The 57,671-nt window shown below is 71.0% G+C and carries 41 protein-coding genes and 9 pseudogenes (2 of these 50 running past the window's edge); 15 read left to right on the top strand and 35 right to left on the bottom strand.

All coding sequences use genetic code 11. The features are described from left to right. On the top strand, positions 1-554 hold the 3' portion of the coding sequence (locus ACFY01_RS25715; protein ID WP_390738081.1) for an NAD-dependent deacetylase. It extends 181 nt beyond the left edge of the window; 554 of the gene's 735 nt are visible here — the last part of the coding sequence; its start codon lies beyond the left edge, outside the window; the stop codon is at positions 552-554. Here ACFY01_RS25715 and ACFY01_RS25710 read toward each other — a convergent pair. The 6 genes from ACFY01_RS25710 to ACFY01_RS25685 all read right to left on the bottom strand — a co-directional run bounded on the left by ACFY01_RS25710 (position 551) and on the right by ACFY01_RS25685 (position 7,479). After that, positions 551-1,042, bottom strand: a complete 492-nt coding sequence (locus tag ACFY01_RS25710; protein WP_390738080.1) for a methylated-DNA--[protein]-cysteine S-methyltransferase — start codon at positions 1,040-1,042, stop codon at positions 551-553. The genes ACFY01_RS25715 and ACFY01_RS25710 overlap by 4 nt on opposite strands. Positions 1,043-1,111: 69 nt before the next feature. After that, positions 1,112-2,581: an AlkA N-terminal domain-containing protein gene (locus ACFY01_RS25705; RefSeq protein ID WP_390738251.1), complete on the bottom strand. Its 1,470-nt coding sequence runs from the start codon at positions 2,579-2,581 to the stop codon at positions 1,112-1,114. A 125-nt stretch (positions 2,582-2,706) separates the two neighbouring features. Further along, positions 2,707-3,216 carry an O-acetyl-ADP-ribose deacetylase gene (locus tag ACFY01_RS25700; RefSeq protein ID WP_390738079.1) on the bottom strand — a complete coding sequence of 170 codons (510 nt, stop codon included), beginning with the start codon at positions 3,214-3,216 and terminating at the stop codon, positions 2,707-2,709. Beyond that, positions 3,213-4,622, bottom strand: a complete 1,410-nt coding sequence (locus ACFY01_RS25695) for a phytoene desaturase family protein (RefSeq protein ID WP_390738078.1) — start codon at positions 4,620-4,622, stop codon at positions 3,213-3,215. Before ACFY01_RS25695 ends, ACFY01_RS25700 begins: the two co-directional genes overlap by 4 nt. Before the next feature lie 108 nt (positions 4,623-4,730). After that, positions 4,731-5,588, bottom strand: coding sequence for an inositol monophosphatase family protein (locus ACFY01_RS25690; RefSeq protein WP_390738077.1), 858 nt, complete (start codon positions 5,586-5,588; stop codon positions 4,731-4,733). 79 nt (positions 5,589-5,667) lie between these two features. Then, entirely contained in the window at positions 5,668-7,479 is a 1,812-nt protein-coding gene (locus ACFY01_RS25685) for a gamma-glutamyltransferase family protein (protein ID WP_390738076.1), read from the bottom strand. Positions 7,480-7,711: 232 nt separating this feature from the next. Between ACFY01_RS25685 and ACFY01_RS25680 the strand changes: the two genes are divergently transcribed. After that, positions 7,712-8,671, top strand: coding sequence for a glycoside hydrolase family 11 protein (locus ACFY01_RS25680; protein ID WP_390738075.1), 960 nt, complete (start codon positions 7,712-7,714; stop codon positions 8,669-8,671). Here ACFY01_RS25680 and ACFY01_RS25675 read toward each other — a convergent pair. Both ACFY01_RS25675 and ACFY01_RS25670 read right to left on the bottom strand, forming a co-directional pair. After that, positions 8,668-8,772, bottom strand: a pseudogene (locus ACFY01_RS25675) (DNA-binding response regulator); the annotation flags it as partial. The gene ACFY01_RS25680 and the pseudogene ACFY01_RS25675 overlap by 4 nt on opposite strands. A 41-nt stretch (positions 8,773-8,813) precedes the next feature. Further along, a pseudogene (locus ACFY01_RS25670) lies at positions 8,814-9,229 on the bottom strand (sensor histidine kinase); the annotation flags it as partial. A 2-nt stretch (positions 9,230-9,231) separates the two neighbouring features. On the opposite strand from ACFY01_RS25670, the pseudogene ACFY01_RS25665 reads away from it, so the two are divergent. Together ACFY01_RS25665 and ACFY01_RS25660 are read left to right on the top strand one after the other, a co-directional pair. After that, a pseudogene (locus ACFY01_RS25665) lies at positions 9,232-9,747 on the top strand (class I SAM-dependent methyltransferase); the annotation flags it as partial. 127 nt (positions 9,748-9,874) lie between these two features. Continuing rightward, positions 9,875-10,546 (top strand): hypothetical protein, encoded by a 672-nt coding sequence (locus ACFY01_RS25660; RefSeq protein WP_390738074.1) that lies wholly within the window; start codon positions 9,875-9,877, stop codon positions 10,544-10,546. Between the two features lie 18 nt (positions 10,547-10,564). Here ACFY01_RS25660 and ACFY01_RS25655 read toward each other — a convergent pair whose 3' ends face one another. The 9 genes from ACFY01_RS25655 to ACFY01_RS25615 form a co-directional block, all read right to left on the bottom strand. Next, entirely contained in the window at positions 10,565-12,103 is a 1,539-nt protein-coding gene (locus ACFY01_RS25655) for an NCS1 family nucleobase:cation symporter-1 (RefSeq protein ID WP_390738073.1), read from the bottom strand. Positions 12,104-12,221: 118 nt separating this feature from the next. Beyond that, positions 12,222-13,241 carry a TIGR03842 family LLM class F420-dependent oxidoreductase gene (locus ACFY01_RS25650; RefSeq protein WP_390738072.1) on the bottom strand — a complete coding sequence of 340 codons (1,020 nt, stop codon included), beginning with the start codon at positions 13,239-13,241 and terminating at the stop codon, positions 12,222-12,224. 11 nt (positions 13,242-13,252) lie between these two features. Continuing rightward, positions 13,253-14,656: a dihydropyrimidinase gene (gene hydA / locus ACFY01_RS25645; RefSeq protein WP_390738071.1), complete on the bottom strand. Its 1,404-nt coding sequence runs from the start codon at positions 14,654-14,656 to the stop codon at positions 13,253-13,255. 31 nt (positions 14,657-14,687) lie between these two features. Continuing rightward, positions 14,688-15,530, bottom strand: coding sequence for a nitrilase-related carbon-nitrogen hydrolase (locus ACFY01_RS25640; protein WP_390738070.1), 843 nt, complete (start codon positions 15,528-15,530; stop codon positions 14,688-14,690). A 155-nt stretch (positions 15,531-15,685) separates the two neighbouring features. Next, a complete protein-coding gene (locus tag ACFY01_RS25635; protein ID WP_390738069.1) occupies positions 15,686-17,263 on the bottom strand; it encodes a PucR family transcriptional regulator in 1,578 nt (525 codons plus the stop codon). A gap of 47 nt (positions 17,264-17,310) precedes the next feature. Then, on the bottom strand, positions 17,311-18,597 hold the full coding sequence (locus tag ACFY01_RS25630; RefSeq protein ID WP_390738068.1) for an aspartate aminotransferase family protein: 1,287 nt from the start codon (positions 18,595-18,597) through the stop codon (positions 17,311-17,313). After that, entirely contained in the window at positions 18,594-19,436 is an 843-nt protein-coding gene (locus ACFY01_RS25625) for a nitrilase-related carbon-nitrogen hydrolase (protein WP_390738067.1), read from the bottom strand. The genes ACFY01_RS25630 and ACFY01_RS25625 overlap by 4 nt, the downstream gene beginning before the upstream one ends. Before the next feature lie 184 nt (positions 19,437-19,620). After that, positions 19,621-21,447 (bottom strand): hypothetical protein, encoded by a 1,827-nt coding sequence (locus ACFY01_RS25620; protein WP_390738066.1) that lies wholly within the window; start codon positions 21,445-21,447, stop codon positions 19,621-19,623. A 104-nt stretch (positions 21,448-21,551) separates the two neighbouring features. After that, the gene (locus ACFY01_RS25615) at positions 21,552-21,818 is read right to left on the bottom strand and encodes a helix-turn-helix domain-containing protein (protein ID WP_390738065.1); all 267 of its coding nucleotides are present in this window, start codon (positions 21,816-21,818) and stop codon (positions 21,552-21,554) included. Between the two features lie 32 nt (positions 21,819-21,850). On the opposite strand from ACFY01_RS25615, the gene map reads away from it, so the two are divergent. Together map and ACFY01_RS25605 are read left to right on the top strand one after the other, a co-directional pair. After that, positions 21,851-22,618, top strand: a complete 768-nt coding sequence (map, locus tag ACFY01_RS25610; protein ID WP_390738064.1) for a type I methionyl aminopeptidase — start codon at positions 21,851-21,853, stop codon at positions 22,616-22,618. Positions 22,619-22,836: 218 nt separating this feature from the next. Beyond that, positions 22,837-25,392 (top strand): ATP-dependent Clp protease ATP-binding subunit, encoded by a 2,556-nt coding sequence (locus tag ACFY01_RS25605; protein ID WP_390738063.1) that lies wholly within the window; start codon positions 22,837-22,839, stop codon positions 25,390-25,392. A gap of 15 nt (positions 25,393-25,407) precedes the next feature. Here the strand turns inward: ACFY01_RS25605 and ggt are convergent, their stop codons facing one another. Next, complete coding sequence (ggt, locus tag ACFY01_RS25600) at positions 25,408-27,207, bottom strand: gamma-glutamyltransferase (protein ID WP_390738062.1); 1,800 nt, start codon at positions 27,205-27,207, stop codon at positions 25,408-25,410. Between the two features lie 105 nt (positions 27,208-27,312). Between ggt and ACFY01_RS25595 the strand changes: the two genes are divergently transcribed. After that, entirely contained in the window at positions 27,313-28,077 is a 765-nt protein-coding gene (locus tag ACFY01_RS25595) for a hypothetical protein (protein WP_390738061.1), read from the top strand. 116 nt (positions 28,078-28,193) lie between these two features. Further along, the gene (locus ACFY01_RS25590) at positions 28,194-29,762 is read left to right on the top strand and encodes a CocE/NonD family hydrolase (protein WP_390738060.1); all 1,569 of its coding nucleotides are present in this window, start codon (positions 28,194-28,196) and stop codon (positions 29,760-29,762) included. Positions 29,763-29,898: 136 nt separating this feature from the next. Here the strand turns inward: ACFY01_RS25590 and ACFY01_RS25585 are convergent, their stop codons facing one another. The 4 genes from ACFY01_RS25585 to pcaC all read right to left on the bottom strand — a co-directional run bounded on the left by ACFY01_RS25585 (position 29,899) and on the right by pcaC (position 33,214). After that, entirely contained in the window at positions 29,899-30,315 is a 417-nt protein-coding gene (locus tag ACFY01_RS25585; RefSeq protein ID WP_390738059.1) for a DUF6278 family protein, read from the bottom strand. Between the two features lie 89 nt (positions 30,316-30,404). Further along, positions 30,405-31,184 carry an exodeoxyribonuclease III gene (locus ACFY01_RS25580; RefSeq protein ID WP_390738058.1) on the bottom strand — a complete coding sequence of 260 codons (780 nt, stop codon included), beginning with the start codon at positions 31,182-31,184 and terminating at the stop codon, positions 30,405-30,407. Between the two features lie 57 nt (positions 31,185-31,241). Then, on the bottom strand, positions 31,242-31,877 hold the full coding sequence (locus ACFY01_RS25575) for an MBL fold metallo-hydrolase (protein WP_390738057.1): 636 nt from the start codon (positions 31,875-31,877) through the stop codon (positions 31,242-31,244). A 38-nt stretch (positions 31,878-31,915) separates the two neighbouring features. Further along, positions 31,916-33,214, bottom strand: coding sequence for a 4-carboxymuconolactone decarboxylase (gene pcaC / locus ACFY01_RS25570; protein ID WP_390738056.1), 1,299 nt, complete (start codon positions 33,212-33,214; stop codon positions 31,916-31,918). A gap of 108 nt (positions 33,215-33,322) precedes the next feature. Between pcaC and ACFY01_RS25565 the strand changes: the two are divergent. After that, a pseudogene (locus tag ACFY01_RS25565) lies at positions 33,323-33,580 on the top strand (hypothetical protein); the annotation flags it as partial. Positions 33,581-33,655: 75 nt separating this feature from the next. Continuing rightward, positions 33,656-34,352, top strand: a pseudogene (locus tag ACFY01_RS25560) (hypothetical protein). A gap of 146 nt (positions 34,353-34,498) precedes the next feature. Here ACFY01_RS25560 and ACFY01_RS25555 read toward each other — a convergent pair. Continuing rightward, positions 34,499-35,140, bottom strand: a pseudogene (locus ACFY01_RS25555) (DUF317 domain-containing protein); the annotation flags it as partial. 216 nt (positions 35,141-35,356) lie between these two features. Here ACFY01_RS25555 and ACFY01_RS25550 point away from each other — a divergent pair. From ACFY01_RS25550 to ACFY01_RS25540, 3 genes are all read left to right on the top strand, one after another. Continuing rightward, positions 35,357-36,085 (top strand): hypothetical protein, encoded by a 729-nt coding sequence (locus tag ACFY01_RS25550; RefSeq protein WP_390738055.1) that lies wholly within the window; start codon positions 35,357-35,359, stop codon positions 36,083-36,085. Between the two features lie 227 nt (positions 36,086-36,312). Further along, positions 36,313-39,141, top strand: a complete 2,829-nt coding sequence (locus ACFY01_RS25545) for a CHAT domain-containing protein (protein ID WP_390738054.1) — start codon at positions 36,313-36,315, stop codon at positions 39,139-39,141. Positions 39,142-39,333: 192 nt separating this feature from the next. Beyond that, entirely contained in the window at positions 39,334-40,098 is a 765-nt protein-coding gene (locus tag ACFY01_RS25540; RefSeq protein WP_390738053.1) for a hypothetical protein, read from the top strand. On the opposite strand, the gene ACFY01_RS25535 is transcribed toward ACFY01_RS25540, so the two are convergent. The 6 genes and pseudogenes from ACFY01_RS25535 to ACFY01_RS25510 form a co-directional block, all read right to left on the bottom strand. Then, positions 40,056-41,813, bottom strand: coding sequence for a GAF domain-containing protein (locus ACFY01_RS25535; RefSeq protein ID WP_390738052.1), 1,758 nt, complete (start codon positions 41,811-41,813; stop codon positions 40,056-40,058). The genes ACFY01_RS25540 and ACFY01_RS25535 overlap by 43 nt on opposite strands. A gap of 117 nt (positions 41,814-41,930) precedes the next feature. Further along, a pseudogene (locus tag ACFY01_RS25530) lies at positions 41,931-42,093 on the bottom strand (type I glyceraldehyde-3-phosphate dehydrogenase); the annotation flags it as partial. A gap of 4 nt (positions 42,094-42,097) precedes the next feature. Next, positions 42,098-42,253 (bottom strand): annotated as a pseudogene (locus ACFY01_RS25525) (IS5/IS1182 family transposase); the annotation flags it as partial. A 72-nt stretch (positions 42,254-42,325) separates the two neighbouring features. Beyond that, positions 42,326-43,078, bottom strand: coding sequence for a pyruvate formate-lyase-activating protein (pflA, locus tag ACFY01_RS25520; protein WP_390738051.1), 753 nt, complete (start codon positions 43,076-43,078; stop codon positions 42,326-42,328). Between the two features lie 5 nt (positions 43,079-43,083). After that, a complete protein-coding gene (pflB, locus tag ACFY01_RS25515; RefSeq protein ID WP_390738050.1) occupies positions 43,084-45,342 on the bottom strand; it encodes a formate C-acetyltransferase in 2,259 nt (752 codons plus the stop codon). Between the two features lie 142 nt (positions 45,343-45,484). Continuing rightward, on the bottom strand, positions 45,485-45,694 hold the full coding sequence (locus tag ACFY01_RS25510) for a universal stress protein (protein WP_390738049.1): 210 nt from the start codon (positions 45,692-45,694) through the stop codon (positions 45,485-45,487). 395 nt (positions 45,695-46,089) lie between these two features. Between ACFY01_RS25510 and ppdK the strand changes: the two genes are divergently transcribed. Beyond that, positions 46,090-48,786 (top strand): pyruvate, phosphate dikinase, encoded by a 2,697-nt coding sequence (gene ppdK, locus ACFY01_RS25505; protein WP_390738048.1) that lies wholly within the window; start codon positions 46,090-46,092, stop codon positions 48,784-48,786. Positions 48,787-49,540: 754 nt separating this feature from the next. Here the strand turns inward: ppdK and ACFY01_RS25500 are convergent. The 5 genes and pseudogenes from ACFY01_RS25500 to ACFY01_RS25480 all read right to left on the bottom strand — a co-directional run. Further along, a pseudogene (locus ACFY01_RS25500) lies at positions 49,541-50,926 on the bottom strand (oleate hydratase); the annotation flags it as partial. Between the two features lie 654 nt (positions 50,927-51,580). Continuing rightward, entirely contained in the window at positions 51,581-52,153 is a 573-nt protein-coding gene (locus ACFY01_RS25495) for a hypothetical protein (RefSeq protein WP_390738047.1), read from the bottom strand. Between the two features lie 3 nt (positions 52,154-52,156). After that, entirely contained in the window at positions 52,157-53,848 is a 1,692-nt protein-coding gene (gene ctaD, locus ACFY01_RS25490) for a cytochrome c oxidase subunit I (RefSeq protein WP_390738046.1), read from the bottom strand. A 202-nt stretch (positions 53,849-54,050) separates the two neighbouring features. Beyond that, a complete protein-coding gene (locus ACFY01_RS25485; RefSeq protein ID WP_390738045.1) occupies positions 54,051-55,064 on the bottom strand; it encodes a 2-hydroxyacid dehydrogenase in 1,014 nt (337 codons plus the stop codon). A gap of 452 nt (positions 55,065-55,516) precedes the next feature. Next, complete coding sequence (locus tag ACFY01_RS25480; protein ID WP_390738044.1) at positions 55,517-56,419, bottom strand: universal stress protein; 903 nt, start codon at positions 56,417-56,419, stop codon at positions 55,517-55,519. 179 nt (positions 56,420-56,598) lie between these two features. Between ACFY01_RS25480 and ACFY01_RS25475 the strand changes: the two genes are divergently transcribed. Continuing rightward, the gene (locus tag ACFY01_RS25475; RefSeq protein WP_390738043.1) at positions 56,599-57,123 is read left to right on the top strand and encodes a hypothetical protein; all 525 of its coding nucleotides are present in this window, start codon (positions 56,599-56,601) and stop codon (positions 57,121-57,123) included. Between the two features lie 204 nt (positions 57,124-57,327). On the opposite strand, the gene ACFY01_RS25470 is transcribed toward ACFY01_RS25475, so the two are convergent. Beyond that, positions 57,328-57,671, bottom strand: the 3' portion of a protein-coding gene (locus tag ACFY01_RS25470) for a flavodoxin domain-containing protein (RefSeq protein ID WP_390738042.1). The gene runs 151 nt beyond the window's last position; the window shows 344 of its 495 coding nt (coding positions 152-495); the start codon falls outside the window, past its right edge — the gene reads right to left on this strand; the stop codon is at positions 57,328-57,330.

Below are 57,671 nucleotides of genomic sequence, written 5' to 3'. Positions count from 1 at the left end.
AGAACCGGACGCTCGAGGCGGAGCCGAACGTCGCGCACGTGGCGGTGGCGGAGCTGGAGCGGGCCGGGGTTCCGGTCAGGGTCATCACACAGAACGTCGACGGACTGCACCAACTCGCCGGTATGCCCGCCCGCAAGGTGCTGGAACTGCACGGCAGCGCGCGGAGCGTGGTGTGCACCCGTTGCCATGTCCGCGGGCCCATGGAGGACGCCCTCGCCCGGGTCGAGGCCGGCGAGGAAGATCCACCGTGCCTGGAGTGCGGCGGGATCCTCAAATCAGCGACCGTCATGTTCGGCGAACACCTCGACCCGGTCGTCCTCGGCCAGGCCGCCGCCATCGCCAAGGCCTGCCAGATCTTCATCGCCGTCGGCACCAGCCTCCAGGTCCAGCCCGCCGCCGGCCTCGCGGGCGTAGCGGCGGACCACGGTGCGCGTCTGATCATCGTCAACGCCGAACCGACCCCGTACGACGACCGTGCGGACGAGGTCGTCCGCGAACCGATCGGCACCGCCCTGCCCGCGCTGTTGAGCGGGCTGAGCGGTGAGAAGGGCTAGAACAGCGCCGTTCCCCGTTCGAAGTCCAGCAGGCGCTGCTTGCGGTCGAGGCCGCCGCCGTAGCCGGTGAGGGAGCCGCCCGCGCCGATCACCCGGTGGCAGGGGACGATGATGCCGATCGGGTTCCTGCCGTTGGCCAGGCCCACGGCCCGGGAAGCGCCGGAGTTGCCGAGGGCCTCGGCGAGTTCGCCGTAGGAGCGGGTCTCGCCGTAGGGGATGCGGCGCAGCTGGTCCCAGACACTGCGCTGGAACGGGGTGCCGTTCAGGCGCAGTTCGAGGCTGAAGTCCTTCAGCTCCCCGGTGAAGTAGGCATTGAGCTGGTCCTGTGCCTCGGCGAAGGGCGTGTCGTCGCGGTCGCCGAAGGTCTCCTCGGGTGGGCGGTGGCGCTGGTCGGTCATGTAGAGGCCGCACAGGACGCCGTCGTGGTCGGCGACGAGGGTGAGCGGGCCGTAGGGGCTGTCGATGACGGTGTGCTGCTTGGTGTTCATGGCTGGTCCTCGCACGGTCGCGTCCGGGCTTGCACGGGTCCGTAAGGGCCTGTACGGGCCTGTACAGGCTTATACGGGGAGGAAGTTGATCGGGTGGCTGTCGGTCGCCCACAGGTACTGCACGGCGTACGCCCGCCAGGGCCGCCAGGCCGCCGCGCGTGCGGTGAGGGCGGCCGGGGTGGAGGGCAGGCCCAACTCCTGGGCGGCACGCCGGATTCCGAGGTCGGTGGGGAGGAAGGCGTCGGGGTCGCCGAGCGCGCGCATCGCGATGACGTCGACCGTCCACGGGCCGAAGCCGGGCAGGGCGAGCAGCCGGGCGCGGGCTTCGGCCCAGTCGCTCTCCAGGCCCAGGTGGAGGGAACCGTCGGCGAGTTGGCTGATCAGGTTGGTGAAGGTGGTGCGCCGGGTGCGGGGCATCGCCAGTGCCTCCGGGTCGAGGGCCGCGAGGGCCTCCGGGGGCGGGAACACGTGGGTGAGGCCGCCTTCGGGGTCGTCGACGGGCTTGCCGTGCGCGGTGACCAGGCGGGCGGCGTGGGTGCGGGCGGCGGCCGTGGAGACCTGCTGGCCCAGCACGGCCCGCATGGCGAACTCCGCCTCGTCGACGGTCCGTGGGACGCGCCGGCCGGGGGCCTTGTCGACCAGGGGCGCGAGCAGCGGGTCGGTGCGCAGCTGGTCGTCGACGGCGACCGGGTCGGCGTCCAGGTCGAGCAGCCGGCGGCAGCGGCTGATGGCGACGGTCAGGTCGCGCGGGTCGCTGAGGGTGAGGCGGCAGGCGATGTGGTCCGGCGCGGGGGTCAGCGCGACGATGCCGTGGCCGTACGGCAGCCGGAGCGTGCGCCGGTAGGCGCCGTCCCGCCACTCCTCCACGCCGGGTACGGCGGTGGCCGCGAGGTGCCCGAAGAGGTTGTCGGGGTTGAGCGGGGCGCGGAAGGGCAGCCGCAGCGAGAGTGTCCCCGGTGTACCGGGGGCGTTCTTCTTCGGTACCCGGGCGCGCAGTTCGCCGGGCGCGAGGGCGAAGACCTCGCGGACGGTGTCGTTGAAGGTGCGGATCGAGGAGAATCCGGCCGCGAAGGCGATCTCCGCCATGGGCAGCGCGGTGGTCTCGATGAGCAGGCGGGCGGTCTGGGCGCGCTGGGCGCGGGCGAGCGCGAGCGGGCCGGCGCCCAGCTCGGCGAGGAGCTGGCGCTCGACCTGCCGGGTGCTGTAGCCGAGGCGGGCGGCGAGGCCGGGCACGCCGTCGCGGTCCACAACCCCGTCGGCGATCAGCCGCATGGCGCGGGCCACCAGGTCGGCGCGCTGGTTCCACTCCGGGGAGCCGGGGCTGGTGTCGGGGCGGCAGCGTTTGCAGGCCCGGAAGCCGGCCTGCTGGCAGGCGGCGGCGCTCGGGTAGAAGGTCATGTTCGCGGGCTTGGGCGGCACGACCGGGCAGCTGGGCCGGCAGTAGATACGGGTGGTCAGGACGGCGGTGAAGAACCAGCCGTCGAAGCGGGCGTCCTTCGACTGCACGGCGCGCACACAGCGCTCCCGGTCGGCGTGCATCCCTGTCTGCATGCGTCCAGGATCCCGCAGCCGCACCGGCCGGGCTGGCGGGAATCCGACATCAACCTTGCGTGTGCTGCGTCTGCCCGGATCGGATGGCCCGCGGGCTGCCGGGGCCGCTCGGCTCAGCGGATCACGCTGTCGAACGCCTCGTACGCCCGTTCGTCGAAGAGGACGAACCGGACCTCCTCGACGGTCGTGTCGGTGGCGCGGACCGTCTCGACCGCGATGCGGGCGCCGTCGTCCATCGGCCAGCCGTAGACGCCGGTGGAGACGGCCGGGAAGGCGACCGTGCGGGCGCCGACCTCCTCGGCCACTCTGAGTGATTCGCGGTAGCAGGAGGCGAGCAGTCCGGAGCGGTCCTCGGCGGCGGACCAGACCGGGCCGACGGTGTGGATCACCCAGCGGGCGTCCAGGTCACCGGCGGTGGTGGCGACCGCCTGGCCGGTGGGCAGGCCCTTGCCGTAGTGCGAGGCGCGGAGTTTTCGGCAGTCCTCGAGGATCGCGGGGCCGCCGCGGCGGTGGATCGCGCCGTCGACGCCTCCGCCGCCCAGGAGGGAGGAGTTGGCCGCGTTGACGATGGCGTCGGCGGTCTGCCGGGTGATGTCGCCGCGCACGAGGGTGATGGTGGTCATGCCTGCCGCAGCCTCCTCCACACGGCCTTGGCCGCGTTGTGCCCCGACATGCCGTGCACGCCGGGCCCCGGCGGGGTGGCCGACGAGCAGATGAAGACGGCCGGGTGCGGGGTGTGGTACGGGAACAGGGACAGTTTGGGGCGCAGCAGGAGCTGTAGCCCGGAGACCGCGCCGGAGGCGATGTCGCCGCCCACGTAGTTGGCGTTGCGGGCGGCCAGTTCGGGCGGGCCCGCGGTGGCGCGGGCCAGGACGCGGTCGCGGAAGCCGGGGGCGAAGCGCTCCAGCTGGCGCTCTATGGCGTCCGTGAGGTCGCCGGTCCAACCGTGCGGCACGTGGCCGTACGCCCAGAAGACCTGTTTGCCCTCGGGGGCCCGGGTGGGGTCGGCGACGCCGGGCTGCACGGTGATGAGGAACGGCGGGTCGGGCGCCCGGCCCTCCCGGAACACCGCGCGCAGGGCGGTGCCGATCTCCGCGCTGTTCGCGCCGATCTGCACGGTGCCGGCGCGGCGTGCCTCGGGCGCGGTCCACGGCACCGGGCCGTCCAGCGCGTAGTCGATCTTGAAGACGCCGGGGCCGTAGCGGTAGCCGTCGTAGTAGCGGCCGAAGCCGGCGATGCGGGCCAGTGCGGTGGGCGAGGTGTCGAAGACGTACGCCCGGGCGGGTGGCAGGTCGTCCAGGCGCTTGACCTCGTAGTCGGTGTGCACGGTGCCGCCGAGGTCCTCGAGGTAGGCGGCGAGGGCGTCGGAGACGGACTGGGAGCCGCCGCGGGCCACGGGCCAGCCGCGGGCGTGCGCGGACAGCGCGAAGACCAGTCCGATGGCGCCGGTGGCGAAACCGTTGAGGGGGGCCATGACGTGGGCGACGAGACCGGCGAAGAGGGTCTTGGCGCGCTCGTCGCAAAAGCGGCGCATCAGCCAGGTGGAGGGCGGCAGCCCGGCCAGGCCGAACCGGGCGAGGGTGACGGGGTCCCGGGGCAGCGCGGTGAGCGGCAGGGACATGAAGTCACGGGCCAGGGTGTCCCACCGGCCGAGGAACGGTTCGAGCAGCCTGCGGTACGCGCCCGCGTCGCGCGGCCCGAAGGAGGCGGCCGTCTCGGCGACGGACCGGGCCAGCACGGCGGCCGTGCCGTCCGGGAAGGGGTGTGCCATGGGCAGCTCGGGATGGAGCCACTTCAGGCCGTACCGCTCCAGGGGCATCGCGCGGAAGGCCGGCGAGTTGATGCCGAGGGGGTGGGCCGCGGAGCAGGGGTCGTGGCGGAAGCCGGGCAGGGTGAGCTCTTCGGTGCGGGCTCCCCCGCCCACGGTGTCGCGGGCCTCGAAGAGGGCGACGGAGAAGCCGCGGCGGGCCAGTTCCACGGCGGCCGTCAGGCCGTTCGGTCCCGCACCCACCACGACCGCATCGAGCATCGACGGCACCTTCGGACCCCTTCGTCAGCCGATGGCCACTCGGGCTCAGCATATGCCGGGGCGCCGACGGTGCCCGGCGCGGGTGGGTTCGGCCGGGTGGCGGGACGGTCAGGCCGAGGTGCGCAGCAGTTCCACCACGCGGCGGGCCGTGGCCGCGTCCCGGGCGGCGGTGAAGGGCAGGGTGTTGCCACCCGTGATGCGGAACGGCTCGCCCGTGAGCGTGCGGTGGTCGCCGCCCGCCTCCTCGACCAGCAGCAGGCCTGCCGTGTGGTCCCAGGCCGCCTCCCAGGAGAAGGCGGTCGCGTCCAACTCTCCGCGTGCGAGGGCCAGGTACTCCAGGCCGGCCGAGCCGCACGGGCGCGGGGCCACGCCCGCGGTCCACAGGCCGAGCAGGGCGCGCTTCTGCTCGTCGGTGGTGTAGTCCGGGTGGGAGGTGGCGACCCGCAGGTCCCGGCCGGGGGCGGGGGTGCCGGCGTGCAGCGGTTCGCCGTCCAGGAAGGCGCCCTTGCTCCGTGCGGCGGTGGCCAGTTGGCCGAGGGCGGGTGCGTAGGTCCAGGAGGCGAGGGTGACGCCGCGGTGGGCGAGCGCGACCAGGGTGCAGAAGCCGTCGTCGCCGCGCACGAACTGCCGGGTGCCGTCGACGGGGTCGATGATCCAGACCGGTGCGTCGCCCTGGATCGCCTCGTACGTCGCCGGGTTGGCGTGCACCGCCTCCTCGCCCACGACGAGAGAGCCGGGCAGCAGCGCGCCGAGCCGGTCCGTGAGGTACAGCTCCGCCAGGCGGTCGGCGTCGGTGACCAGGTCGTGCGGTCCGCTCTTCTGGTCGACCTCGTGCGCGGCGAGCCGGCGGAAGCGGGGCAGGATCTCGGTCGCGGCCGCCTTGCGGATCGCCTCCTCCACGTCGGCCGCGTGGTGGGTGAGGAACGTGTCGAGAAACTCGTCGATGGTTTCCGTGTGTCCGATCATGCGTCCATGAGAGCACGTGGCACTGACAATGCCCGCCGGGCCGGTGGACAGCGGGTGGAATCGGGTTGAAGAAGCGGGGTCACCGTCCCACCGCATATCCCTGCATTCCACGCGGATTGGCCGCCGCCGACAGGATCCCGCTCCGCGGATCCCGGGCCACCGCGCACAGGCGGCCCTCCGACCAGGCGGGACCGACCGTGACGTCGTGGCCGCGGCGCCGGAGTTCCGCGACGGTCCCGGGGTCGAGGCGGGACTCGACGGTCAGGCTGCCGGGGCGCCTGCCGCGCGGGTAGAAGGAACTGGGGAAGCTGTCGTTGTGCCAGTTCGGGGCGTCGATGGCGCCCTGGAGGTCGAGGCCGCCGCGGACGGGGGCGCGCACGGCGACGGCCAGGAAGAAGTGCAGCTGCCACTGGTCCTGCTGGTCGCCGCCGGGGGTGCCGAAGGCCATGACGGGCACGCCGTCGCGCAGCGCGAGGGAGGGGGTGAGGGTGGTGCGGGGGCGGCGGCCGGGGGTGAGGGTGTTCGGCAGGCCCTCCTCCAGCCAGGTCATCTGCAAGCGGGTGCCGAGCGGGAAGCCGAGTTCGGGGACGACCGGGTTGGACTGGAGCCAGCCGCCGCTGGGTGTGGCGGCGATCATGTTGCCCCAGCGGTCGACGACGTCGAGGTGGCAGGTGTCGCCGCGGGTGCCGCCGTGGGCGGTGATCTCGGGCTCGCCCGGGGTCTTCATCACGGTGGGCTCGCCGACGCCCATCGGGTTGAAGCCGGGTTCCGTGTCGGCCGTCACGCGCGCGTGGACGGGCAGCCGGGGCGCCCGCCCGTCCGGGCTTCCGGGCCGCAGCTCGTAGGAGGCCTCCGGGCCGACGAGCCGTCGCCGCTCGGCGTTGTAGGCCTGCGACAGCAGCGTGCCGAGCGGCACCTCGGCGGCGTCCCCGTACCAGGCCTCCCGGTCGGCCATGGCGAGTTTGCAGCCCTCGACGAGCAGGTGGACGTAGTCGGCTGAGCCGTACGGGGGCAGCTCGGGCGGGAGCAGGGCGAGTTGCTGGAGAAAGGCGGGGCCCTGGCTCCAGGGGCCGGCCTTGCACACGGTCCAGCCGTTCCAGTCGTACGTCACCGGTGTCTCGTAGCTCGCGGACCATCCGGCGAGGTCGGCGGCGGTGAGCGTGCCGGCGTGCCGTTCGCCGCTGGTGTCCAGGGTGGGGCGGGCGGCCTGCCGGACGAGCGCCTCGGCGATGAAGCCGGTGCGCCACACCTCGCGCGCGGCCTCGATGCGCGCCTCGCGGTCCCCGGCCCCGGCGGTCTCGGCGAGCAGCCGTTTCCAGGTGGCGGCGAGGGCGGGGTTGCGCAGCAGCTCGCCGGACCGGGGTGCCCGGCCGCCGGGAAGGTACAGCTGGGCCGAGGAGGTCCACTCCGTCTCGAACAGCGCCCGTACGGTCTCCACGGTGGCGCCGACGTTCTCCACGGGCGCGTGCCCGTTCCCGGCGTAGCCGACGGCGTACTTCAGGACGTCGTCGAGGGTCTTGGTGCCGTGGTCGCGCAGGAGCAGCATCCAGGCGTCGAACGCGCCGGGGACGGCCGCCGCGAGCGGTCCCGTACCGGGTACGACCTCCAGCCCGAGGCCCCTGTAATGGGCGGCCGTCGCCCCCGCGGGCGCCACGCCCTGCCCGCACAGCACGCGCACCCCGCCGCCCGCCGGCGCGAGCAGGATGGGCACCTCGCCGGCGGGTCCGTTCAGGTGCGGCTCGACGACGTGCAGCACGAAGGCACCCGCCACGGCCGCGTCGTAGGCGTTGCCGCCGTCCTCCAGCACGGCCATCGCCGTCTGCGAGGCCAGCCAGTGCGTGGACGACACCATGCCGAAGGTGCCCTGGAGGGTGGGCCGGGTGGTGAACATACGGCGCAGGCTATCGAGTTGCCCTGCGAGCCCGCCCGGAGCGGTCTTCGAATGTTTCGGAGCCTTCGTTTCAGATTTCGATCTAGGACCCCTCGTACTGCAAGTGCGCAGGAGAGGCCGCTGATCAGGCGCCCGTTCCCCAGGCGAATATTTCGAAATATCGACCGAAACCATTGACGCTTGACAGGGGCAGACCAACACTGGCGCCGTTGTCAGAGAGGAGGAAGCACGTATGCGCACACTCAGGAGCACCTGGGCCCTCGCGCTGGCCGTCGTGGCTGCGCTGGTCCTCGCCGGCACCGCCCGTGCCGACACGGTGATCACGTCGAACCAGACCGGCACGAACAACGGCTACTTCTACTCGTTCTGGACCGATGGCGGCGGATCGACCTCCATGAACCTGGGCTCCGGCGGCGGCTACAGCACCTCGTGGAGCAACAGCGGGAACTTCGTCGCCGGCAAGGGCTGGGCCACCGGCGCGCGCCGGACCGTGAACTACTCGGGCAGCTTCAACCCGTCCGGGAACGCGTACCTGTCCCTCTACGGATGGACGACCAACCCGCTGGTGGAGTACTACGTCGTCGACAACTGGGGCACCTACCGGCCCACCGGCACGTACAAGGGCACCGTCACCACCGACGGCGGCACGTACGACATCTACGAGACGACGCGGTACAACGCCCCCTCCATCGAGGGCACGCGGACCTTCAACCAGTACTGGAGCGTCCGGCAGTCGAAGCGGACCGGCGGCACCATCACCACGGCCAACCACTTCGACGCCTGGGCCCGCTACGGCATGAACCTGGGCACCTTCAACTACCAGATCCTCGCCACCGAGGGCTACCAGAGCAGCGGGAACTCCAGCCTCACGCTGAGCGACGCCGGTTCGGGCGGCGGCTCGGGGGGCGGTGGCGGTGGCGGCAGCAGTGGCTGCACGGCGACCCTCTCCGCGGGCACGTCCTGGAGCGACCGCTACAACCTCAACGTCGCCGTCAGCGGCTCCAGCAACTGGACCGTCACGATGAACGTCCCGTCACCCGAGAAGATCATCGCCGCCTGGAACATCGACGCCACCTACCCCAGCAGCCAGACACTGACCGCCAAACCCAACGGCAGCGGCAACAACTGGGGCGTCACCATCCAGACCAACGGCACCCGGACCTGGCCGACCGTCTCCTGCAGCGGCGGCTAGCGTCTCTCCTGCCGGTCACGGGCGCCGGGCTTCGTCATGGCCCGGCTGACGTGGGTCTTGGCGGTGAAGGGGCTGACGACCGTGTGGGCGGCGTTCTCCTCGTCGGTGAACACGTACTCGTCTCGGGTCGCCTCGATGCCCGTCATGACCGGCATCCGCACGTCGACGAGAGCGATGTCGGGGACCGGAGGGGCAGTCGGGCGTGCGCCGAGAAACCGCCCTCCGCGCGCGGGGCGGCGCTGAGGGTGCCGCCGAGGGCGGTGACGCGTTCACGCATGCCGGTGAGGCCGGTGCCGGGCTCCGGTGGGCGGGCCGGGTCGGCGATGCGGTCGTCGTCCACGCGGACCGTCAACTCCGCGTCGCCGTAGTCGAGTCCGACGCGTATCTGGCCTCTCCGGCGTGCCGGGCCGCGTGGGTGAGGGCCTCCTGGACGATGCGGTAGACGGCCCGGTAGACGGCCGCGGCGAGCGGGCGTCCGGTGCCGGTCACGGTCAGGTCGACGGCGAGGCCGGCCGCGCGGGCGCGCTCCACGAGCAGCACGTGCGTGCGGGTGGGTTCGCCAGGCGCGGGCCTGGAACGGCGCCTTCGGCGCCCACTGGGCCACCCACCACGACGCGCTGTTCGCGGCGGCCGCCGTCGCGTCCTGCGACCGTGTCCCCGACGTCGGCTGCGGCGCCGGGGCCACGACCCGGCTCGCCCCGCGCGGGCACGCGGACGGCGCGTGCGGTTACGACGTGGTCATCAGCAGGGGCGGCGTGATGTTCTTCGCGGATCCCGCGGCCGCCTTCCGCAATCTGGTGCGAGCGCTGATGCCGGGCGGCCGGCCGGCGTTCGTGTGCCCGCGGCCGACGGGCGTCGGCATCGCACCGGTGACCGTGGAGACGGTGTGGGGCGAGGACGCGGCGGACGCGGTCGGCTTCGTCCTGTCCCGCACACCGGGCCGCACCGTGCCCGCAGGCACCCGCGCGGCCCTGGAGGAGTCCCTGCGCCCGTACGAGACCCCGCACGGCGTGCGGCTGCGCGGCGGGCTCTGGCTGGTGGCGGCGAACCGCGCGCCGGACACCCGGCGGCGGTGAGTCTCAGTGATCGCGCAGGCACGGAGCGAGTTTTCGCTTCCGTCTCACAGGGAGTCATGTGAGACTGGCGCCCCGCCCGCGGTGCGGACCCCCCATCCGCACAACCCTCCCCCACGAGAAGTGCGCCGTGCCCCCTCTTTCCCTGCCGCTCGCCCTGACCGCGCGTCTGTCGCCGGTGGCCGTACTGGCCACGGCCGGCTGGGCGCTGGCGTCCGGTCCGTTCGCCCCGGCGCCGACCGCCGGGCACCAGCCGGCCGCCCAGAAGACGGCGACCCAGTCGCCCTCGGCGCCGTCGTCGACGGCCGCGTCGACGACGTACGCCGGGGCGCCCGCGCCCTGCGGCAGCGTGACGGCGGCGACGGTCAAGTCGCTGGTGCCGGGCGCCAAGACGGCCGGCAAGGAGATCCCGTCCACCGACACCAAGCTGCGCCGCACCTGCTCCTGGAACGCGCTCAAGGGGTACGACTACCGCTGGCTCGACGTGTCCTTCGAGATAACCGCCTCGGACCAGGCGGCACAGAAGGAGTACAAGGACCGCATCACGGAGAAAAGCGGCGGAGGGGATGTTCCAGGCATCGGTGACGCCGGGTACTCCGTCGTGAACCTCACCACCGAGGACAAGCAGCAGACGCGCGAGGGCACGGTGCTGGTGCGCGTCTCCAACGCGCTGGTGGTGGTCACGTACAACGGCAGCGACTTCGAGACGAAGAAGGCGCCCGGTACGGACGAGATCAACAAGGGGGCCATCAAGGCCGCCAAGGACGCGGTACGGGCCCTGGAGGGCGGCAGGACCAGCTGACCGCCCTCCGGCCGCCCGTCAGAGCACGGGGTCCGCGGTGGCGTCCTTCCGCCCGCTCAGCAGCATCAGCGCCAGGTAGAGCACGAACGAGGTGCCCAGGCCCACCGCCCAGCCGTAGTCGGCCAGCGAGGACAGCGCCGGGATGGGCCGGCCGTCGATCAGCGGCTTGAAGCTGGCGCCGCCCACGGCCAGCACACCGCCCGCCACGAAGGCGACGACCGCCCGCCAGTTCCAGCCGCCCTCGTACCAGTACCGGCCGCCCGTGCGGTAGAGATCGGTGAGGTCCAGGCGGGTGCGGCGCAGGACCCAGTAGTCGGCGATGAGGATGCCGGCGACCGTGCCGAGCAGACCGCCGACCAGGCCGAGCCAGGTGAAGATGTAGCCCTGCGGGTCGGAGTACAGCTTCCACGGGAAGATCAGCACGCCGAGCACACAGGTGACGAGGGCTCCGGTGCGGAAACTGATCGTGCGCGGCGCGATGTTGGAGAAGTCGAAGGCCGGCGAGACCAGGTTGGCCGCGATGTTCACGGACAGGGTCGCCACCAGCACCGTCACCAGCGCGTACAGCAGCCCCACCACGCTGTCGGTCTGCGCGGCCAGCTGCACCGGGTCCCAGATCGGCTTGCCGTACACGGCCTGCGAGCCCGAGGTCACCAGCACGGAGAGGAACGCGAACAGGGTCATCGTGGTCGGCAGGCCGAGCGCCTGGCCCCAGGTCTGCGCCTTCTGGCTCTTTCCGTACCGGGTGAAGTCCGGGATGTTCAGGGACAGCGTGGACCAGAAACCGATCATGCCCATGAGCGAGGGCCAGAACAGCTTCCAGAAGTCGCCGCCCCAGCCCAGCTTGGACGGCTGGTCGAACAGCGGGCCGAGGCCGCCGGCCTTGTCGCTCATCCACCACAGCATCACGAAGGCGCCGACCAGCACGAAGGGCGCGGCCCAGTTCTCGAAGCGGCGGATCGTCTCCATGCCCCGGTAGATGATCGCGACCTGGATCGCCCAGAAGATCGCGAACGACAGCCACATGGTCCACGCGTAGCCGCCGATGTGCGAGGCGTTCGACCAGCTGTCGCCGATCAGTTTCCCGGCGAGGAAGTAGATGGCCTCGCCGCCGATCCAGGTCTGGATGCCGAACCAGCCGCAGGCCACCAACGCCCGTACGACGGCGGGCAGGTTGGCGCCGCGCACGCCGAAGGAGGCGCGGGCGAAGACCGGGAAGGGGATGCCGTACTTGGGTCCGGCGTGCCCGGTGAGCAGCATCGGCACCAGCACGATCAGGTTGGCCAGGGCGATGGTGAACACCGCCTGCTTCCAGTCCATGCCCACGGCGATGAGCCCGGAGGCGAGGGTCCAGGAGGCCGTGTTGTGGGCCATGCCGACCCACAGCGCGGAGAAGTTGTAGGTGGTCCAGGTGCGTCCGGCCACCGGGACCGGGAGCAGGTCCTCGTTGGCGTAGGGGCCACTGGGCTGCGGCGCACCGGGGGCGATCTCCACCCGGCCGTCGGCGAGGGTGACTTGGGCGGTCGGTGGTATGGCGGTGGGAGCGGTGTCGGTCATGGGCAGGCCAATCGAACGAGGTGGGACGGGAGAGGCCGTGCGGGCACTCGCCCCTCCCCGGGGACGGCGGGGAGGGGTGACCAGGAGTGGGGGGTTGGGCGGAAGACGTAGGAGCGGATCAGGAGTTGACGGCGGGGATCACTTGCGACCCGTAGGCGTCGATGACGGATTCCTGCGCGTCGTGCATGTCGTACACGGCGAACTGGTCCACGCCCAGCTCGCGGAGGACGTTCAGTTTCTCGATGTGCCTGTCGGCCGGGCCGATCAGGCAGAACCGGTCGACGATCTCGTCCGGCACGAACTGGGTGTCGGGGTTGCCGCTGCGCCCGTGGTGGGCGTAGTCGTAGCCCTGCCGGGCCTTGATGTAGTCGGTGAGTTCGTCGGGTACGGCCGCGGAGTGCTCGCCGTACTTGGCGACCAGGTCGGCGACGTGGTTGCCGACCATCCCGCCGAACCACCGGCACTGCTCGCGGGCGTGGGCGAGTGCCTCGGGCGAGTCGTCCTCGGTGACGTAGGCGGGGGCGGCGACGCAGATCTTCACCTCGGACGGGTCGCGGCCGGCGGCGCGGGCCGCGTCCTTCACGGCCTTGACCATGTACTCGGTCAAATACAGGTCGGCCAGCTGGAGGATGAATCCGTCGGCCTCCTCACCGGTCATCTTCAGCGCCTTGGGCCCGTACGCGGCCATCCACACGGGCAGTTCGGCGCCCGGCTTGATCCACGGGAACCTGACCACCGTGCCGCCGAGGTCGGCCTCCTCGCCGCGGCCGAGCGCCCGGATGACCTTCATGGCCTCGCTGATGCGGGCGAGGGTGTTGGGCTTGCGGCCCGCGACGCGCATCGCGGAGTCGCCGCGGCCGATGCCGCAGACGGTGCGGTTGCCGAACATGTCGTTGAGGGTGGCGAAGGTGGAGGCGGTGACCTCCCAGGTGCGGGTGCCCGGGTTGGTGACCATGGGGCCGATCTTCAGCCGGTCCGTGCTCGACAGGATCTGGCTGTAGATCACGAAGGGTTCCTGCCAGAGCACGGCGGAGTCGAAGGTCCAGCCGTAGGTGAAGCCGTTGCGCTCGGCGCGCTGCATCAGGCTGATGACACGGGAGGCCGGCGGGTCGGTCTGGAGGACGAGTCCGAAGTCCATGAGCGTCACTCCTAGTTGAGGTACTGACAGGTGGAGCGCGGGGTGTAGACACCGTGGCCGGCGTGTCCGGTGTACTCCCGCTCGGTGATGACCGGTTCGCCGCGCGAGAGCACGGTCTCGACCCGGCCGGTGGTGCGCCTGCCCTCGTACGCCGAGTAGTCGACGTTCATGTGGTGGGTCTCGGCGGACATGACCTGCTCGGCGTGCGGGTCGTAGATGACGACGTCGGCGTCGGCGCCGGGGGCGATGGTGCCCTTCTTCGGGTACATGCCGAACATACGGGCCGGGGTGGCGCAGGCGATCTCGATCCAGCGGCGGCGGGAGATGTGCCCGTCGACGACGGCCTGGTGGAGGAGGTCCATGCGGTTCTCCACGCCCGGCAGGCCGTTGGGGATCTTGGAGAAGTCGCCGCGGCCGAGCTCCTTCTGGCCGGTGAAGCAGAAGGGGCAGTGGTCGGTGGAGACGACCTGGAGGTCGTTGGTCCTGAGCCCCTGCCACAGCTTGGCCTGGTGCTCCTTGGGGCGCAGCGGTGTGCTGCACACGTACTTCGAGCCCTCGAAGTCCGGTTCGGCGAGGTTGTCGGTCGACAGGAACAGGTACTGCGGGCAGGTCTCGCCGAAGACCGGGAGCCCCTCGTCGCGTGCCCGCGCCAGTTCGGCCACCGCTTCCATGGCCGAGACGTGCACGACGTACAGCGGGGCGCCGGCGACCTGGGCGAGCCGGATGGCGCGGTGGGTGGCCTCGGCCTCCAGCAGGGCCTTGCGGACCTCGCCGTGGTACCTCGGGTCCGTCTCGCCGCGTGCGAGCGCCTGCTCCACCAGCACGTCGATGGCGATGCCGTTCTCCGCGTGCATCATGATCAGGCCGCCGTTCTCGGCGGAGCGCTGCATGGCGCGCAGGATCTGGCCGTCGTCGCTGTAGAAGACGCCCGGGTAGGCCATGAACTGCTTGAAGGAGGTCACGCCCTCCTCGACCAGCAGGTCCATCTCCTTCAGTGTCTCCTGGTTGACGTCGGAGACGATCATGTGGAAGCCGTAGTCGATGGCGCAGTTGCCCTCGGCCTTGGCGTGCCAGGCGTCCAGGCCCTCGCGCAGGGAGTGGCCGACGCTCTGCACCGCGAAGTCGACGATCGTGGTCGTGCCGCCCCAGGCGGCGGCCCGGGTGCCGGTCTCGAAGGTGTCGGAGGCGAAGGTGCCGCCGAACGGCAGCTCCATGTGGGTGTGGGCGTCGACGCCGCCCGGGATGACGTACTTCCCGGTGGCGTCGATGCTCCGCTCGGCGGTGAAGGCCTCGGCTGCCGGGGTGCCGGAGGCGGCGAGGGCGGCGATGCGGCCGTCCTCTATCAGGACGTCGGCGTGGATCTCGTCGGACGCGGTGATGACGAGGCCGCCACGGATGACGGTACGGCTGCTCATGATCCCTCTCCTGCCAGGGTGAACGGTTCGGTCAGGGCGCGGTCAGCGGGGAGTACGCGTCGGGACGGCGGTCGCGGAAGAACTGCCAGCGGTCGCGGACCTCCCGCAGCTTGGCCAGGTCCAGGTCGCGGACGACGAGTTCGGGCTCCTTGTCGGAGGCCACCTCGCCCACGAACTGGGCCTCCGGGTCGACGAAGTACGTCGTCCCGTAGAAGTCGTTGTCGCCCAGCTCCTCGACACCGACCCGGTTGATCGCGCCGACGAAGTACTCGTTGGCGACGGCCGCCGCCGGCTGTTCCAGCTGCCACAGGTAGGCGGACAGGCCGCGCGAGGTGGCCGACGGGTTGAAGACGATCTCGGCGCCGGCCAGGCCCAGGGCCCGCCAGCCCTCGGGGAAGTGCCGGTCGTAGCAGATGTAGACACCGATCCTGCCGACCTTGGTGTCGAAGACCGGCCAGCCGGCGTTGCCGGGACGGAAGTAGAACTTCTCCCAGAACCCAGGCACTTGGGGGATGTGGTGCTTGCGGTACTTGCCGAGGTACGAGCCGTCGGCGTCGATCACGGCCGCGGTGTTGTACAGGACGCCGGGCTGCTCCTCCTCGTACATCGGCAGGATCAGGACGACGCCCAGTTCCCTGGCGAGCGCCTGGAAGCGCTTGACGATGGGGCCGTCGGGGATCGCTTCCGCGTACTCGTAGAACGCCTTGTCCTGGACCTGGCAGAAGTAGGGTCCGTAGAACAGTTCCTGGAAGCACAGCACCTGGGCACCCTGTGCGGCCGCGTCGCGGGCCGCCTGCTCGTGCACCTGGATCATCGATTCCTTGTCGCCGGTCCAGGCGGTCTGGAAGAGGGCGGCACGGATCACTCTGCTCATCGGGACCTCCGGTCGCTCGGTGTACGGCGAGAGTAGGGAGCCCGGACGGCCCGATTGAGTTGCAGCGTGTCACGTCTGCGGGTGGGCGGCGTGTCACCGTGTCACGTGTTGCTCGGCCCATGTTTCACCGCCGTTTTCGCAGGTCGTCGTGTGTTTCAGCCCTGTTGCGCGTCGTGTGCGAGGAGTGCGATGTGCACGGAGGCCGCCTGTTCGAAGTCGTCGAGGTCGACGCCGAGGCGGCCCTGTATCGCTTCCAGCCGGCGGTAGAGCGCGGGCCGGGAGACGTGGTGGAGCTGGGCGGTGCGGGACTTGTTGCGGCCGGTGGCGAGGTAGGTGCGCAGGACGTTCAGCAGGTCCTCGCCGGCGCCGCACAGCAGCCCGTCCAGCTCCCGTTCGGCGAAGGACTGCACGTGCGGGTCGTCCCGCAGCAGCCGGATCAGGCCGCGCAGATGGACGTCCCGGAGGCGGACGACGGCCGGGAGGGCCAGGGCGGCCGAGGAGTCGGCCACGGCGTCGGCGACGTGCTGGGCCTCGCGCAGACCGGCGGGCACGTCGTCCCAGGCGGTCCGCGGATCGGCGGCGGCGACCACCGTGCGGGCCTGACCGGACTCGGTGCGCAGCCGGGTCGCGAAGTGCGCGGCGAGGGCCTCGGCGTCCTGGTCCCGGGCGAGGCTGAGCAGCACGGCGGTGGCCCCGTCGGCGAGTTCGGCGACGAGGCCCGGCAGGCCCAGCAGCCTGATCATGCGGTCGAGCCCGGCGGGTTCCGCGTCCCGGACGACGAGGGGCACGAAGGTGCGCCGGTTGACCGGCAGCCCGGCCGCGCGGGCCCGGGGCAGCAGTTGGCGGGCCGGTACGACGCCGGAGACCAGGTCGGTCAGCAGGCTCTGCGCGGACTGCTCCTCCCAGGTGTGGGCGGCGGCGGCGCCGCCGAGCATGCGGTGCAGGACGAGGGCCTCGGCGGCGCGGTCGGCGAGCAGCCGCCCGGTGGCGGTGTCGCCCCGGTGCCCGCACAGCACGATCCAGCCCCATCGCTCGCCGCGCCCGCCGAGGTCGGCGCGGATCCAGCCGCCGCCGGGGCCGCCGCCCGCCTGCCGGGCGATGCGTTCCCAGTCGCGCAGGACGTCGTCGACCGCGGACCGCTCCCCCGCCGTGGCCAGCACGCGGTGGGCGAGGTTGGTGACGACGACGGGACAGCCGCTGTGCTGGGCCACCTCGTCGAGCAGCCGTTGCAGCGGGGCGCCCGCGGTGATGAGTCCGGTGAGGGCGGTGCGTACCGCCTCCGACAGGCTGACGGCGGCGAACTTCCGGCGTACCAGCCGGGACTGCACCTCCTCGGTGAGTTCGGCGAACGGGAACGGGCGGTGCAGGACGACCAGGGGCAGCCCGCACCGCTCGGCGACCCGGCGCATGACGTCCGGCGGGGCGGGAAAGGCCCGGCCGAGCCCGAGGACGACGGCGGCGGCCTCCGCGCGGTGCAGTGACTGGATGTACTCGGCCTGTTTGCCCTCGTCACCGGCGAGCAGCACTCCGGTGGTGAGCACCATCTCGCCGCCGCTGAGCATCACGCCGACGTCGGGGGCCTCGGCGACGTGCACCCAGCGCACGGGCCGGTCGAGCTGGGCGGCGCCGGCCACCACCTCCGGCTCCCCGGCGAGCACCCGCTCCAGGTGGAGGACCTGCCGGACGGACAGGGCGGGTTCCAGGGTCTGGAGGGTCTCGAAGGTGGTGGCCATGACCTCGTTCCCTTGCTGATGTGCTGCCCGGGGCAGCTCGGCCGGTGCTACCAGGCGCTCCGCAGAGCGCGTTCGAGGATCGCGGCGCCCTCCTCGGCCTCCGCGACGGTCAGGGACAGCGGCGGTGCGATGCGCAGGGCGCTGGTGTTGTGGCCGCCGCCCTTGCCGAGGAGCAGCCCGTCCGCGCGGGCCGCCTCCAGCACCGCGGCGGCGGCCTGCGGGTCGGCCCGGTCGGTGCCGGGCTTGACCAGTTCGACGCCGATCATCAGCCCGCGTCCGCGCACCTCGCGTACGCCGGGCAGCTGGGCGGCGACGGCCCGCAGCCGTTCGATGAGCAGCCCGCCCACGCGCCGGGCGTTGCCCTGGAGGTCGTGTTCCAGCAGGTACGTCAGGTTGGCGAGGCCCGCCGCCATGGTGATCTGGGTGCCGCCGAAGGTGGAGATGCTGTTGGCGTCCAGGCAGTTCATGATGTCGGCGCGGGCGACCACACCGCCGATGGACATGCCGTTGCCGATGCCCTTGGCGAAGGTGAGCATGTCGGGCGGTCCGCTGCCGGCGTGCGCCTGCCAGCCCCAGAAGTGGTCGCCGGTGCGGCCCCAGCCGGTCTGCACCTCGTCGGCGATCCACAGGATGCCCTGGTCGCGCAGGACCTCGCGGAACGCGGCGTACAGGCCGTCGGGCGGGGAGGTGAAGCCGCCGACGCCCTGGACGGGCTCGGCGATCAGCGCGGCGGGCGGACGGGTGTGGCCGAGGATGTCCTTCAGGTCCTCGACGCAGGCGGCGATGAACTCGTCGTCGCCCAGCCCGGCGTACGGGCCGCGGGTGCGCACGCCGCCGTGGACGTACAGGGTCTGGAGCGGGGACAGGGAGGTCGGGGACCAGCCGCGGTTGCCGGTGATGCCGACGGAGCTGAAGGAGCGGCCGTGGTAGCTGTTGCGCATGGCGAGGACGGTGTTGCTGCGCCGGTAGGTGGTGGCGAGCAGCAGCGCGGTGTCGTTGGCCTCGGTGCCGGAGGTGGTGAAGAAGACCCGGGCGTCCGGGATGCCGGACAACTGGGCGATACGTTCGGCGAGTTCGACCATCGGCCGGTTGAGGTAGAGCGTGGAGGAGTGGATGATCCGCCCGGCCTGCTCGCTCACCGCCTTGGTCACCTCGGGCAGCGCGTGCGCGGTCATCGTGGTGAGGATGCCGCCGAAGAAGTCGAGGTAGCGCTTGCCTGCGGCGTCCCAGACGTGGCGGCCCTCGCCGTGGGTGAGCTCGATCGGGTCCTCGTAGTAGAGGGCGAGCCAGTCGGGCAGGACGGCCCGGTGGCGGCCCAGCAGGTCCTTGGTCACGGCTGCACCAGCCCTTCGTAGGCGTCGGGGCGGCGGTCGCGGTAGAACGCCCACGTCTGCCGCACTTCTTCGATGAGGTCGAAGTCGAGGTCGCGGACGAGGAGTTCCTCGTTGGTGTCGCCGGCGGTCGCGCCGACGAACTGGCCGCGCGGGTCGACGAAATAGCTCGTGCCGTAGAAGTCGTTGTCGCCGTAACTCTCGACGCCGACCCGGTTGATCGCGGCGACGAAGTACTCGTTGGCGACGGCCGCGGCGGGCTGCTCGAGGCGCCACAGGTGGGAGGACAGGCCGCGGTGGGTGGCGGACGGGTTGTAGACGAGCTGGGCGCCGTTCAGGCCGAGTTGCCGCCAGCCCTCCGGGAAGTGCCGGTCGTAGCAGATGTAGACGCCGATCCTGCCGACGGCGGTGTCGAAGACGGGCCAGCCGAGGTTGCCCGGCCGGAAGTAGTACTTCTCCCAGAAGCCCTTGACCTGCGGGATGTGGTGCTTGCGGTACTTGCCGAGGTAGCTGCCGTCGGCGTCGATGACGGCCGCGGTGTTGTAGTAGTGACCCGACTGCTCGATCTCGAACACCGGGACGACGATCACCATGCCGGTCTCGCGGGCCAGTTCCCGCATCCGGCTGACGGTCGGCCCGTCGGGCACCGGCTCGGCCCAGCGGTAGTGCTCCGGCTCCTGGACCTGGCAGAAGTAGGGGGCGTTGAAGACTTCCTGGAACCCGATGACCTTGGCGCCCTGCCGGGCGGCCTCGCGGGCGTGTTCCTCGTGTTTCGCCACCATGGACGCGGTGTCGCCGGTCCAGGTGGCCTGGACCAGTGCGGCGCGGACGACGTTCGCCATGAGCTGCTCCTTCGACGGGACGTTCATCCCCTCTACGCATCCCTCTACGCACGTAGACGCGGGGTCGTAGAGGGACGAACGTAAGCCTCCCGGGCGGCCTTGCCAAGACCATCGCCGTCAAGCCGCTGAGTCGATCGTGTTTCGCACTCCAGTGGGTGATCGGGGGTTACTGGCGGTACGGCGGTCAGGCGGTGAATCCGGCGACGCGGACGGCGTGCAGCAGGTCCCAGTGCCGCTCCTGGGAGACGCCCCGCGCGGCCTGGAGCAGCAGCGGGACCAGACGCCGCGGGTCGGCGGCGACGCTGCGCGCGGCCTCCTCGGGGGTGCGCACCCGGACGTAGGCGTCGAGCAGGACCCGCACCTCGCGGTCGCGGCCCTGTGCGTCCAGTGCCAGCACGGCCTCGGCTATCTCGGCGGCCGGGCGGGCCACGCCCTGCCGCAGGATCTGCTGCCCGTCGGCGGAACGCCCCGCCGCGTCCAGGGCGTCGGCGGCGGCCACCAGCCGGTCGGCGGGCAGCGAGGCCGCCTCCCACAGCAGGGTCGTCCAGTCGGCGCCGAGCCCGGCGCGCCGGAGTTCCGCCGCGAGCGGCGGGAAGCGGGAGGCGGGCCAGTACGCGGCCTCGGCCAGCAGGGCGTGCGCCTCGCCGCTGCGGCCCTCCGCACGCAGCCGTACGAGCCGCTCGACGGCCTCCGCGACGGGCCGTGCCGCCTCGGTGTCCTCGACGTACGCGACGTGCGCGGGCTCGGTCCGCGGCTCCGGACGGCGTGCCTCCTGCGCGGCGCCGGCGAACCGGGCGCCGCGCGGGGTGCGCCGGGGCGCAGGCGCCGGGTCGGCGGCGAGCGGCTGCGCCGGGGCCCGCGCCACCTCGGGCATCACGGCCGGCGCCGCCGCCTCCTCGGTCATCCCGGCGAAGCGTGCACTGCCCCGGCGGCGCTTGCGCTGCTTGGGGGTGGCGGGGGACGGCTCGGGAGCAGGGGCCCACTCGGGCGTGGGGTGCGGGGCGGGGGCTGGCACCGGGGACGGGGACGGCGCCGGGGACGGGGTGGTGGCTGTGGCGGCGGGTTCGGGCCGGGCGGGGTGCTCGTGGTCGGTGGCCGGTGTCCGGTCAGGGCGGCGGAAGGGATGGAAGGCGGTGGGATCGGCGGTGGGATCGGGGGGTGTGGCCCACCGGGCGTCGCCGGGCGCCGGGCCGGAGGGGCGGGGGGCGGTCGCGCCGGCCGTGGCCGCGGCTCCGGGGGCGTCGCCCGGGGAGCCGGGTGTCCGGGACCGGCGGCGGTACTCGCGGAGGGAACCCCCCGCGGCGGCGATCTGCGGTGCGTCGCCCGCCTCACGCGGCAGCCGGGCCGGGGTGCGGTGGTCGCGGGCGGGGGCCTCCGGGGCGGCGCCGCGCGCCGGATGCGGCCCCGCCGGGGCCGCCTCGTCCGTGCCCGGCGGAAAGCCTCCCCCGGCCGGGAACACATCCGCGTCCGCGCCCCGCCGGACGGCCGGTGTGCCTCGGGTCGCGCGCCGGTCCAGGTCGGCCATGCGGGACCGGAGTTCCGCGCACCGCGCGGTGGCGCGTTCGTGGTCGTCGTGGGCCCAGGCGAGGTCGAGGCGGAGGGCGTCGGCCTCCTCGGGCGTGGTGGCCGCGGCGAGCAGCCGGTCGAGTTCGGCCTGCCGTTCGGCGGCGTACCGCTGCTCGCGCAGCATCACGTCGAGCCGGTCGCCGAGTTCCGCCCGGGCGCCCGGCAGGGCATCGTGTGCGGCGAGGGCGGCCATGTGCAGGACCCCGGCCCGTTCCCTCTCGGCCTCCGCCGCCGGGGCGCCGTACGTCACCGCGAGGTCGTGCAGGAGCGCGTCCACCACGTCCCACGGCGGCACCTCACGCCCGCCGAGACAGGCCCGCATGCCTTCGGGGTCGCGCTGCCAGAACACCCCGCACCAGCCGCCGCCCTGGTCCAGGCGCGCCAGCAGACCATCCAGGTAGTTCGCGAACTCCCGCACCTTCCCGGGGAGTTGATCCACAGCCATCGCCCAACTCCCGCCCGACCGGAGCACTCCGGTCAGTCAGGCAACACCAGTCGTGTTACATCGCTGCTACGTCCAGTTTTCGGAGAAGCTGCGCGAGCCGCCCATTACGGGTTCTTGACCGGCACACCGGCGAGCTCGCACCGCTCGGCCACCTCGTCCATCGACAGCCCGAGCGCCCGGGCCAGCGCGGCCACCGTGAAGAACGCGGGAGTGGGCGCACGGCCCGTCTCGATCTTGCGGAGGGTCTCGGCGGAGATGCCCGCCTCGGCGGCGACGTCCGTCATGCTGCGCGCGCCGCGCGCGTCACGGAGCAACCGCCCGAGCCGCTCGCCGCGCTCACGCTCCTCGGGGGTGAGAGGGGTACGCACCATGCCACCATTCTAATACCGGTATAGTAATTGGCATGGTGGAACTGAAGACGGACACGTCGATCGAAGCGATGCACGCAGCCGGCCGGGTCGTGGGGCAGGCCCTGACAGCCGTACGGAAGGCCGCGGCCGTCGGCGTCAGCCTGCTGGAACTGGACGAGGTGGCCCGGGAGGTGCTGCGTGCGGCGGGCGCCTCCTCACCGTTCCTCGGCTACCGCCCCTCCTTCGCCCCGACCCCGTTCCCCGCGGTGATCTGCGCCTCGGTCAACGACGCGATCGTGCACGGGATCCCGGACCGGTACCGGCTGCGCGACGGCGACCTGGTCTCCATCGACTGCGGTGCCGTACTGGACGGCTGGGCCGGCGACTCGGCGATCAGCTTCACCGTGGGACGGGCCCGCCCGGCCGACCTACGACTGATCGAGACGGCCGAGCGGGCCCTGGCGGCGGGTATCGAGGCGGCGGTCGTCGGCAACCGCATCGGCGACATCGCCCACGCCGTCGGCACGGTGTGCCGGGCGGCGGGGTACGGCATCCCGGACGGGTTCGGCGGGCACGGTATCGGCCGCCGCATGCACGAGGACCCTCCGGTACCGAACGAGGGCCGCCCCGGCCGGGGCCTCCGCCTGCGCCACGGCATGGCCCTGGCGATCGAGCCGATGCTGATCGCCGGCGGAACCGACGGCTACTACGAGGCCCCGGACGGCTGGACACTCCGCACGACCGACGGCTCCCGGGCGGCCCACGCGGAACACACCGTGGCGGTCACGGAAGCGGGCCCGCGCATTCTCACCGAGCGGTAGGACAGCCCCGCCAGGGGCGCGGGACCGTATCGACATGCGGCTCCGCCGCGGGGGCGCGAGAAACCACGACGAAGCCGCACGCGTGAATCAACCCGAATCCCCCCGAACCCTGGGCGACCAGAACATGCCGCCAGAAACAGAACGTGCCATCGTGGCATGAGCGCACCCCATCCCGGTTACCCGGCGGGAGCCACACGTCAGCGAAGGAAACGGAAACGATGACCAGCGGCTTCATCGGCCCGGAGGGCGACCCCTTCGGCGACTTCCTCGCCCGCTTCTTCGGCGGAGCCGGTCCGGGTCCCGGGCCCCGCCAGATCGACATCGGCCGGCTGCTCAGCCAGCCGGCCCGGGAACTGGTGAGAGGCGCCGCCCAGTACGCAGCCGAGCACGGCAGCCGGGACCTGGACACGCAGCACCTGCTGCGCGCGGCGCTCGCCGCCGAACCCACCCGGAGTCTGCTCAGCCGGGCCGGCGCGAACCCGGACTCGCTCGCGACGGAGATCGACGAGCGGTCCGGCCCCGCCCAGCATCCGCCGGGCGAGGCACCGCCGCCGACGACGCTCTCCCTGACCCCCGCGGCCAAGCGCGCCCTGCTGGACGCGCACGACCTGGCCCGCTCGCGGGGCGCCGGGTACATCGGCCCCGAGCACGTGCTGAGCGCGCTGGCCGCGAATCCGGACTCGGCCGCCGGGCACATTCTGCACGCGGCCCGTTACGCGTCCTCCGGTCTTCCGCCCGAGACTTCCGAGGCCGAACGGACCCGGACCGCCGAGCGGCAGCGCCCCACGTCGACGCCGACGCTGGACAAGTACAGCCGCGACCTGACCGACCTTGCCCGGCAGAGCGGCATCGACCCCGTGATCGGGCGGGACGACGAGATCGAGCAGACCATCGAGGTGCTCTCCCGGCGCGGCAAGAACAACCCGGTCCTGATCGGTGACGCGGGCGTCGGCAAGACCGCGATCGTGGAGGGCCTGGCCCAGCGGATCGCCGACGGGGACGTGCCCGACGTCCTCCTCGGGCGCCGGGTGGTCGCCCTGGACCTGACCGGGGTGGTCGCGGGCACCCGCTTCCGCGGCGACTTCGAGGAACGGCTGAACAACATCGTCGGCGAGATCCGCGCCCACTCCGACCGCCTGATCGTCTTCATCGACGAACTGCACACCGTCGTCGGCGCGGGCGGTGGCGGCGAGGGCGGGGCGATGGACGCGGCCAACATCCTCAAGCCCGCGCTGGCCCGCGGCGAGCTGCACATCGTCGGCGCGACGACGCTGGAGGAGTTCCGGCGGATCGAGAAGGACGCGGCGCTGGCCCGCCGCTTCCAGCCGATCCTGGTGCCCGAGCCGACCGTCGCGGACGCCCTGGAGATCCTGCGCGGGCTGCGCGACCGGTACGAGGCCCACCACCAGGTCCGCTACGCCGACGAGGCGCTGGTGGCCGCCGTGGAGCTGTCCGACCGCTACCTCGCCGACCGCCGCCTGCCGGACAAGGCGATCGACCTGATCGACCAGGCGGGGGCACGGGTGCGGCTGGGCGCCCGGACCAAGGGCACGGACGTACGCGCCATGGAGCGCGAGGTCGAGCAGCTGACCCGGGACAAGGACCAGGCGGTCGCGGACGAGCAGTACGAGCAGGCGACCCAGCTCAGGGACCGCATCACCGGGCTGAAGCAGCGGATCGCGGAGACCGCCGGCGAGGACCGGGCCGACGAGGGCCAGGACCTGGAGGTGACGGCCGAGGCCGTCGCCGAGGTGGTGTCCCGGCAGACCGGCATCCCGGTCAGCCGTCTCACGCAGGAGGAGAAGGAGCGCCTGCTGGGCCTGGAGGAGCACCTGCACCAGCGGGTGGTCGGCCAGAACGAGGCGGTCGCGGTGGTCGCCGAGGCGGTGATGCGCTCGCGTGCCGGGCTGGCGAGCCCCGACCGGCCGATCGGCAGCTTCCTGTTCCTGGGCCCGACCGGTGTCGGCAAGACCGAACTGGCCCGGGCACTGGCGGAGTCGCTGTTCGGCAGCGAGGACCGGATGGTCCGCCTGGACATGAGCGAGTACCAGGAGCGGCACACCGTCTCCCGGCTGGTCGGCGCCCCGCCCGGGTACGTCGGCCACGAGGAGGCCGGCCAGCTCACCGAGGTGGTGCGCAGGCACCCGTACTCGCTGCTGCTGCTGGACGAGGTGGAGAAGGCGCATCCGGACGTCTTCAACATCCTGCTCCAGGTGCTGGACGACGGGCGCCTCACCGACTCGCAGGGCCGCACCGTCGACTTCACCAACACCGTGATCGTGATGACCAGCAACCTCGGTTCCGAGGCGATCAACCGGCGCGGCGCCGGCATCGGCTTCGGGCCGGGCGGCGCCGAGGCCGACGAGGAGGCGCGGCGGGAGCAGATCCTCAGGCCGCTGCGCGAGCACTTCCGGCCGGAGTTCCTGAACCGCATCGACGAGATCGTCGTCTTCCGTCAGCTCACCGCCGAACAGCTGCGGCAGATCACGGATCTGCTGCTGGAGCGGACCCGCCGGATGCTGCACGCGCAGGGCGTCACGGTGGAGTTCACCGACGCGGCCGTGAACTGGCTCGCCGAACGCGGCTACGAGCCGGAGTACGGCGCCCGTCCGTTGCGCCGCACCATCCAGCGCGAGGTCGACAACCAGTTCTCCCGGCTGCTGCTCGACGGCCGGATCGGGGACGGCAGCCGGGTGACGGTGGACGTGGCGGACGGGCGGCTGGTGTTCCGCACCGAGGAGCCGGCCGAGAAGCCGCCCGTCCCGGAGTTGTGAACCCCTGGGCCCGGCCTACGGCGCCGGGTCCACCACCATCGCCGAGCCGCCGCCGCGTCGTACCTTCTCGGCGGCGGCCAGCCATTCGCCGTTGCCCAGCCGCTGCACGCCGGTCGCCGCGCCGATCTCGGGGTTGAGCGAGAAGGAGTGCCCGATGGCTTCCAGCTTGCCGCGCAACTCGCCGTTGTAGAGGGCGGGTTCGAGTTCGGTCTTGGCCGCGTTGCGCTGGCTGGCGCGGGGTGCGGCGATGGCGTCGACCAGGGGCAGGTGCCGGTCGAGGAACCCGGTCAGGGTCTGGAGCACGGTGGTGATGATGGTGGCGCCGCCGGGCGAGCCCAGCGCCACCACCGGCCTGTCGTGCCGGTCGAGCACGATGGTCGGCGAGATCGAGGACCGCGGCCGCTTGCCGGGTCCCGGCAGGTTCGGGTCGTGCACGGCCGGATTGGCCGGGGCGAAGGAGAAGTCGGTCAGCTCGTTGTTGAGCAGGAACCCGCGGCCGGGCACGGTGATGGCGCTGCCGCCGGTCTGCTCGATGGTGAGCGTGTAGGAGACGACGTTGCCCCACTTGTCGGCGACGGTGAGGTGGGTGGTGTTCTCGCCCTCGTACGTCGTCGGGGCGGCCGTGCCGCCGGCGGCGCAGGCGGCGGGGTGGCGCGGGTCGCCGGGCGCGACCGGGCTGGTGAGGACCGAGTCGTCCTGGACCAGGCAGGCGCGGGAGTCGGCGTACTTCTGCGAGAGCAGCTGCTTGGTCGGTACGTCCTCGAAGGCGGGGTCGCCGACCCAGCGCCCGCGGTCGGCGAACGCGATGCGGCTCGCCTCGATGAAGTGGTGCAGGTACTGGACGTCACCGGCCTTGGACAGGTCGGTGTTCTCCAGGATGTTGAGGGCCTCGCCGACCGTGGTGCCGCCCGAGGAGGAGGGGGCGATGGAGTACACCTTCCGCCCGCGGTACGAGGTCTGCGAGGGCGCCTGGAGTTTGGCGCGGTAGGCCGCGAGGTCCTTCGCGGACAGCTTGCCGGGGCGGGCGTTCCAGCCGGAACTCTTGTCGACCGGCGGGTTGTTGACGGTGCGGAGGACGTCCCTGCCGAGGTCGCCGCGGTAGACCGCGCCGACGCCCTTCCTCGCCAGCTCCTCGTAGGTGCGGGCGAGGTCGGGGTTCTTGAAGGTGGAGCCGACGACCGGGAGCTGCCCGTTCGGCAGGAACAGCTTGGCGGTGTCCGGGAAGTAGCGGAAGCGGGTCTCGTTGGCCGCCGTCTGGGAGCGGAAGGTGTCGTCGACGGTGAAGCCGTCGCGGGCGATCCGCTCGGCGGGCCCGAGGACCGTGCCGAGCTTTCTGCTGCCCCACTCGTCCAGCGCGGTCTGCCAGGTGGCGGGCGTGCCGGGCGTGCCGACGCTCAGGCCGCTGCTGACGGCGTCGGCGAAGGCGAGGGGCTTGCCGTTCTCCAGGAAGAGACCGGAGCCGGCGGTCAGCGGCGCGGTCTCCCGGCCGTCGATCGTATGGACCGTACGGGTTCTGGCGTCGTAGTAGACGAAGTAGCCGCCTCCGCCGATGCCGGAGGAGTAGGGCTCGGTGACGCCGAGCGCGGCGGCCGTGGCGACGGCGGCGTCCACGGCGTTGCCGCCCTTCCTCAGCACCTCGATGCCGGCGGCGGAGGCGTCCGCGTCGACGCTGGCGACGGCACCGCCGTACCCGACAGCGACCGGGACCTTCCGTGGGACGGCGTCGGCGGCGGAGGGTGGCGCTGCCGCCCCCACCGACACCACGGCGGCCGAGACCGCCAGGACCGACAGTTTCCGTGCGACAGGGCGACGCATCCGCACCTCCAGCCGAGGGACCGTCCGGGCAGCTTAGTGCATCGTCATGATCACGTCAGGAACGCGTCGAACACGGGTACGCCGGACCCGCTACCATGCGCGGCCATGAACGACGACGTGCGCAACATCGTACTGGGCGTGGTGGCGGCCGGCATCAGCGCCGGGCTGGGCTGGATCGCCCGCACGTATCTGTGGAAGCGGAAGCTCCGCCGCAGGCAGGCCTTCTTCGGGCTGCCGGAGAACTCGGAGACGTTGCTCGTCGTCAACCGCGACCCCGCCACGTCCGAGCCGGCGGTCCACCGCTTCGACGTGTTCGCCCTGCTGGAACTCGCCGCGCTGATCAAGGACTGCGGGGCGAACCTGCAGGTGGTGACCCAGGACTCCGTCCGGCAGGGCTTCGGCGAGCGCACCGAGTTCTGCGTGGGCGGCCCCGGCTCGAACCGGCGCATGCTGGCCCACATGTCGGCGATGCTGCCCGGCATACGCGTCAACGTGGACCCGGAACCGGGCCCGGACCGCGGCGCCTTCCAGATCGGCAGCGAGCGCCACCGCATGGAGCCGGGCGTCACGGAGTACGTCCTGCTGGCCCGGCTCACCGCGGGCGAGCGGCGTGAGGCACGGCCGGTGTTCCTGTTCTGCGGGCAGCGGGCGATCACCAACCAGGCGGCGACCCGGTACCTCGCCCGCAACCACGAACGGCTGGCCCGCAAGCACGGCAACAACTCCTTCGTGCTGCTGCTGAAGGTCGTCAACTCCGAGGCCTACGGCCCCGACGTGGTGGAACTGGTCGCGGACGTGACGCGGGCGGCGCAGGCGCCGCTGCCGGCCCCGGAGCCCTCCCCCACACGCGCCTCGCACCGCGCCTCCTGACTTCATTCACACGGCAACAATCTTTACTGGCACGTAACTTACCGACGGGTTACCTAAGGTAAGGCTCCCCGGTTACCGTCTGGTCACTTTGCACTGACACGAGTGAGGAGTGGCCCGTGGGAACCCATCGCCAGGCCCTGCGTACGACCGCCGTGGGCGCCGTCTCCGCGACACTGATCGCCGGTGGCGTTCTCGGTCTCGCCCCGACCGCCCAGGCGGCGCAGAACAGCGTCCGTTTCGTCGACATCACCGGCGACGGCGGCACGGTGCTGGGGGCGAACGTCGTCACGCCCGCGGGGGCCGACGGCACCCGCCGCTACCCGCTGATCGTGCTGCCCACGAGCTGGAGCCTGCCCCAGTTCGAGTATCTCGCCCAGGCCCGCAAGCTCGCCGACTCCGGGTACGTCGTGCTCACGTACAACGTGCGCGGGTTCTGGCAGTCCGGCGGCGAGATAGAAGTGGCGGGGCCGCCCGACACGGCCGACGCCTCCAAGGTGATCGACTGGGCGCTCGCCAACACCCCGGCGGACCCGGAGCACGTGGGGATGGCGGGGGTCTCCTACGGCGCCGGGATCAGTCTGCTGGCGGCCGCCCACGACAAGCGGATCAAGGCCGTCGCCGCGCTGAGCGGCTGGGCGGACCTGACCGGCTCCATCTACTCCGGCCGGACCCAGCACGTCCAGGCCGCCGCCCTGCTGGACGGCACGGCCACCGTCACCGGCCGGGAGAGCCCCGAACTCCGCCAGGTCTTCGACGACTTCTACGCCTCCAACCTGGCCAAGGAGCCGGACCTCCTGGCCTGGGGAAAGAAACGTTCCGCCGCGACCTACCTCGACCAGCTGAACGAGAACCACCCGGCGGTCATGATGGCCAACGCCTGGGGCGACACCATCTTCCCCGCGAACCAGTACGCCGACTTCTACGCGCGGCTCACGGGACCCAAGCGACTGGAGCTCCGGCCCGGCGACCACGCGACCCCCGAGCTGACCGGCCTGTTCGGACTGCCCAACGACGTGTGGAGCGACACCGAGCGCTGGTTCGACCACTACCTCAAGGGCACGGACAACGGCATCGACCGCGAGCAGCCGGTCCGGCTCAAGTCCCGTACGACGGGCGGCTACGAGGGCTACCCCGACTGGAAGTCGGTCACCGCGACCCGCCGGAAGATCGCGCTCGCGGGCTCCACCACCATCCACGCCAACGTCGACTCGGGCGCGGACGGCGGGGTGATCTTCCTCTCCAGCATCCTCGACCAGGTGGCACAGCTGCCGCCCGTCACATCGGTCCCGCTGCTCCCCCGCCGCTGGGCCGCGGTGTGGCAGTCCGAGAAGTACACCTCCGCCCAACAGGTGCGCGGCACCGCGAGCTTGCACACCACGCTGACCCCGACCGAGGAGAGCGGCACCCTCATCGCCTACCTGTACGACGTGGGGCCGCTCGGCTTCGGCAAGCTGGTCACCCACGCCCCGTACACCTGGCACGGACGGACGCCCGGCCAGTCGTTCGACGTGGACCTGGATCTGTTCTCCACCGCCTACGACGTCCCGGCCGGGCACCGTCTCGCCCTGGTCGTGGACACGGTCGATCCGCTCTACATCGAGCACAACCCGTCCGGCGCGCAGCTGACCTTCTCCTCGCCGGCGGACGACCCGTCATACGTGTCGGTACCGCTGCGCGAGCAGTGATCGCCGGCTGCCGCCGGCCGGGTCTGGCTCGGTGAACCGCCACCCCACGAAGGGCACATCCTATGCGACGACCACCGGCCGGGCAGCCGACCGGGGTCGCCGCCCGGTGACCTGGGGCGTAACGGGCGGGCTGTGCCTAGGACTCGGCGACCTCGGCGTAGAGTTGCGAGAGCTCCGGCACCCCGCTCGCGGCCCACTCGTGGCCGGACGCGACGACGTCGAACTCCCGGCCGGACGCCAGCCGTACGACCGGCCCGGCGGGACGGAGGTCCCACACCGCTCCGGTCACGGTGCGCACGATCACCGTGCCCAGGTAGCAACCGGCGTCGTTGCCCAGCCAGGGCAGGGTCTCCGCGTCGTCGCGCCAGCGCGGCAGCACCTGGTCGAGCGCCTCCAACGAGGCCGGGGAGTCGTCGAGCCGGACCCCCGCCTCCTCCGCCTGGGAGCGCAGCAGTTCGCACTCGGAGAGGAGGTCGGCGACACCCTCGGGGTCGGTGGGGAGCACCGCCTCCCCGGTCTTGGGGTGCCGGTGGCCCAGGAAAGGGATGTTCATACACCCAGCGTGGCACTCGCGGCGCCGTGCGCACCACAGCCCGGGCGCTGGTGTCGTGCCCTCTACACGTCCTCCACGTGCCGCACGCGCTACACGTCCAGGTCGACCACGACGGGCGCGTGGTCGGAGGCGCCCTTGCCCTTGCGCTCCTCGCGGTCCACGTAGGCGTCCTCGACCGCCTTCGCGAACGGTGCGTTGCCGTACACGAGGTCGATGCGCATGCCGCGGTTCTTGGGGAAGCAGAGCTGGCGGTAGTCCCAGTACGTGAAGGGGTGGTCGTACTTCAGCGGGCGCGGGACGACGTCGGACAGGCCCGCCTCACGCAGGGAGGCCAGGGCGGCGCGCTCGGCGGGGGTGACGTGGGTGCTGCCCTCGAAGGCGGCCACGTCGAAGACGTCGTCGTCGGTCGGCGCCACGTTGTAGTCGCCGAGCACCGCGAACGGGCGGCTGCCGCCCGCGTCGCCGGCGACGGCGGCCTTGAGGGCCTCGAACCACTGGAGCTTGTAGGCGTAGTGCGGGTGGTCCACCTCGCGGCCGTTGGGCACGTACACCGACCAGACGCGGACCGGGCCGCAGGTCGCGGAGATCGCACGGGGCTCCACCGCGCCGTCGTAGCCGGGGTCGCCGGGCAGGCCCTTGACGACGTCCTCCAGACCGACGCGGGAGAGCACCGCCACGCCGTTCCACCGGCCGGTGGCGTGGACCGCCGCCTCGTAGCCCAGCTCGCGCAGCTGGTCGAACGGGAACTGCTCCTCGGCGATCTTGGCCTCCTGGAGGCAGAGCACGTCGGTGCCGCTGCTCTCCAGCCAGGCCAGCAGCCTCGGGAGGCGGGCGGTGATCGAGTTCACGTTCCAGGTCGCGATGCGCATGTCCCACAACCTACCCGGCGGGTCCGACAACGCTGCCCGCCCGGCCTCCCGCGGCGGTCAGACCTGGGCGGACGACCCGGGCGCGAGCCGCAGGTGCTCGGCGCCGCCCAGGGCGCCGATCTGGCGGTCGTAGATCGGGCGGGCGAGGTCGGTGAGCAGGGCGTCGTGGATGTCGTAGGCGCGCTGCGGGCGTACCTCGCGCACGTAGTCGATGACCTCGGAGATCTTGTTCCACGGGGCCATGACCGGGAGCATCAGGGTCTCGACCGGCAGGCCGGGAACGGTGAGGGCGTCGCCGGGGTGGAAGACCTTGCCGTCGTCGACGAGGTAGCCGACGTTGGTGATGCGCGGGATGTCCGGGTGGATGACCGCGTGCAGTTCGCCGTGGACCTGCACGTCGAAGCCCGCGGCGGTGAAGGTGTCGCCGTGGCCGACGGTGTGCACCCGGCCCGGGAAGGCCGCGGCGAGCTGGTCGGCGACCGACTTCAGGGTCCAGATCTCGACCGCGGGGTCGGCCTCCAGGGCGGCCCGCAGCCGGCCCTCGTCGAAGTGGTCCGGGTGCTCGTGGGTGACCAGGACGGCGTCCGCGCCGGCGGCGGCGTCCTGCTCGCTGAAGCCGCCGGGATCGATGACGAGCGTCCGCCCGTCCTTCTCGAGGCGGACGCAGGCGTGGGACATCTTCGTGAGCTTCATGGCTTCCATCCTGCCTGCCGGCGTGGGGCGCGGGCGGGTCACCCCTCGGGCGTGGTCTCCTCGCGGATGACCTGCTGGGCCACCCGGAAGGCGCTGTTCGCCGCCGGTACGCCGCAGTAGACGGCTGCCTGGAGCAGCACCTCCTTGATCTCGCCGGGGGTCAGTCCGTTGCGCAGGGCCGCCCGGGTGTGGACGGCGAGGTCCTCCAGGTGGCCGCCGGCGACCAGCGCCGTGAGCGTGACGCAGCTGCGGGTGCGGCGGTCGAGGCCGGGGCGGTCCCAGACCTCGCCCCAGGCGTAGCGGGTGACGAACTCCTGGAAGTCCCCGGAGAAGTCGTCGGCCTGGGCGAGCGCGCGGTCCACGTGCGCGTCGCCGAGGACCTCCCGGCGGACCTTCAGCCCCGTGTCGTAGGGGTCGGACCGTCCGGGCAGCTGCTGCGGTACGACGACGGCCGGGGCGATCTCGGCGATGGGCCCGGCCTGCGGCGGCACGACCAGGACCGGCTGGGGGGCGACCGCCGGGAGGGCCGTCTGGCCGGTGGCGGGCTCGTGGGCGGCCTGCCAGGCGGTGGAGAAGTGTCTGACCAGCAGGTCGGTGACGGCCGCGGGCTGCTCGACGGGGACCAGGTGGGAGGCGCCGGGGACGACCGCGAGACGGGCGTCGGGGATCCCGGCGACGAGGGTGCGGGCCTCGGCCGGGCCGGTGACCTGGTCGTCGGAGCCGACCAGGACGAGGGTCGGCACGCCGACGCGGCCCAGCTCGGGCCGCACGTCGAACCCGGCGAGGGCCTCGCAGGCGGCGATGTAGCAGCCGGGGTCGGTGGTGCGGACCATCTGCACGGCCCACTCGGTGATCGCGGGCTGGGCGGCGGCGAACCCGCCGGTGAACCAGCGGTCGGGCGAGATACGGGCGATCGGGTCGAGCCCGTTGGTCCGTACGATCACCCCGCGTTGCCGGAACTCGTCGGCCGTGCCGAACCGCGGGGAGGCGGCGACCAGCGCGAGCGAGGCCAGCCGCTCCGGGTGGCGCAGCGCCAGCTCGATGCCGACCGCGCCGCCGAGCGCGCAGCCCGCGTAGCCGAAGCGGTGCACGCCGAGCCCCTCCAGCGTGGCCAGCAGCCGGGCGGCCAGCTCCGAGACGGACCCGGCCGGGTACGCGGGGGCGCCGCCGTGCCCGGGCAGGTCGAACCGGAAGATCCGCCACTGCCGGGCCAGTTCGGGGATCTGCCGGTCCCACATGTGCCATGTGGTACCCAGTGAGGGACCCAAGATCAGGACCGGAGCGTCTTCTGGCCCGTCAAAGCGGTATTGCAGGGTGTTCGGTGGTGTCTCACTCACGCCCCAGACCCTCTCACGTCTCACGAAATCTCACACGGCCAGGGGAACCCGGCGGCTGCTGGCTCTCACAGCACGACACGCCTCGGCACCTGCAGCTCCGGCGGCAGGAACGATCAGATCGAGGGACGGATGATGCCCTGGCCGTGGCCGATCGTCCTGAACGACGAGGTCGTCGCCTGCGCCGCGTGCGGAACGTACCGGGACTGGCTCATCATCTCCACCCGGGGCCAGGTGTGGCTGCGCTGCCGAACCGGGCACCAGCAGCTTGAAACGCGTCTGGACACCGCCTGGTTCAACCGGCACTCCGGCCCCTCGGACGCGACGCACGCGACGTTCGAGGACTGCCTGCGCCACCTCGGCCACTGACCCCTCCCCCTACGACCCCACCGGGCCCACGGCCCGCACTGCCCAGCCTGCCGCCTAGCACCAAGGGGTCTTTCCGTGCGCGTCCGCGTCGCTACCACCGGCCTCGCTCTCACCGCCGTCACCGTTCCCGCCCTGCCCGCCTGCTCCACCAACTCCAGCGCAGGGAATCCCGCTACCTCATCGGTCACCCGCGCCGAAACGCTGGCAACCCCCGAGCGGCAGACCGCGCCGCTGTCGTCGGCCGCGCTGGAGACCCTCCTGCTCGACGAGGGCGACCTTGGCAGCGGCTACACGCGCACGCCCGAGCGCCCCGCCCAGCACGACGACGTCACGGTCCTCGGCTGCCCCGCCCTGGACAAGCTCGGCGGCGACGCGGCCACCAGTGCATCCCTCGACTTCCCTCGCACGGCGAAGGCGTCCTTCACTTACACGGGCGACAGCGACTCGGCGGTGTCCGAGGAGCTGTACAGCGACACTGCCGACAAGCTGTCCGACGGCACGCGCCGGATCTTCGACGCGATGACCAACTGCCCGGAGTACCAAATCCTCCGGCAGCACCGCGATCGACGTCACCACGCAAAAGATGTCCGCACCCCAGCTCGGCGACGACTGCTGGAGCATGCTCCTTACCTTCTCCGCCGATGGGCATGACAGCGTCATCAAGCAGACCGCGGTCCGCGCCGGGAACGTGCTGCTGATCGTCTCCGGCTCACCCGCCCTCGTCGACCACCACCTCGACAAGGCACTCGCCACGGCGACAGCAGCCCGCTGACGCTCCCCCTCATACGTCACGGCGCCCCCGCCATGCCAACGGCCGGGGGCGCCGTGACGTATGAGGCTCTCCGCCTCTGGGGACGACGCTGAGGAGGCGTAGGAACATGGCAGTACAGCGAAATGCCCGGTCTCCCGCCGATTCGGGAGCCGGTCCCGCGTGCTCTCGGGCAGCACACGGCGCAGGACGGGCGCGGCGGAGCTGAGGGAGGCGGCGAAGGCGGCGACGAGATCGTGCGGCACGCTGGCGCTGAAGGACACGGCCCACAGGCACCGCGCGCCCAGGACGGGCTCTGCCCATGCCTGCCATCCGTCGGGTTCGGCCTCGTCCTGCGGTCAAGGTGCGGGGGTCGGCGTCCTGGATGAGGGATGGCACCCCTCCCAGGCTGAGGTGGGAGGTGAAGGCCGGGTCCGTCGCCCCCGCGTCGGGCTGCTCGACGTCACGCAGCCAGCCGTGCGCGGTGACGGTGTCGAGGACCAGCTCTGGACCGGTGAACGCGACGGTGGGCTGATCGCGGGCGTCGAGCGCGAGGAAGAAGTCAACGAGGACCTCTCCCGGGACGTCGGGGTGAAGTAGGCAGACCACTGCGCCAGCGGCACGCTCCCGTCCTCGCGGGCACAAACCTGCCAGGCGATCGGCAGGTCTCCCAAATGGAACGGCTCGTCCGGCAGCACCCATTGCGCCCATCGGAGGGCGTCGGGGCTGATGTGGAGGACGGTGCTACGCAACACCTGCCGGTCCTCCGGTCCCTCGTCGGGCTCCTGGCGTCCGCGGACGATCGTCAGATTACACAACCGTACGTCGGGCAGCTCGTGATCGCATGCGTGTAAGGGCTGTGCCGCAACGCACGCTCTGGCCCTGGGCGACCGTCAGTTGTTGTCCGCCAGTCGTTGCCGCAGCCGACGCAGGTGGTGCGAGATCGAGTCACCGTGCCGGACGAGACGCTGCGACCTGTAGCGACTACCTCACCCATACGGCCGCGAAATCTGGCCTACGCTGGCAGAATGGATGATATGTCGTCGTTGATACCCATCCTTGAGGAGGAGCCGCTACCGGCTCATGAGGTACTGGCCGAGCTTGCGCTGATGTCGGAGAACGACACCCGTGGCACCGGTGGCGATGACATCGTGGGGCAGATCTCTTTGGGATACCCGCAGGTCGCCCCGCTTGCCCTTCCCGACGACGCGAGCCAGGGTCTGCCCGACCCGTCCGCCTGGGACGTCGTCTGGGTTCGCTGGCCCTACACCGTGCACGAGCCCGCTGAGGGATTCCTGCACACTCGTGTCAAGGTGAGCTTCACGCTGGGGGACAACCAGTCACGAGCGATGGGGCTTAGCCCCAAAGACGTCACGGCCGAGGAGACCGTATCCCGAACCTACGGGCTGACGCCCATGCTTACTTTTGGGGTTGTCGAGTTGGGCGCGGACCTGTTCACTCATCAGGTCAGCTTCAGCAGACTGACGCCCCTGATTACGGCGTTCGGCGAAGGGGAGAGCACCTTCTTCTGGGTGTATCGCTCCGCAGCCGGCCAGCCCGTACGGCCAGGGACAAAGCACTCCATCGCAGTACTCCAGATCCCGGTCGGCCGAGGGCACCTGGACGTGACCGTCGGGGCGGAGGTCGAACTGCGTCGACGGTGGCTGGGCCGTTGGCGCCCGGGCCGGGCCGCCAGCGACATCCACGGAGCCCGCCTCACCCTCCCAGCCGCAGGTACAGCGAGCGCGGGAGAGTGAAGCGACGCGGGCGTCTGACGGCCGCGAACGCGGTTCGAGCAGCCATGCTGCGAGGTGATCACGAGCAGGCGCAGCGTCAGGCCCACTGGCTGGCGGATGAGTTCGTTGCAACATGCGATCAAGCCTTCGATACCAGCCGCACTCCGCGCCGCCGCGACTGCCTGGCTGTCTACCGGTGGAGCGCCGTCCACGGCAGTTGGGCGAGCACAGTACGGATAGTGGTCGACGTGTTGGAGCACTACGGCGCCCATGAGACGGCGGCCGGTGTCGCACGACGAGTTATCTGGCTACGGTCCGCGGCCTTCGGACAAGGAGCCGAGCCCACCCGCACGTGGCGGAACGCCTATGGGCGGTGCCTGCTCGGCTTGGGCCAGTACGAGGAGATCCTGCATGCTCTCCTCCCCTGGGCCCATCTCGGCGACGAAACCGCCTCTTACACGCTGAGCATCCTCGCCACGGCCTACCGAAACCGTGGTCAGTTGGAAACCGCCCGCGAGCACTATGAGCGTGCCTGGGCCATACGCACCAGGCTTCATCCACCCACACACCCGGCTGTCGCGACGCTGGCGGACAGCCTGGGTCTGCTGCACATCCAGCGCGGCGACGTGGTTGCCGCGGATCAGTGCCTCAGAGCAGCCCTACGGGTTCATCTGGCCGTCGAGGGACCGGACGGTTTGCCGACGGCAACGAGCCTTGGCCACCTCGCCGTCCTCAATGAGAGCATTGGCAGCTACGAGATGGCCCTCTCCCTGCTGGATGAGGCGCTGCGTATCCAGCTGAAACGTTGTCCGCCGGAACACCCCTCAGTCGAGACCACCGAGTGCAACAGGGCAGTGGTTCTGATACGCCTGGACCGGAAGGCCGAGGCAAGGGATGTCTTCGCGAACCTCCTTGAAGCCGCCAGATCCCGTATGGGGGAGAACCATCCGGACGTGGCGACTGCACTCAACAACCTGGGGTGGGCCGAGCAGGAACTCGGGCGCTGGGACCTGGCGCGCAACCACTACGAGGACGCGCTCGACCTGCGCCAACGCATCTTTCCCGCAAACCATCCGCTGTTGGCCATGAGCCTGCACAACCTCGGAACCGTTTACAGCCATCAAGGACAATGGCAATCAGCGGCGGACCTGCTTCGCCGTGCCCTGGGCATACGCACGGCTATACAAGGCGAGCAGCACAGCGACACGGTCAGCAGTTACCTTCACCTGGCCGACGTGCTGACGGCTCAGGGGCAGGCGGAAGACGCCCTGCGCCTGCTGATGCGGGCCAACCGGGCAGAACTTAGCACTATCCAACAGGTGTTGACGGTCGGCTCCGCCAGTCAGCGCGACCGCTACGCAACTCTGGCCTACCATAGCGTCCGCGCCCTGGCATCGCTGGTGCTGAACTTCCCTGGACTGCCCGGCGCGCCCGACGCACTCTTGGCGGCGCTACTGCGCAAGCGAGGCGTTGCCGGCAACGCCTTCCGCAGCGACCGGGCGGAGATCAGCACAGCAGGGCGGCCGGAACTGGCGAGTCTCCGGGACGAGCGTGACCGCGTCAGCCAGCGCCTGACTCAACTGGCCTTCGCCGGACCAACCTCTCCGGACGACGACGAACGCCATCGGCAGGAGATCGAGGATTTGATCGGACGCAAGGAGTTCCTCGAAGCGGAGCTTGCCCGGGCATTGGCCGATGGCTCCAGCGAGGGACGTGGCCTGAGAGCACCGGACGATGCGTCGTCCCTCAAAACGCTACTCCCAAAGGGCACCGCCTATGTGGAGTTCCTGCTCACGGAGGCCCGCGACTATAAGGCGATACGCGCCGGCGGTGATGCCCTACTCCGACGCGCCCACTACCTCATGCTGGTGGTCCGCCCCGAGCAGGGCTACGCCGTCGAATGTGTGGACCTCGGCGACGCCGAGCGAATCAACCGTGCTGCAGCCCTGTTCCGTACGCATCTCAGCGGCCGCCTCGACACCGTGGACCGCGCCCTGCTGACCCTTGAGGATCTCACCGGCGTGACGGTCGACGACATCGAGCGCGAACTGACCGTGCAGCTCACGGAGCCGCTCCTGATCGCTGTCGGTTCCGCGCGGAGACTCTTGGTCGTCCCTGACGCCGAGCTCGCCCAGTTGCCGTTTGCGGCCCTGCCCGACGCATCCGGGCAGCCGCTACTCCACCGATACGCCATCAGCTACTTGGCATCCGGAAGGGATCTTGAAGACGACAGGCTGGCGCCGAGCTCAGGAGCGCCACGAGTCATCGCTGCACCGGATTTCGATCTTGCGGCGCCTGCGGACAGTGCTCCCGCCTTTTTGGCGCCGCCGATTTCAGACGTGCGCGCTCCCGCACCCGTGCTGCGAGCTGCGTTGCCGCTGTTCACCACACTCGACGGGGCCCGTGAAGAAGGCAAGGTCGTCGCCGACCTGCTGGAGACAGCGCCCGTGACCGGACCGCACGCGACCAAGGCGGCCGTCCGGCAGCCCGGTCCGGCCCCAAGGATCCTGCACATTGTCACGCATGCGTACTTCCTCCCCGACCGAGGTGTAGAACAGGCTGGTTTCCGGCAGACCTGGCATGCCTCGCGGCCAGAGTCCCTGGCGCCCGTGGTGGGCGCCAATCCCATGCTGCAGTCAGGGCTCGCACTGTCCGGAGCCAACACCTGGCTGCGCGGCTTCCCGCTGCCGGCGGACGCGGGCGACGGCTTCCTAACTGCCGCCGAAGTGATGACACTCGATCTACACGGCACCGAGCTCGTGGTGCTCTCCGCCTGCGATACCGGACTCGGGTTACGGCATATCGCCGAAGGCAGCATCGGCCTCAGGAGGTCCTTCCTCCTCGCGGGCGCCGCCGCGGTGATCACCACCTTGTGGAAGATCCCCGACCGGCAGGCTGCGCATTTCATGGCCAGCTTCTATCGACTGCTCGTCTCCGGCGCGTCCCCGGCCGAGGCTCTGCGCAGCGCCCAGCTCCGCCATGCCGACGCCGGCCAGGAAGACTTCACTTGGGCCGCCTTCACTCTCTATACAAGGGGCGGGCCTACCGAGACAGCCGCACCACCCACGGATGCATGACCCGCCCAACGACCAGAACACCGACCGGTCACGGCACTGCTTTACTCCTCGAACAACGGCATTGTCCGCCCATGAGATAGTGAGGCCGCACGCAAGGGGCGTGCACCCACGGACCCCAGAGAACTCCTGCATGTCTGAGCGTGGTCTCGACTCATCTGGCTGCATACGTGGTGTCAACAGGTTTCACAAGGCGTGAGCCAGCTGATGGAAGCCTTCGAGGTGACGCACGGCTACCCTGCGGGGGACAACGAGGTGGCGCTGGCCGACGATGAGACGCGGGCCGCGGTCACCCTCCTGACCAACCACCGGTCCGAATATGCGGCCCTGCTGTCGCTCTTCGCCGTGATCGACAGCGTGTCTCTGCCCGACATCGGCAACGGGTACTTCATCCACCCGCCCTCTACCGTGACTGCGCACCTGGACGAGTACGGCGCGGTTCCTCTCGAGAATGGCGATCACGGAATCGTCTTCGGGAGCGACGGCGGCGGCAGTCTCTTCGCTCTCGCGGTTAACGGCACGGTCCCCGCGGCAGTCCGGGGATGGTTCGACCGCGGCGGCTTGGAACGGCAGCAGACCGGCCAGGCGCCGGGCCTCCCCGGCGGTCAACGACAGGGACGGGCCGGCTGTCGTGGGGGACGCGGGGAATGTCCGGGAAAGACGCGTCCCATGGCTGGCGGAAGACTGTGGGGTGCGAGGCGCGTGACGTTGATGGTGCGTCCGCAGCGGCTGGTCATTTCGTGGCATCTCCCTGCCGGGCGCCTTGCCCATGAACTCAACAGAGTGCTGGTCAGGGGTGCCCCACCCACCCGAGTCCGGGCCGGCGGGCCGGGACGGTGCCGGTTGTCCGTCCTGGCACCTTCCGTCCGACCGCGGTCGCGGCTGTCAGGATGCGGCTCGCCTGCCGACGCCGTGCGTCACCGGGCGGACCTGCCGCTCTCTGTCGAGTGCGGCGATTGAGCCAGCGGCGCGTGCCACACCAACCGCGTCCCCTTTCGGTCAGGGCGTTCCAACTCCATGCCGCCGCCGAGCTTCTGCGCGCGCTCGGCCATGTTGGTCAGACCACTGCGGCGACCTCCGTCCGGGATGCCGACGCCGTTGTCCGTGACCGTCAGGCGGACCTGCTTGCCGTCCGTCTCCAGCACGACGTCGGCGCGGTCGGCGCGGGCGTGCCGGGCGACGTTGGTCAGGGATTCGGTGAGCACGGCCATGACGTGGTCGGCGGTCGGACCGGGCACGTGCGTGTCGAGCAGGCCCTCCATACGAACGCTGGGAGCGAAGCCCAGAAGTGGAGCGGCCTCGCCGATCGCCCGCACCGCACGGGAACGCAGGCCGGGTGCCGCGTCGTCGTGGCGGGACCGCAGACCGAAGATTGTCGACCTGATGATCTTGATGGTTTCGTCGAGATCGTCCACCGCTCGCAGGATCCGCTCGGAGGCCATCGAGTCCTGGACCCGGCGACCGGCGCTCTGCAGGGTCATGCCGGTGGCGAAAAGCCGTTGGATGGCCAGGTCGTGCAGATCACGCGCGATGCGGTCGCGGTCCTCCAGCAGGGCGATCTGTTCGGCGTCCTGGCGGCGTTCCGCCAGCTCCATCGCGACGGCGGCCTGCGCGGCGAAGACCTGCAGCGGCTCGGTCTCCTTCTCGGAGAACTCCCGACCATCCGACTTCCGGACCAGCAGCACCACACCGCGGGCCTCGTCGCCCGTGCCGATCGGCACGGCGACGGCCGGTCCTAGCCCTTCGAAGGGCGGCGGACCGGCCGAGACCCGGGAGTCACGCAAGACGTCCGGGCTACTGACCGGTGCCCGCTGGACGAACGCCTGCCCGATGAGCGTGCCGTCCACGGGCAGTACGATCCCTCGCCACGCTTCGGCCTCCTGGCCTACGGCGAGTTCGACGGCAAGGGTGTCGGTTCCGCTCACCGGCATGGCCACCACGCTCAGGGCGGAGGCGGTGATCTCCCTGGCCCGTTCGGCGATGAGCGGCAGCACCCGGCCCTGGTCCGCGCCGGACATCAGGGTGTGGGTGATCTCGGCGTTCACCTGGAGCCAGCGCTCGCGGAGCCGGGACTCCTCGTAAAGACGGGCGTTGTCGATCGCCACGCCGGCCGCCACGGCCAGCGTCGCCAGCACCGACTCGTCGTCCTCGTCGAACTGCTGCCCGCCGCGCTTCTCCGTCAGGTACAGGTTGCCGAAGATATGATCGCGCACCCGGATCGGAACGCCGAGAAAGGTGTTCATCGGCGGGTGGTGGGCCGGGAACCCGTAGGAAGCGGGGTGGTGGGAGAGCTTGGTCAGGCGCAGCGGCTCGGGGTGGCGAATCAGCTCGCCCAGGATGCCGTGGCCCTCCGGGTAGGGGCCGATGCGCGCGATCTGCTCCGCGTCGACGCCCACGGTGTGGAAGGCGGACAGTCGCTTGCCGTCCGGTCCGATCACCCCGAGCGCCGCGTACTCAGCGTCGACCAGGGCCGCCGCGGCCTCGACGATGCTGCGCAGCGCCTGCTCCAGGTCGAGTTCGCGGCCGACCGACAGCACGGCTTCCAGGAGGCTGTGGACCCGGTCCCGGGTGCCGCGCGCCGCGTCCAGACGGGCCTGCAACTCCTCCAGCAGCTCGTCCAGCCGCAACTGAGGCAGCCGTACCTGTGCCTCGCGGGCCTCCTCGGCGTTCACCACCGCTGTTCCTCCAACGCCTCACCGCATGCCGCAGCCTTACCCGTGCACCTGCCACGGTAGCGGCTCGAACATGGAGACGATAAGGGATCAGCGAGACCGCGCGGTCGGCCGGAGCCGTCAACTCCGGGGCAGCCGGGTCGCTACGTACGAGGTGAGGTCGAGCAGGCGGTTCGTGTAGCCCCACTCGTTGTCATACCAGCCGAAGACCTTGACCAGGTCGCCCGTGCGTCTGGGTGAGCGGGGCGTCCAGGACGCACGAGGCGGGGTCGCCGACCACGTCTGTTTCACTTGGTAAGCCGCCGATGACATATGAGGGGCGCGGCGATGGCGGTGAAGGCGAGGAAGTGTTCCGGCTTGCGCTCGTAACGGGGGTGGAGGCTTCGGCAGCCGGACAGCCAGGACACGGTCCGCTCCACGACCCAGCGGTGTCGGCCCAGCCTCGGTCTGTGTCGGAATCCCTTCTTTCCAGGATGGCCGAGGTCCAGGGCCGGTCGGCCCCCATTTCGCCTGCGTCAGTGGGCCACGAGGCCGCGCTCACGGAACTGGCCCCGTACCCGGTCCACCAGCGCCCTGTCGGGAACCGGTGTGTCACCCAGGGGGAAGGGGATGCCCAGGGCGTCGTACTTGGCGGTGCCGAGCTTGTGGAACGGAAGGATGTCGACCCGTTCCACGCAGTCGAGGCCGGAGAGAAATCCGGCGAGTCCGTCGACGGCGTCCTCGTCGTCGGTCCAGCCGGGCACCAGGACGTACCTGATCCACACGCGCTTGCCCAGCCGTTCGAGGCGGGTGGCGAAGTTCAAGGTGGGGGCGAGGGCGCCGCCGGTCAGCTTTCGGTAGGTCGTGACGTCGAAGGATTTGATGTCCAGCAGCACCAGGTCGGTGGCGGCGAGCAGGCCGTCGGTGGCCCGGGCGCCGAGGAGACCGGAGGTGTCGAGAGCGGTGTGCAGGCCGGCCTCCCTGCAGCGGCGCAGGACCGCTCCGGTGAAGGCCGGCTGGAGCAGGGGTTCGCCGCCCGTGAGGGTCACTCCCCCGCCGGCCGTGACGAGGAGGTCCCGGTACTTGTCGATCTCCGCCATCACCTCGTCGACGGTGGCCTCCCGGCCGTCGCGCAGGTGCCAGGTGTCGGGGTTGGCGCAGTAGAGGCAGCGCAGGGGGCAGCCGCTGACGAAGAGGACGAACCGGGTCCCGGGACCGTCCACGCCGGTGGACAGGTCCCAGGAGTGGATCCGGCCGGTGACCGATCCCGGTGCCGTGGTCGGGGACATGACGCTCACAGCGATCCGTGGAATGTGCGGCTGATCACGTCGAGCTGCTGCTCGCGGGTCAGGCGGACGAAGTTCACGGCGTAGCCGGAGACCCTGATCGTCAGCTCCGGGTACTTCTCCGGATGCTCCATGGCGTCCTCCAGCACGGCGCGGTCCAGCACGTTGACGTTCATGTGGAAACCGCCCGAGGCCATGTAGGCGTCGAGGATGCCGACCAGGTGACCGGCCCGCTCCCCGGGAACGTGACCGAGTCCTTCCGGGGTGATGGTGGTGGTCAGGGAAATGCCGTCGCGGGCGGCCTCGTAGGGGAGTTTCGCCACCGAGAGGGCGGAGGCGGCCACACCGTGCCTGTCACGGCCGTTCATCGGGTTGGCGCCGGGGGCGAAGGGCTGTCCGGCGCGGCGGCCGTCGGGGGTGTTGCCGGTGTGCTTGCCGTACACCACGTTCGAGGTGATGGTCAGCACCGACTGGGTGTGCTCGGCGTCGCGGTAGGTCGGGTGCCTGCGCACCTTCGCCATGAACGACTCCACCAGGTCGACGGCGAGGGCGTCGGCGCGGTCGTCGTTGTTGCCGTACGCCGGGAAGTCCCCCTCGGTGTGGAAGTCCACCGCGAGTCCGGTCGCGTCACGGATGACCTTCACGCGGGCGTGCTTGACGGCGGAGAGGCTGTCGACGGCGACCGAGAGGCCGGCGATGCCACAGGCCATGAACCGGTGCACGGGATGATCGTGCAGAGCCATCTCGATGCGCTCGTAGGCATATTTGTCGTGCATGTAGTGGATGACGTTGAGCGCGTCGACGTAGGTCTGGGCCAGCCAGTCCAGGACGCGGTCGTAGGCGGCCGACAACTCGTCGAAGTCCAGGTACTCGCCGGTCAGCGGGGGCATCTCCGGGGTGATCTGGTCGCCGGTCATCTCGTCCCGGCCGCCGTTGACGGCGTAGAGCAGCGCCTTGGCGAGGTTGACGCGCGCGCCGAAGAACTGCATCTGCTTGCCGACCGCCATGGCGGAGACGCAGCAGGCGATGGCGGTGTCGTCGCCGGTGCGCGGGCGCATCAGGTCGTCGGACTCGTACTGGATGGAGCTGGTGTCGATGGACACCTGAGCGCAGAACTCCTTGAAGCCGGCGGGCAGTCGGGGCGACCACAGGACGGTGAGGTTCGGTTCCGGGGCCGGGCCGAGGTTGTAGAGGGTCTGCAGGAAGCGGAAGGAGGTGCGGGTGACCAGTGGGCGGCCGTCGGCGCCGATGCCGCCTATGGACTCCGTGACCCAGGTGGGGTCGCCGGAGAACAGGGCGTCGTACTCGGGGGTGCGCAGGAAGCGCACGATGCGGAGTTTGATGACGAAGTCGTCGATCAGCTCCTGGGCGCGGGACTCGTCGAGGAGCCCTTCGTCCAGGTCCCGCTGGAGGTAGACGTCCAGGAAGGTGGAGGTGCGGCCCAGCGACATCGCGGCGCCGTTCTGCTCCTTCACCGCGGCCAGGAAGCCGAGGTAGAGCCATTGGACCGCCTCGTGCGCGGTGGCCGCGGGCCGGGTGACGTCGCATCCGTAGGACGCGGCCATCTCGGCCAACTCGCCCAGCGCACGGATCTGCTCGGCGAGTTCCTCGCGGTCGCGGACGACGTCGGCGGTGGACGGCCGGGCGTCCAGCAGGGCGCGCTCGGCGCGTTTGGCCTCGGTGAGCCGGTCGGTGCCGTAGAGGGCGACCCGGCGGTAGTCGCCTATGATCCGGCCGCGGCCGTAGGCGTCGGGCAGACCGGTGATGATGCCGACCTTGCGGGCGGCGCGCATGGCGGGGGTATAGGCGTCGAAGACACCCGAGTTGTGAGTCTTGCGGTAGGTGTCGAACACCTTCGTCACGAACGGGTCGGGCTCGAAGCCGTACGCCTTCAGCCCGTTCTCCACCATGCGCAGGCCGCCGTTGGGCATGATCGAGCGCTTGAGGGGGGCGTCGGTCTGCAGACCGACAACCAGCTCGCGATCGCGGTCGATGTAGCCGGGAGCGTGCGAGGTGATGGTGGAGGGGGTGGCGGCGTCGACATCGAGGATGCCCTTGCGCCGTTCCTCCGGGAACAGCGCGCTGACCTTCTCCCAGACCGCACGGGTGCGGTCGGTCGGGCCGGTCAGGAAGGAGGCGTCACCCTCGTAGGGGGTGTAGTTGGCCTGGATGAAGTCGCGCACGTCGATGCGCTGACGCCACCCGCTCCCGGCGAACTGCCGCCAGGTGTCGGCAGGCAGGGGGCCGGCCGTCGTCGTCGCGGTCATCACAGGTCCTCTCGTTGGACAGTCTCGTCACTTCCGATGCTCGTCGTGGGGGTCCGCGGCGAGGAGTGCCGGACAGGGCATCGGGCGATCCCGTTGGGTCCCGGCCGGCCGGGACCTTCGGCCCCGGCGTGGTGCGGCGGTGTCAGTCGTGCGGAACCACAGCAACAGCGCATCCGACGTGGTGCAGGGCGGCGTGCGTGACGGGCCCCGTGTGCACGCCGACCTGGTGTTCGATGCCGCGTCGGCCCACCACCAGGAGGCCCGCGTCCCGGGCGGCCCGCATCGAACAACCGCGCCGCGTCCCTCGGTTACCGTCGCGGTCATGGGGACGTTGGGGTACTTCCGGCGCCAAGGGCGCAGCACCGCGGTCACGGTGCGCTCTTCTACCGCCAGCGCCTGGGCCTGTGGCCTCGGGGCGGGGGGCGGCCCCTCCGAGGCCGCGGACACCAGGGGCACGGATGGAACCGGGGCGGGCCGGAAGCCGTGGACCACTCCACGATGTGGTGCGACATCACGTGTCCCCCCTCCCTGATCGCTGTATGCGGATGACGTTGAGCCTCGTCCTGGCCGTGCTGGTGGTCCACGGGCCGTAACGCCCCGGCGGGGCACCGATGGTCCCTTCGCAACGTCAAGCGCGCATCCGGGCCCAACGGTCCCTCACGCAGGACGGCCGGCACCTCGCGTCGGATCCGCCCCCCGTCCGACGCTGGAGACATCACGCCCCCAACGCTTGAGGAGCGCCGCGTCATGGTCCTTTACGTGTACGACTTCACCGAGGGTGACCGTGGCATGGCCAGTCTCCTCGGTGGAAAGGGATCGAACCTGGCGGAGATGACCCGCCTCGGGCTCCCCGTACCGCCGGGATTCACCGTCACCACCGAGGCGTGCCGCGCCTTCCTGCAAACGGGCAGCGAACCCGTGGGCCTGTGGGATGAGGTCTCCGCACATCTGTCGGCGCTCGAAGCGTCCGCCGGCCGGGTTCTGGGGCAGCCGGACGACCCGCTGCTGCTGTCCGTCCGCTCCGGAGCGAAGTTCTCCATGCCCGGCATGATGGAGACGATTCTCGACATCGGCCTCAACGACGAGTCCGTCCTCGGTCTGGCCAGGGTCTCCGGCAGCGAACGCTTCGCCTGGGACTCCTACCGCCGCCTCGTCCAGATGTTCGGCAGCACGGTCATGGGAGTCGACTCCTCCCTCTTCGAACGGTCCCTCGCCCTCCTCAAGGACCTGCGCGGCGTCAAGGACGACCTGCACCTGACGGCATCCGACCTGGCCGAACTGGTCGAGACCCACAAGAACCTCATCCGGCAGGAGACGGGGGACTACTTCCCGCAGTCCCCCGCCGAGCAGCTGCGCCGCGCGGTCCTGGCCGTGTTCGAGTCCTGGAACGGCGAGCGCGCCCGTCTCTACCGGCGCCGCGAGCACATCCCCGACGACCTGGGCACCGCCGTCAATGTGCAGACGATGGTCTTCGGCAACCTGAGCTCCGACTCCGGCAGCGGCGTCGCCTTCACCCGCGACCCGGCCACCGGCCGGCCCGGCCTGTACGGCGACTACCTGCCGAACGCCCAGGGCGAGGACGTCGTCGCCGGCATCCGCAACACCGTCCCGCTGGCCGACCTTGAACGCCTGGACCCGACGTCGTACGCACAACTGCGGGAACACATGCGGGCGTTGGAGGAACACTACCGGGATCTGTGTGACATTGAGTTCACCATCGAGTGCGGCCGGCTGTGGATGCTGCAGACCCGGGTCGGCAAGCGCACCGCCGAGGCCGCCTTCGTCCTCGCCGCTCAGCTGGCCGATGAGGGGCTCATCACCCCGGACGAGGCGCTGGCGCGGGTGAGCGGCGAGGGCCTGGCCCGGCTGATGTTCCCGCGGTTCGACACTTCCGCCACCCGTACCGCACTTGCCCACGGTGTCCCGGCCTCACCTGGTGCGGCGGTCGGGGCCGTGGTCTTCGACTCCGCCCAGGCGGTACGGCGCGCCGCCGCCGGCGAGAAGGTCGTCCTCGTCCGCCAGGAGACCACCCCCGACGACCTGCCCGGCATGATCGCCTCCCAGGCGGTCCTCACCAGTCGGGGTGGCAAGACCAGCCACGCCGCCGTCGTCGCCCGCGGCATGGGCAAGGTCTGTGTGTGCGGCGCCGAGGAACTCGCCGTCGACACCGACGCCCGGCGCCTCACCGCGGCGGACGGCACCGTGGTCGAGGAAGGCACCGTCGTCTCCGTGGACGGCTCCGCCGGAGCGGTGTACGCGGGAGCGGTACCGCTGAGGGACTCGGCGGTCATCCGGCATCTGGAGGACGGCTCTGGCGAGGCGGACGCCGAGGGCGTGGTCGACGCGGTGGCCCGGGCCCTGGCCCGCGCCGACAGCGTGCGGCGTCTGGAGGTGCGCGCCAACGCCGACACCCCGGAAGACGCCGCACGGGCCCGCCGGTTCGGAGCGCAGGGTGTCGGACTGTGCCGCACCGAGCACATGTTCCTCGGCGAGCGCCGCAAGCTGGTCGAGCAGATGATCCTGGCCGGCACGGACGCCGAACGCGACCGTGCCCTGTCAGAGCTCCTGCCCCTTCAGCGGCAGGACTTCACCGGCATCCTGGAGGCCATGGACGGTCTGCCCGTCACCATCCGGCTCCTCGACCCGCCGCTGCACGAGTTCCTGCCCGACCACACCGAACTGGCGGTGCGCATCGCCTCCGCCCAGGCCCGCGGAGAGCAGCCGGACCCGCACGACGTCGAACTGCTCAGTGCCGTGAACCGCATGCACGAGGAGAACCCGATGCTCGGGCTGCGCGGTGTGCGCCTGGGACTGGTGGTTCCCGGCCTGGTGGCCATGCAGGTCCGGGCGATCGGTGAGGCCGTGGCCGAGCGCCTGCTGGCCGGTGGCACGCCCAAGGCGGAGATCATGGTCCCGCTCGTCGGTGACGTCCGTGAACTCCGGCTCGTGCGTGATGAGGTGCAGCGGGTACTGGCCGCCGTCTCCCGGGCAGCCGGCGTCTGCGTCGACTGCCCGGTCGGCACCATGATCGAGCTGCCGAGGGCAGCGCTGACAGCGGGCCGGATCGCGGAGGAGGCCGAGTTCTTCTCCTTCGGCACCAACGACCTCACCCAGACCACCTGGGGCTTCTCGCGGGACGACGTCGAGGCGGAGTTCTTCTCCGCATACCTCGACAAGGGCGTCTTCCCCACCTCCCCCTTCGAGACCCTCGACCGCGAGGGGGTCGGCCGCCTGGTGGGCGTAGCGGTCGCCGAGGGCCGTGCCACCCGCCCGGACCTCAAGATCGGGGTGTGCGGCGAGCACGGCGGCGACCCCGACTCGGTGCACTTCTTCCACACCGCCGGCCTGGACTACGTCTCCTGCTCGCCGTTCCGCGTGCCGGTGGCGCGACTGGAGGCAGGCCGGGCGGCGCTGGAGAAGACCGAGGGCAGCGACAGCAGGTGACGAGGGCGGGCCGCTCGGCCCTCGGGCCGGGGCCGACCGCTCCACCCTCCCGGGCTGGTCGCCCCTGGGGTGAAAGCGGCGAACGCGGCAGCCTTGAGATGTCAGAGAACGATCGCAGGGAATGGAGCACATGACTGCCGAGCACAACGGTGCCCGTGAGACCACCGCCGCGGTGCGGGTCCGCGCCGGCGGGGAGGTGGACCGTAGAAGCGCGCGGTGATCTCGTCCAGGGCACCACCGACGGCGGGCAGGGTCGCACGGACGACAGCGGCCGACTCGGGCGAAAGCATGGAACTCCCCTGGGATGTAGACAGGTCGAGGGACGGCGTTCACCGCCACAGCCGGGATCCGTCGTGCGGGTCCGACCGGCACATCGATCATCCGGTGTAGCCGTCACCCGGAACAGGGCCGAACCGCCCTGGAGGACTGGGCCCCTCGGTCCGGCCCCCGACAGGGCGTGATGCCCGTCACAAGCGGGCAGCCCGGTGTGCCCCTTCGGTGGAGGCCGGGCCTGGCCTTTCGTACGAGCACCTGCGGCAGCACAGGAGCAAACCTGGACTGCCGAGGCGTGCTCGACTGTGGCCGAACCGACCACAGGTCAGGCCAGAGCGGCCTTGAGTACGCCGATGGCCGTCTTCGGGTCGGCGAGCGCGTGGTGGATGCCGGGGATCTCACGGTCGAGGCCGAGCAGGCCGTAGACGGCGTGCATGGCGCCGCGGACGGAGTACTCGACGGTGAAGACGACGTCCTCCGGGATCTCCGTGAACTGGCCGAGGAAGGCGAAGTTCGCGGCGCCGCGCGGGATGACCAGCGGTCGGTCGTGGACCGTGCGCGGGGCGAACTGGCTGGTGATTTAGGGCAGCATCACCGGGATCACGGTCGTCGTCGCCGCTACCCGCTCCTCGATGTCCCACAGACCGAGGTGGTTGAGCAGTTCGGTGAGGATCTCCCGGCCGGTGGCCTCGGCCATCGTCTTGCCGACGAAGTCGCCCTCGTTGTCGACGAAGAGGCCGTACCCCCACAGCGTGTAGACGTCCTCGGGCTGTCCCTCGAAGTGTGGTGCGTGCGGTACGACGATGGACATCAGCCAGTTGGAGTCCTTGAACGTCATCAGCGCGCCGGTACCGGGAAGGTTGCCGGACAACTCCTCGATGCGGTGCAGGAGCAGGGGGCTGCGCATGGTCAAGGTGAACGACTCCCACTTCGCCTCGTCCACGTTGCCGTGGAAGGCGGCCGGGCGGCCGAAGTCGTCCGCCTTGCCGGCGATCGTCTCCCACAGCCGCCATCCGCCGTCGCGCTTGTCCCGGATCAGCTCGGGAGCGGTGTCGTCACTGCCGTAGGCTGCGTCGGCCGTCATTGAGCCGAGGGTGAGGAACGCGTAGTCGGTGTCCGCGAGGTCGTACGCGTCCTGCTGTCCGGCGCGTTCGAGGTGGAGGCGGCGCACCCGCCGGGTGCCGTCCTCCTCGGTGACGAAGTCGACGTCGATGACCCGCACGCCGTGCTCGAAGCGCACGCCGCGCTCCACCAGCCAGGTCTGCAGCGGGCGGATGATCGAGTCGTACTGGTTGAGCCGCGTGCGGCGCACACCCGCCAGGGTGTGCATGCGTGGGAACTCCTGCATGAAACGCAGGAAGTAGCGCCTGAGCTCGATGGCGCTGTGCCAGTTCTGGAAGGCGAACGTGGTGCGCCACATCGCCCAGAAGTTGGTCTCGAGGAAGTGCGGGGAAAAGAAGTCCTCGATCCGGCGCGCCCCGATCACCGCCTCCGGGAGGACGAGCAGCCGGGTCAGCTCCATGCGGTCCCGGGTGTCGAGGCCGTAGTCGGAGGCGTCAAGGATCTCGGCGTCCTTGCCAATGAGGCGGGCCTTGGCGTCGGTGGGCCACTTGGCGCTGAACTCGCGGATCTCCTCGCGCACCGACATGGTCCCGTCGGTGAGGGTAGGGATGGTCTCCAGGAGATTCCACAGGCACGTGTACGCCTCGTCCTCCAGCATGCGGCCGCCGCGGGTGACGTATCCGTCGGGCTCACCACGACCGTCCATCGAGCCGCCTGCAAACGGGAGTTCTTCGAGGATGCGGATGTTCTCGCCGGGGAAGCCGCCGTCGCGGATCAGGAAGGCGGCGGCCGCCAGCGAGGCCATTCCGCCGCCGACGAGGTAGGCCCGAGACTGCTGCGGAGCGTCGGTCATGACGTCCCTCCGTTCTGCCACCCGCTGTCGCGGGCGGCCGGCTGTGGTCAAGAGCCGTGCAGCGGTCCCACCCCTGGGGCGGCAGCGGTGTACGCACGGCGCAGCGCCGACGGGATGCGGCCGGCGCCTGTGACCGTCAGTGAACTCGTTATGGAAACGGGGCGGGCAGGGGCCGGATGTCCCTGTTCACATGCCGACCGACCCCGGGACTCGGGCATCGCACCCATGGCGAGACCCTGCCGGGTACGGCCGACGAGCATCGGGGCAGAGTGCTCGTGAACGCGCTGACCAGCGCCCGACCATCATCTTCGCGAGGCTCGCGATCAACATCCGGCGCATGCCGTACTGGTCGCCGAGTCGGCCCACGACCGGCGTGGCACGACGGCAGCCGCCAGCCCCCGCGGCCACAGCTCACAGATCCGAGGGAGCCCGGCGGGTTCGGCTGGCTTCTGGTGCAGGAGCTCGCGATTGACGTCCAGGTCAGCGTCGGTCTCACCGGCAAGGCGGTTTCGGTGGTCTTGCCGTTGTCCTGTTGAGCCTGATCACCAGCTAGGTGCCCAGGCTGGGCTCTCTCCACCGGCTCGCCGACACGATGGTGACACGGCACTACTGCGCTTCGTCACGGACGGCGACCGGTTGGGTCAAGCGGTGGTGTCGGAGCACCCGTCCATAGAGGACCGCGAGGGTGAGGAACAGCCCGACCACCGCGGAAGGCACGGCGGCAACCGCCCACCAGTCCACGCTGTACTCGCGCTCCGCGACAGCCCCCAGGGCCGTTCCGACCACGGCAGCAGCCAGCCCGATACCGATAAGCACAGCGACGACGTATCGGGCGCCTCCGGTGTCCGGTGGTTGCCGAACGTGGCCGAGCGCCGCCCAGTCGAGTGCGGCCTCCCGCATCTCGCGGCGATGCTGCACTGCCGCGTGGCCCCGGAGGCCCACCGTGACGGCGGCGCCGGCCACCGCCACGCCGAAAGGTGTCCACCCCTCTTCGCAGACCAGCAGCAGTACCGCGACGATCCCGGTCGTGGCCCAGCCGCTGAGGCAGGCCGCCGCGGCTCTGCGCCGGGCAAGCGGCCGGTCGGCTCCCGCGCGCAGGTCGGCGAGGGCCGGCAGGTACCAGACGCAGCCCGCCGCGGTCACGGTGGCGGCTCCCAGGGCGAGGACGGCTTGGGGCATGGCCTACCTCGCCGCCTCTTCGAGTGCGGCGATCTCCGGGTGGTGCAGGTCGAACGCCGGGGACTCACTGCGGATACGAGGCAGCGTAACGAAGTTGTGGCGGGGCGGCGGGCACGATGTCGCCCACTCCAGCGAACGGCCGTAGCCCCACGGATCGTCGACCTCGACCGGCTTGCCGTACTTCGCCGTCTTCCAGACGTTGTAGAAGAACGGCAGGATCGACAGGCCGAGCAGGAACGACCCGATCGTGGAGACGGTGTTGAGGGCGGTGAAGCCGTCGGCGGCCAGGTAGTCGGCGTAGCGGCGGGGCATGCCTTCAGCGCCGAGCCAGTGCTGGACCAGGAACGTGGTGTGGAAGCCGACCGTGAGCGTCCAGAACGTGACCTTGCCGAGGCGTTCGTCCAGCATCTTTCCGGTGAACTTGGGCCACCAGAAGTGGAATCCGGCGAACATCGCGTACACGACCGTACCGAAGACCGTGTAGTGGAAGTGCGCGACGACGAAGTACGAGTCGGAGAGGTGGAAGTCCATCGGCGGGGAGGCGAGGATCACGCCGGTCAGACCGCCGAAGAGGAAGGCGATGAGGAAGCCGGTGGTCCACAGCATCGGCGTCTCGAAGGACAGCGAGCCCTTCCACATCGTGCCGATCCAGTTGAAGAACTTCACCCCCGTCGGGACGGCGATCAGGAAGGTCATGAAGGAGAAGAACGGCAGGAGAACGCCGCCCGTGACGTACATGTGGTGCGCCCACACCGTCACCGACAGACCGGCAATCGCGATCGTCGCCGCGATCAGGCCCATGTAGCCGAACATCGGCTTGCGGGCGAAGACCGGGATGACCTCGGAGACGATGCCGAAGAACGGCAGCGCCAGGATGTAGACCTCGGGATGGCCGAAGAACCAGAACAGGTGCTGCCACAAGAGGGCTCCGCCGTTGGCGGCGTCGAAGACATGGGCACCGAACTTGCGGTCCATCTCCAGCGCGAACAGCGCCGCGGCCAGCACCGGGAAGACGATCAGGACCAGCAGAGCGGTCAGCAGCACGTTCCAGGTGAAGATCGGCATCCGGAACATCGTCATGCCCGGCGCCCGCATGCAGACGATCGTGGTGATGAAGTTGACCGCGCCCAGGATCGAGCCGAAGCCGGACAGCGCCACGCCCATGATCCACAGGTCGGCCCCGAGCCCCGGCGAGTGGACGGCGTCCGACAGCGGGGCGTACAGGAACCAGCCGAAGTCCGCGGCGCCTCCCGGAGTCAGGAAGCCGAAGGCCGCGATCGACGAACCGAACAGGAACAGCCAGTAGGCCAGCATGTTCAGGCGCGGGAACGCCACGTCGGGCGCGCCGATCTGCAGCGGCATGATCCAGTTGGCGAACCCGGTGAACAGCGGCATGGCGAACATCAGCAGCATGATCGAGCCGTGCATGGTGAACGCCTGGTTGAACTGCTCCTGCGACATGATCTGCAGGCCCGGCCTGGCCAGCTCCGCGCGCATCAGCAGGGCCATCACACCGCCGACGATGAAGAAGGCGAACGCGGTGACCAGGTACATCGTCCCGATCTTCTTGTGGTCGGTGGTCGTCAGCCACTCCGCCCACGACGGCCGTACGGTCCGTCCGGTCGTCCCTGCGGCCACGGTGCCCCCGGCTCTCGGCCGCGCGGTCCCCACCTTGTGTATCTGTGCCTGGTCCACCGGACGGTGTCCTCCCCTTCTGCCATGTCAACGACGAGCCGGGAAGTGCCCTGATGCGCGTATGGACCTGGCGCCTTCCCGGCCGCCGCCCCATGATCGTCGGAGGGGTACCCGGGCCGGATAGGGCCGAACAGCCCCGGGCCGACCCACGGATGGGGTCCAACGGCCCCTCTTCGCGTCGCGCGGCGGCAACGGACGTGGATCAGGATGTCTCGGGGCGGACGAGCACGTTGTCGCTGGAGCGCTTGGCGAAGTAGTCCTCGATGTTGGCCACGGTGGTCTGGGCGATCTGCCCGACGGCGTCCCGGGTGAAGTAGGCCTGGTGGGAGGTGATCAGGACGTTGTTGAAGGTCATCAGCCGTGCGAGGCGTTCGTCGGTCATCACCTCCAGCGACCTGTCCAGGAAGAACACGCCCGCCTCCTCCTCGTACACGTCGAGGCCGACACCGCTCAGCCGGCCCGCGCGCAGCGTCTCCAGCAGGGCGTCGGTGTCCACCAGGCCGCCGCGGCTGGAGTTGACCAGGATCGCGTCGTCCTTCATCAGGCCCAGGGCCTCGGCGTCGACGAGGTGATGGGTCTCGGGCAGCAGTGGCACGTGCAGGCTGACCAGGTCCGCCTCGGCGAACAGCCGCTCGCGCGGCACGTACTCCATGCCGAGGGCGAGGCAGTCAGGGTTCTCGGCGACGTCCCAGCCCAGCAGCCGCATCCCGAAGCCGTGGGCGATCCGGGCGAAGGCGGCGCCGATCTTGCCGGTGCCGATCACACCGGCCGTCCGGCCGCGCAGATCGCGGCCCATCAGCCCGTCCAGCCGGAAGTCGAACTCCCGGGTGCGGTGCGCGGCCCGGACGAGCCGGCGGTTGACCGCCAGGGCCAGGGTCCAGGCGAACTCGGCGACCGAGTACGGCGAGTAGTACGAGACCCGGGCAACCGTGAGCCCCAGTTCCCTGGCGGTGGTCAGGTCGATGTTGTTGTAGCCGGTGGACCGCTGGGCGATCAGCCGGGTGCCGCCCTTGGCCAGGGAGCGCAGGACCTCGGCGTCCAGGGTGTCGTTGACGCTGCTGAGTACGACCTCGTGGCCCGCGGCGGTCGGGACGGTGTCCGCGTCGAGGAACAGCCCCAGACACCTCAGCTCATGCCGGCCCGCGAATGACTTGTCGAACGCGTCCCTCAGCAGCGGCTCCTCGTCCGCGAGGACGCCATAGGCGACGATCTCCACCTGCTCTCCTCCCGCCGATCGGTGATCACCTCCACCCTAGGCCGGGGACGCAGAAGCAAAGAGGGCCGATTGGCTCCGGGGGTGGGGGCCCGTCGTCCCAGAACACCGGGCCGCCGCTCGACTACGGAGGTCATGGGGAGAGGACGACGCGCTTCCCCTCCGCGAAAGTCCTCACGCCCGTCCTCACCGGCGGCGCGAGCGTGCCCCCGTTTGGGCGGCGGGAACGAAGGGGCGGGCTGCAGATCCACGCCCCCCCCCCGGTGGATGCGGTTCCGGTCACACGCCCTGGCCTCCTCTCCCACCAGGGGAGGTCAGGGCGAGCCCAGCACGCGCAACACCCGGGCTGCGGGTGGTGACGGTGAAGCCCGGCGGCGCGGGCAGCCCGAACCCGGTCATCTTCGGCGAATGCGTACACGTACGTCGTCGGTGTGCTCATCGCGCTCTCCGGTCTGTCACTCGTGGGGCACAACGGCCAGCGGGCAGCCGACGTGGTGGACGGCGGCATGGGTGACGGGGCCGATGCGCGGAACCGTCGGCCGCTCGGCCAGGCGGCGGCCGACGACGAGGAGGCTCGCCGCGGAGGCGGCCCGGACCAGCGCGGTGGAGGCCTTGCCCTCCACAACGGTCTCCAGGACCTCGGTCCCGGGGTACTTGTCCCGCCACACCTTCAGGACAGCGGACAGGAAGCCCTGCCACTCCTCGGCCCGCTCGGGATCGTTGACCAGAGCGATGTCTCCGGGGCCGAGGCTGATGGCAGAAGGCGGCTGCCAGGCGTACACGACCCGCAGCCGGGCCTGCCGCAACCTGGCTTCCTCGAACGCGAACTCGATCACCTCGTCGCAGGCATCGGCGAGGTCGATGCCGAGCACCACATCGAGGTAGCCGGTCCGGGTGGACGGGCTACCGCCGTCTGCCGGGACGTGCTCGTCCTCCGCCTCCTCCCCTGCCCGTACGAGGACCACGGGACGGATGGCCTTCGCGACCACCCCTTGGGCGACGGAGCCGACGAGAAGCCCGGTGAAACCACTCAGACCGCGCGAGCCCAGCACCAGCAGGTCGGCCTGTTCGGCGGCCTTCAACAGGGCTGCGGTCGCCGGGCCCTCGACCTGCTCATCGGTGAGGCGCACGCCGGGTACGGCGCTGCGGATACGCTCCTCCGCCTGCCGCAGGACCCGGCGCGCCAGATGCCGCTGCGCGGCGTTCGCCGACTCCCCTTCCGTCTGGCGGGGATGCCAGTTCCAGGCGTGCACCAGTCGCAGCGGTCGGTCACGACGCACGGCCTCGCGGGCGGCCCACTCCGCGGCGGCGAGGCTCTCGGACGATCCGTCCACTCCGGCGATGACGGGCGACAGCATGGTGCGCACCTCCTGCGCTTGTTCTGCTCGGTACTGCCAGCGTCTTCCTGAGGGGACCCGGTCGGATATGGGCCGCAAGGGCTCACGCAGGTCCGTTCGGCCCCTGCGCCGGTCCTTGGGCGGTCGGCACGGTGGGAGGCGTGAGAGCGGCTCACTCGTGTGCCAGGGAGGCGATCGTCGTGAGCCGGGTCATCATTGCCTGCGCCAACGGGACAGGCCGTAGTCATACGGTCGTGGAACGGCCGGCGCACGAGGCGTCGCTGCGTGACCTGCCGCTCGAGGTGCGTTACGGCTCACCGCCGAACGATCTGAGGACCACGGCGATGCTCGTGCTCGACCTGTCCGCGGCGGGGGACGACACCACCGGCCTGGCAACGGGCCAAGCCGCATTCGCCGTTACGGCCGCCTCCGCGTGCGCCGTGGTACTCATACCGGACGTCGTCGTCCCCGTCGCAGCTCCGGCGCGCCGGGTCACACAGGTCGCCCCCGGGAATGACGCCCGTCACCCGGCGGAGGGGGCCATCGACTTCGCCTTCGGCGCCGCCCAGGGCCGGGGGATACAGCTGCACGCCCTACATGCCTGGGAACTCCCCTCCTGCGCGGCCGGGTTGCCCTTCGGTGTTCCCGAGGATAACCGTGGCACTTGGGAGGACCATGAAGTGCAACTGCTGACCGACGCGCTGCGGCCTTGGCCGGTGAAGTAACCGCGGGTTCCGGTGCTTGAGGACGTCGTACTGCTCGACCCCGCCCATGCGTTGCTCCACCATGCCGAGGGCGCCGCACTCCTGGTCGTGGTACACGGCTCTGGCGGGGACCTGGGCTTCGTGCACGCCTTGTTGCGCGAAGCCCGGTGTCCGGTGGCCGTCGTGCCGTGAGGCGCAGGCCCGGCAAGGCAGGGAGGTGATGCCCTAAGCAGCCGTCATTTCTTCTGCGAGCCGCTCCGCCCAGGCCTCGATCGCGGGGAGATCGCGGAAGTCGCCGCCCTTGCCGTTGCGTAGGATCATCTGTGCGACTCTGCCCCGCGCGCCCTCCTCCAGGGAGCCGCCGAAGGTGATGTGCTCCCTGACGCCGAGCCGGTCCATGGCGCGCCTGACGCCGGACACGGGCGGGATGTTCCGCTCCGAGGCCGAAGCGTCCAGCGGTCCGCTGCTGAAGAACCACAGCGGGCGTTCGCCCAGGGCGCGGTGGCGGCGGACGAAGCGGCGCGCGTCCTTGTGCCAGCGGCCGGCGTACAGGGCGCCCCCGACCACCA

Source organism: Streptomyces sp. NPDC001480 (assembly GCF_042894725.1).
Taxonomy (GTDB): Bacteria; Actinomycetota; Actinomycetes; order Streptomycetales; family Streptomycetaceae; genus Streptomyces.
Note: the sequence above shows the minus strand (reverse complement) of the source record. Positions and strands in the feature narration are given on the sequence as shown.

Bases quoted from the DNA above. Each gene is read 5' to 3' on its own strand.
- ACFY01_RS25710 (WP_390738080.1), bottom strand. From the start codon at position 1,042: ATGAACACCAAGCAGCACACCGTCATCGACAGCCCCTACGGCCCGCTC.
- ACFY01_RS25705 (WP_390738251.1), bottom strand. From the start codon at position 2,581: ATGCACGCCGACCGGGAGCGCTGTGTGCGCGCCGTGCAGTCGAAGGAC.
- ACFY01_RS25700 (WP_390738079.1), bottom strand. From the start codon at position 3,216: ATGACCACCATCACCCTCGTGCGCGGCGACATCACCCGGCAGACCGCC.
- ACFY01_RS25695 (WP_390738078.1), bottom strand. From the start codon at position 4,622: ATGCTCGATGCGGTCGTGGTGGGTGCGGGACCGAACGGCCTGACGGCC.
- ACFY01_RS25690 (WP_390738077.1), bottom strand. From the start codon at position 5,588: ATGATCGGACACACGGAAACCATCGACGAGTTTCTCGACACGTTCCTC.
- ACFY01_RS25685 (WP_390738076.1), bottom strand. From the start codon at position 7,479: ATGTTCACCACCCGGCCCACCCTCCAGGGCACCTTCGGCATGGTGTCG.
- ACFY01_RS25680 (WP_390738075.1), top strand. From the start codon at position 7,712: ATGCGCACACTCAGGAGCACCTGGGCCCTCGCGCTGGCCGTCGTGGCT.
- ACFY01_RS25655 (WP_390738073.1), bottom strand. From the start codon at position 12,103: ATGACCGACACCGCTCCCACCGCCATACCACCGACCGCCCAAGTCACC.
- ACFY01_RS25650 (WP_390738072.1), bottom strand. From the start codon at position 13,241: ATGGACTTCGGACTCGTCCTCCAGACCGACCCGCCGGCCTCCCGTGTC.
- hydA (WP_390738071.1), bottom strand. From the start codon at position 14,656: ATGAGCAGCCGTACCGTCATCCGTGGCGGCCTCGTCATCACCGCGTCC.
- ACFY01_RS25640 (WP_390738070.1), bottom strand. From the start codon at position 15,530: ATGAGCAGAGTGATCCGTGCCGCCCTCTTCCAGACCGCCTGGACCGGC.
- ACFY01_RS25635 (WP_390738069.1), bottom strand. From the start codon at position 17,263: ATGGCCACCACCTTCGAGACCCTCCAGACCCTGGAACCCGCCCTGTCC.
- ACFY01_RS25625 (WP_390738067.1), bottom strand. From the start codon at position 19,436: ATGGCGAACGTCGTCCGCGCCGCACTGGTCCAGGCCACCTGGACCGGC.
- ACFY01_RS25620 (WP_390738066.1), bottom strand. From the start codon at position 21,447: ATGGCTGTGGATCAACTCCCCGGGAAGGTGCGGGAGTTCGCGAACTAC.
- ACFY01_RS25615 (WP_390738065.1), bottom strand. From the start codon at position 21,818: ATGGTGCGTACCCCTCTCACCCCCGAGGAGCGTGAGCGCGGCGAGCGG.
- map (WP_390738064.1), top strand. From the start codon at position 21,851: ATGGTGGAACTGAAGACGGACACGTCGATCGAAGCGATGCACGCAGCC.
- ACFY01_RS25605 (WP_390738063.1), top strand. From the start codon at position 22,837: ATGACCAGCGGCTTCATCGGCCCGGAGGGCGACCCCTTCGGCGACTTC.
- ggt (WP_390738062.1), bottom strand. From the start codon at position 27,207: ATGCGTCGCCCTGTCGCACGGAAACTGTCGGTCCTGGCGGTCTCGGCC.
- ACFY01_RS25595 (WP_390738061.1), top strand. From the start codon at position 27,313: ATGAACGACGACGTGCGCAACATCGTACTGGGCGTGGTGGCGGCCGGC.
- ACFY01_RS25585 (WP_390738059.1), bottom strand. From the start codon at position 30,315: ATGAACATCCCTTTCCTGGGCCACCGGCACCCCAAGACCGGGGAGGCG.
- ACFY01_RS25580 (WP_390738058.1), bottom strand. From the start codon at position 31,184: ATGCGCATCGCGACCTGGAACGTGAACTCGATCACCGCCCGCCTCCCG.
- ACFY01_RS25575 (WP_390738057.1), bottom strand. From the start codon at position 31,877: ATGAAGCTCACGAAGATGTCCCACGCCTGCGTCCGCCTCGAGAAGGAC.
- ACFY01_RS25550 (WP_390738055.1), top strand. From the start codon at position 35,357: ATGGATGATATGTCGTCGTTGATACCCATCCTTGAGGAGGAGCCGCTA.
- pflA (WP_390738051.1), bottom strand. From the start codon at position 43,078: ATGTCCCCGACCACGGCACCGGGATCGGTCACCGGCCGGATCCACTCC.
- pflB (WP_390738050.1), bottom strand. From the start codon at position 45,342: ATGACCGCGACGACGACGGCCGGCCCCCTGCCTGCCGACACCTGGCGG.
- ppdK (WP_390738048.1), top strand. From the start codon at position 46,090: ATGGTCCTTTACGTGTACGACTTCACCGAGGGTGACCGTGGCATGGCC.
- ACFY01_RS25495 (WP_390738047.1), bottom strand. From the start codon at position 52,153: ATGCCCCAAGCCGTCCTCGCCCTGGGAGCCGCCACCGTGACCGCGGCG.
- ACFY01_RS25480 (WP_390738044.1), bottom strand. From the start codon at position 56,419: ATGCTGTCGCCCGTCATCGCCGGAGTGGACGGATCGTCCGAGAGCCTC.